General features: G+C 57.7%; 51 protein-coding genes and 1 riboswitch (1 of these 52 running past the window's edge). Of the genes, 25 read left to right on the top strand and 26 right to left on the bottom strand.

Annotated elements, in window-relative coordinates; all coding sequences use genetic code 11:
- Positions 1-144: 144 nt before the first annotated feature.
- Positions 145-3,201 carry an efflux RND transporter permease subunit gene (locus UN63_RS01210; RefSeq protein WP_104484968.1) on the top strand — a complete coding sequence of 1,019 codons (3,057 nt, stop codon included), beginning with the start codon at positions 145-147 and terminating at the stop codon, positions 3,199-3,201.
- Positions 3,202-3,439: 238 nt separating this feature from the next.
- On the opposite strand, the gene UN63_RS01215 is transcribed toward UN63_RS01210, so the two are convergent.
- Positions 3,440-4,480: a PLP-dependent cysteine synthase family protein gene (locus tag UN63_RS01215; protein WP_104484969.1), complete on the bottom strand. Its 1,041-nt coding sequence runs from the start codon at positions 4,478-4,480 to the stop codon at positions 3,440-3,442.
- 150 nt (positions 4,481-4,630) lie between these two features.
- On the opposite strand from UN63_RS01215, the gene UN63_RS01220 reads away from it, so the two are divergent.
- Entirely contained in the window at positions 4,631-5,086 is a 456-nt protein-coding gene (locus UN63_RS01220) for an Lrp/AsnC family transcriptional regulator (protein ID WP_104484970.1), read from the top strand.
- A gap of 16 nt (positions 5,087-5,102) precedes the next feature.
- On the opposite strand, the gene UN63_RS01225 is transcribed toward UN63_RS01220, so the two are convergent.
- Entirely contained in the window at positions 5,103-5,723 is a 621-nt protein-coding gene (locus UN63_RS01225) for a trimeric intracellular cation channel family protein (RefSeq protein WP_104484971.1), read from the bottom strand.
- A gap of 120 nt (positions 5,724-5,843) precedes the next feature.
- Positions 5,844-5,933: riboswitch (glycine riboswitch) on the bottom strand.
- Between the two features lie 64 nt (positions 5,934-5,997).
- Here UN63_RS01225 and UN63_RS01230 point away from each other — a divergent pair.
- Positions 5,998-6,375 carry a bile acid:sodium symporter gene (locus UN63_RS01230; RefSeq protein ID WP_373294583.1) on the top strand — a complete coding sequence of 126 codons (378 nt, stop codon included), beginning with the start codon at positions 5,998-6,000 and terminating at the stop codon, positions 6,373-6,375.
- Here UN63_RS01230 and UN63_RS01235 read toward each other — a convergent pair.
- Positions 6,340-7,317 carry a LysR substrate-binding domain-containing protein gene (locus tag UN63_RS01235; protein ID WP_181068136.1) on the bottom strand — a complete coding sequence of 326 codons (978 nt, stop codon included), beginning with the start codon at positions 7,315-7,317 and terminating at the stop codon, positions 6,340-6,342. The two genes, UN63_RS01230 and UN63_RS01235, sit on opposite strands and share 36 nt — an antisense overlap.
- A gap of 240 nt (positions 7,318-7,557) precedes the next feature.
- Here UN63_RS01235 and soxC point away from each other — a divergent pair, with 240 nt between their 5' ends.
- Complete coding sequence (soxC, locus tag UN63_RS01245) at positions 7,558-8,898, top strand: sulfite dehydrogenase (protein ID WP_104484974.1); 1,341 nt, start codon at positions 7,558-7,560, stop codon at positions 8,896-8,898.
- A 4-nt stretch (positions 8,899-8,902) separates the two neighbouring features.
- A complete protein-coding gene (locus UN63_RS01250; RefSeq protein WP_219821043.1) occupies positions 8,903-9,613 on the top strand; it encodes a c-type cytochrome in 711 nt (236 codons plus the stop codon).
- Between the two features lie 91 nt (positions 9,614-9,704).
- Here UN63_RS01250 and UN63_RS01255 read toward each other — a convergent pair whose 3' ends face one another.
- Positions 9,705-10,868 (bottom strand): Na/Pi symporter, encoded by a 1,164-nt coding sequence (locus UN63_RS01255; RefSeq protein ID WP_104484975.1) that lies wholly within the window; start codon positions 10,866-10,868, stop codon positions 9,705-9,707.
- A gap of 389 nt (positions 10,869-11,257) precedes the next feature.
- On the opposite strand from UN63_RS01255, the gene UN63_RS01260 reads away from it, so the two are divergent.
- From UN63_RS01260 to cobO, 3 genes are all read left to right on the top strand, one after another.
- Entirely contained in the window at positions 11,258-11,419 is a 162-nt protein-coding gene (locus UN63_RS01260; protein WP_104484976.1) for a DUF1328 domain-containing protein, read from the top strand.
- 151 nt (positions 11,420-11,570) lie between these two features.
- Positions 11,571-12,389, top strand: a complete 819-nt coding sequence (locus UN63_RS01265) for a CLCA_X family protein (protein ID WP_229793537.1) — start codon at positions 11,571-11,573, stop codon at positions 12,387-12,389.
- A 128-nt stretch (positions 12,390-12,517) separates the two neighbouring features.
- Positions 12,518-13,141: a cob(I)yrinic acid a,c-diamide adenosyltransferase gene (cobO, locus tag UN63_RS01270; protein WP_104484977.1), complete on the top strand. Its 624-nt coding sequence runs from the start codon at positions 12,518-12,520 to the stop codon at positions 13,139-13,141.
- Between the two features lie 184 nt (positions 13,142-13,325).
- On the opposite strand, the gene UN63_RS01275 is transcribed toward cobO, so the two are convergent.
- On the bottom strand, positions 13,326-13,718 hold the full coding sequence (locus tag UN63_RS01275; RefSeq protein ID WP_104484978.1) for a VOC family protein: 393 nt from the start codon (positions 13,716-13,718) through the stop codon (positions 13,326-13,328).
- Between the two features lie 283 nt (positions 13,719-14,001).
- Between UN63_RS01275 and UN63_RS17425 the strand changes: the two genes are divergently transcribed.
- The gene (locus UN63_RS17425) at positions 14,002-14,178 is read left to right on the top strand and encodes a hypothetical protein (protein WP_373294584.1); all 177 of its coding nucleotides are present in this window, start codon (positions 14,002-14,004) and stop codon (positions 14,176-14,178) included.
- 95 nt (positions 14,179-14,273) lie between these two features.
- Here the strand turns inward: UN63_RS17425 and UN63_RS01285 are convergent, their stop codons facing one another.
- The 6 genes from UN63_RS01285 to UN63_RS01310 form a co-directional block, all read right to left on the bottom strand.
- A complete protein-coding gene (locus UN63_RS01285; RefSeq protein ID WP_104484979.1) occupies positions 14,274-14,741 on the bottom strand; it encodes an HIT family protein in 468 nt (155 codons plus the stop codon).
- Positions 14,742-14,843: 102 nt separating this feature from the next.
- Positions 14,844-15,224, bottom strand: coding sequence for an ankyrin repeat domain-containing protein (locus UN63_RS01290; protein WP_181068137.1), 381 nt, complete (start codon positions 15,222-15,224; stop codon positions 14,844-14,846).
- 389 nt (positions 15,225-15,613) lie between these two features.
- Positions 15,614-16,297: a cold shock domain-containing protein gene (locus UN63_RS01295; protein ID WP_104484981.1), complete on the bottom strand. Its 684-nt coding sequence runs from the start codon at positions 16,295-16,297 to the stop codon at positions 15,614-15,616.
- Positions 16,298-16,438: 141 nt separating this feature from the next.
- Positions 16,439-16,675: a hypothetical protein gene (locus UN63_RS01300; RefSeq protein ID WP_104484982.1), complete on the bottom strand. Its 237-nt coding sequence runs from the start codon at positions 16,673-16,675 to the stop codon at positions 16,439-16,441.
- A 644-nt stretch (positions 16,676-17,319) separates the two neighbouring features.
- The gene (locus tag UN63_RS01305) at positions 17,320-17,754 is read right to left on the bottom strand and encodes an IS1096 element passenger TnpR family protein (protein ID WP_181068138.1); all 435 of its coding nucleotides are present in this window, start codon (positions 17,752-17,754) and stop codon (positions 17,320-17,322) included.
- A gap of 144 nt (positions 17,755-17,898) precedes the next feature.
- Positions 17,899-18,465: a hypothetical protein gene (locus UN63_RS01310; RefSeq protein ID WP_104484984.1), complete on the bottom strand. Its 567-nt coding sequence runs from the start codon at positions 18,463-18,465 to the stop codon at positions 17,899-17,901.
- Between the two features lie 256 nt (positions 18,466-18,721).
- Between UN63_RS01310 and UN63_RS01315 the strand changes: the two genes are divergently transcribed.
- Positions 18,722-20,104 carry an FAD-binding oxidoreductase gene (locus tag UN63_RS01315; protein ID WP_104484985.1) on the top strand — a complete coding sequence of 461 codons (1,383 nt, stop codon included), beginning with the start codon at positions 18,722-18,724 and terminating at the stop codon, positions 20,102-20,104.
- Positions 20,105-20,249: 145 nt separating this feature from the next.
- On the opposite strand, the gene UN63_RS01320 is transcribed toward UN63_RS01315, so the two are convergent.
- Positions 20,250-21,755 (bottom strand): Na+/H+ antiporter NhaC family protein, encoded by a 1,506-nt coding sequence (locus tag UN63_RS01320; protein ID WP_104484986.1) that lies wholly within the window; start codon positions 21,753-21,755, stop codon positions 20,250-20,252.
- A gap of 418 nt (positions 21,756-22,173) precedes the next feature.
- On the opposite strand from UN63_RS01320, the gene UN63_RS01325 reads away from it, so the two are divergent.
- Entirely contained in the window at positions 22,174-23,901 is a 1,728-nt protein-coding gene (locus UN63_RS01325) for a potassium/proton antiporter (RefSeq protein ID WP_104484987.1), read from the top strand.
- A gap of 169 nt (positions 23,902-24,070) precedes the next feature.
- Here UN63_RS01325 and UN63_RS01330 read toward each other — a convergent pair whose 3' ends face one another.
- From UN63_RS01330 to ppnP, 4 genes are all read right to left on the bottom strand, one after another.
- Positions 24,071-24,472 (bottom strand): rhodanese-like domain-containing protein, encoded by a 402-nt coding sequence (locus tag UN63_RS01330; protein ID WP_104484988.1) that lies wholly within the window; start codon positions 24,470-24,472, stop codon positions 24,071-24,073.
- Positions 24,473-24,606: 134 nt separating this feature from the next.
- Complete coding sequence (locus tag UN63_RS01335) at positions 24,607-25,056, bottom strand: YtoQ family protein (protein WP_104484989.1); 450 nt, start codon at positions 25,054-25,056, stop codon at positions 24,607-24,609.
- Positions 25,057-25,175: 119 nt separating this feature from the next.
- The gene (locus tag UN63_RS01340; protein ID WP_104484990.1) at positions 25,176-26,258 is read right to left on the bottom strand and encodes a PQQ-dependent sugar dehydrogenase; all 1,083 of its coding nucleotides are present in this window, start codon (positions 26,256-26,258) and stop codon (positions 25,176-25,178) included.
- A 91-nt stretch (positions 26,259-26,349) separates the two neighbouring features.
- Positions 26,350-26,664: a pyrimidine/purine nucleoside phosphorylase gene (gene ppnP / locus UN63_RS01345; RefSeq protein ID WP_104484991.1), complete on the bottom strand. Its 315-nt coding sequence runs from the start codon at positions 26,662-26,664 to the stop codon at positions 26,350-26,352.
- A 232-nt stretch (positions 26,665-26,896) separates the two neighbouring features.
- Between ppnP and ovoA the strand changes: the two genes are divergently transcribed.
- Complete coding sequence (gene ovoA / locus UN63_RS01350; protein ID WP_104484992.1) at positions 26,897-29,011, top strand: 5-histidylcysteine sulfoxide synthase; 2,115 nt, start codon at positions 26,897-26,899, stop codon at positions 29,009-29,011.
- A 570-nt stretch (positions 29,012-29,581) separates the two neighbouring features.
- Here the strand turns inward: ovoA and UN63_RS01360 are convergent.
- Positions 29,582-31,003 (bottom strand): uracil-xanthine permease family protein, encoded by a 1,422-nt coding sequence (locus UN63_RS01360; RefSeq protein WP_104484993.1) that lies wholly within the window; start codon positions 31,001-31,003, stop codon positions 29,582-29,584.
- Positions 31,004-31,359: 356 nt separating this feature from the next.
- Positions 31,360-32,172: a posphoenolpyruvate synthetase regulatory kinase/phosphorylase PpsR gene (gene ppsR / locus UN63_RS01365; RefSeq protein ID WP_104484994.1), complete on the bottom strand. Its 813-nt coding sequence runs from the start codon at positions 32,170-32,172 to the stop codon at positions 31,360-31,362.
- A gap of 186 nt (positions 32,173-32,358) precedes the next feature.
- On the opposite strand from ppsR, the gene ppsA reads away from it, so the two are divergent.
- The 4 genes from ppsA (at position 32,359) to queE (ending at position 36,700) form a co-directional block, all read left to right on the top strand.
- A complete protein-coding gene (gene ppsA, locus UN63_RS01370; RefSeq protein WP_104484995.1) occupies positions 32,359-34,737 on the top strand; it encodes a phosphoenolpyruvate synthase in 2,379 nt (792 codons plus the stop codon).
- A 195-nt stretch (positions 34,738-34,932) separates the two neighbouring features.
- Positions 34,933-35,640: a 7-cyano-7-deazaguanine synthase QueC gene (gene queC / locus UN63_RS01375; protein WP_104484996.1), complete on the top strand. Its 708-nt coding sequence runs from the start codon at positions 34,933-34,935 to the stop codon at positions 35,638-35,640.
- Positions 35,628-35,984 (top strand): 6-carboxytetrahydropterin synthase QueD, encoded by a 357-nt coding sequence (queD, locus tag UN63_RS01380; protein ID WP_104484997.1) that lies wholly within the window; start codon positions 35,628-35,630, stop codon positions 35,982-35,984. The genes queC and queD overlap by 13 nt, the downstream gene beginning before the upstream one ends.
- Complete coding sequence (gene queE / locus UN63_RS01385; RefSeq protein ID WP_104484998.1) at positions 35,981-36,700, top strand: 7-carboxy-7-deazaguanine synthase QueE; 720 nt, start codon at positions 35,981-35,983, stop codon at positions 36,698-36,700. Before queD ends, queE begins: the two co-directional genes overlap by 4 nt.
- A gap of 309 nt (positions 36,701-37,009) precedes the next feature.
- Here the strand turns inward: queE and UN63_RS01390 are convergent, their stop codons facing one another.
- Together UN63_RS01390 and moeA are read right to left on the bottom strand one after the other, a co-directional pair.
- Positions 37,010-37,771: a molybdopterin-synthase adenylyltransferase MoeB gene (locus UN63_RS01390; RefSeq protein WP_104484999.1), complete on the bottom strand. Its 762-nt coding sequence runs from the start codon at positions 37,769-37,771 to the stop codon at positions 37,010-37,012.
- On the bottom strand, positions 37,771-39,012 hold the full coding sequence (gene moeA, locus UN63_RS01395) for a molybdopterin molybdotransferase MoeA (RefSeq protein WP_181068139.1): 1,242 nt from the start codon (positions 39,010-39,012) through the stop codon (positions 37,771-37,773). Before moeA ends, UN63_RS01390 begins: the two co-directional genes overlap by 1 nt.
- Positions 39,013-39,182: 170 nt before the next feature.
- On the opposite strand from moeA, the gene folE reads away from it, so the two are divergent.
- Positions 39,183-39,839, top strand: coding sequence for a GTP cyclohydrolase I FolE (gene folE / locus UN63_RS01400; protein ID WP_104485000.1), 657 nt, complete (start codon positions 39,183-39,185; stop codon positions 39,837-39,839).
- Positions 39,840-40,007: 168 nt separating this feature from the next.
- On the opposite strand, the gene UN63_RS01405 is transcribed toward folE, so the two are convergent.
- Positions 40,008-40,898: a LysR family transcriptional regulator gene (locus tag UN63_RS01405; protein ID WP_104485001.1), complete on the bottom strand. Its 891-nt coding sequence runs from the start codon at positions 40,896-40,898 to the stop codon at positions 40,008-40,010.
- Positions 40,899-41,081: 183 nt separating this feature from the next.
- Here UN63_RS01405 and UN63_RS01410 point away from each other — a divergent pair, with 183 nt between their 5' ends.
- The 5 genes from UN63_RS01410 (at position 41,082) to speA (ending at position 46,018) form a co-directional block, all read left to right on the top strand.
- Positions 41,082-41,645, top strand: coding sequence for a YceI family protein (locus tag UN63_RS01410; RefSeq protein WP_104485002.1), 564 nt, complete (start codon positions 41,082-41,084; stop codon positions 41,643-41,645).
- 14 nt (positions 41,646-41,659) lie between these two features.
- On the top strand, positions 41,660-42,391 hold the full coding sequence (locus tag UN63_RS01415; protein WP_104485003.1) for a hypothetical protein: 732 nt from the start codon (positions 41,660-41,662) through the stop codon (positions 42,389-42,391).
- Between the two features lie 123 nt (positions 42,392-42,514).
- A complete protein-coding gene (locus UN63_RS01420) occupies positions 42,515-42,787 on the top strand; it encodes an Rdx family protein (protein WP_104485004.1) in 273 nt (90 codons plus the stop codon).
- 163 nt (positions 42,788-42,950) lie between these two features.
- On the top strand, positions 42,951-43,886 hold the full coding sequence (locus tag UN63_RS01425; RefSeq protein WP_104485005.1) for a patatin-like phospholipase family protein: 936 nt from the start codon (positions 42,951-42,953) through the stop codon (positions 43,884-43,886).
- A 227-nt stretch (positions 43,887-44,113) separates the two neighbouring features.
- On the top strand, positions 44,114-46,018 hold the full coding sequence (gene speA, locus UN63_RS01430; RefSeq protein ID WP_104485006.1) for a biosynthetic arginine decarboxylase: 1,905 nt from the start codon (positions 44,114-44,116) through the stop codon (positions 46,016-46,018).
- Positions 46,019-46,159: 141 nt separating this feature from the next.
- Here the strand turns inward: speA and UN63_RS01435 are convergent, their stop codons facing one another.
- Complete coding sequence (locus UN63_RS01435) at positions 46,160-46,624, bottom strand: Lrp/AsnC family transcriptional regulator (protein WP_219821044.1); 465 nt, start codon at positions 46,622-46,624, stop codon at positions 46,160-46,162.
- A 472-nt stretch (positions 46,625-47,096) separates the two neighbouring features.
- Here UN63_RS01435 and putA point away from each other — a divergent pair, with 472 nt between their 5' ends.
- A complete protein-coding gene (gene putA, locus UN63_RS01445) occupies positions 47,097-50,708 on the top strand; it encodes a bifunctional proline dehydrogenase/L-glutamate gamma-semialdehyde dehydrogenase PutA (RefSeq protein WP_104485009.1) in 3,612 nt (1,203 codons plus the stop codon).
- A gap of 130 nt (positions 50,709-50,838) precedes the next feature.
- On the opposite strand, the gene UN63_RS01450 is transcribed toward putA, so the two are convergent.
- Positions 50,839-51,903 (bottom strand): AI-2E family transporter, encoded by a 1,065-nt coding sequence (locus tag UN63_RS01450; RefSeq protein WP_104485010.1) that lies wholly within the window; start codon positions 51,901-51,903, stop codon positions 50,839-50,841.
- A 124-nt stretch (positions 51,904-52,027) separates the two neighbouring features.
- Positions 52,028-52,189 carry a DUF2496 domain-containing protein gene (locus UN63_RS01455; protein WP_104485011.1) on the bottom strand — a complete coding sequence of 54 codons (162 nt, stop codon included), beginning with the start codon at positions 52,187-52,189 and terminating at the stop codon, positions 52,028-52,030.
- A gap of 281 nt (positions 52,190-52,470) precedes the next feature.
- On the opposite strand from UN63_RS01455, the gene psrA reads away from it, so the two are divergent.
- Complete coding sequence (gene psrA / locus UN63_RS01460) at positions 52,471-53,112, top strand: TetR family transcriptional repressor PsrA (protein WP_229793478.1); 642 nt, start codon at positions 52,471-52,473, stop codon at positions 53,110-53,112.
- 31 nt (positions 53,113-53,143) lie between these two features.
- Positions 53,144-55,414 carry an acyl-CoA dehydrogenase gene (locus tag UN63_RS01465; protein ID WP_104485013.1) on the top strand — a complete coding sequence of 757 codons (2,271 nt, stop codon included), beginning with the start codon at positions 53,144-53,146 and terminating at the stop codon, positions 55,412-55,414.
- 77 nt (positions 55,415-55,491) lie between these two features.
- Here UN63_RS01465 and pyk read toward each other — a convergent pair whose 3' ends face one another.
- Together pyk and UN63_RS01475 are read right to left on the bottom strand one after the other, a co-directional pair.
- Positions 55,492-56,931: a pyruvate kinase gene (pyk, locus tag UN63_RS01470; RefSeq protein ID WP_104485014.1), complete on the bottom strand. Its 1,440-nt coding sequence runs from the start codon at positions 56,929-56,931 to the stop codon at positions 55,492-55,494.
- Positions 56,932-57,219: 288 nt separating this feature from the next.
- Positions 57,220-57,671 carry the 3' portion of a MurR/RpiR family transcriptional regulator gene (locus UN63_RS01475; protein WP_104485015.1) on the bottom strand. Its footprint extends 400 nt past the window's final position, so the window shows 452 of its 852 coding nt (coding positions 401-852); its start codon lies off the right edge, out of view — the gene reads right to left on this strand; the stop codon is at positions 57,220-57,222.

Here is a 57,671-nt window from a genome sequence, read left to right on the forward strand (position 1 = left end):
ACGGGTGCCGGTCACCCTGCTCAGCATCACTCCCGACGAGGCCTGGGTCAGTGGCCTGCCGCAGCCGGTGCGCATCATCACCCGGGGGGCGGGCTTTGTCACCGAGGGCAGCACCGTCAGGGTACGCGAAGTGGAGCCAGAGCCATGAGGGAGCTGATTGCAGCGGCGGTATATCGCAGCCGCGCCACCCTGATGGCCTTTCTGTTTCTGCTGATTGGCGGTGTGGGCGCCTATCTGGCCATTCCCAAGGAAGCCAACCCGGATGTGACCATCCCCATGATGTATGTGTCCATGAGGCTGGAAGGCATCAGCCCGGAAGATGCCGAGCGGCTGCTGGTACGGCCCATGGAGCAGGAGCTGCGCACCCTGGCGGGCGTAAAGAAAATGACCTCCAACGCCAGCGAGGGCTATGCGTCTGTGATGCTGGAGTTCGATGCCGGCTTCAATCCCAAACAGGCGCTGCAGGACGTGCGGGAAAAGGTCGACTCGGCGCGCAGCAAGTTGCCACAGGAAGCCGACGAGCCAATAGTGAACGAAATCAACGTGGCGCTGTTTCCGGTGCTGTCGGTGGCCCTGTCGGGCCCTCTGACGGAAGCCGAGCTGGTGATGACGGCCCGACGACTGAAAGATGAAATTGAAGGCATTCCCGAGGTGCTGGAGGTGGACATCGGTGGCGATCGGGAAGATTTGCTGGAAATTCTGGTCGACCCCCAGGTGCTGGATAGCTACGGCATCGACTATGCCCAGCTGTTCAACCTGGTGTCGCGCAACAACCGGCTGGTGGCCGCCGGCAGCCTGGATACCGGCGCCGGCCGGCTGGCGATAAAGGTGCCCGGGGTGATTGAGGATCTGGACGACGTGCTGGGCCTGCCCATCAAGGTAAGCGGCGATCAGGTGGTGACCTTCGGCGATGTGGCGACCCTGCGCCGTACCTTCAAGGATCCGGCCGGTTTTGCCCGCATCAACGGCGAGCCGGGGCTGGTGCTGGAGGTCAGCAAGCGGGCCGGCGCCAACATCATCAACACCATCGCCCGGGTCAAGACCCTGCTGGCAGAGGCTGGCCCGCTGTTGCCGCCGGGGGTGGAAATCAACTACATCATGGATCAGTCGGTCCAGATTGAGGACATGCTTTCCGATCTGCTCAACAACGTGCTCACCGCTGTGGTACTGGTCTTGATCCTGATCCTCGCCACCATGGGCGCACGTTCGGCCATCATGGTGGGGCTGACCATTCCCGGCGCCTTTCTCAGCGGTATTCTGATCATCTGGGCCATCGGCTTCACCATGAACATCATAGTGCTGTTCTCGTTGATCCTGGTGGCCGGCATGCTGGTGGACGGGGCCATAGTGGTGAGCGAGCTGGCCGACCGTCACCTGCACGAGGGGCAGACGCCCAGGCAGGCCTGGATCAACGCCGCCCATCGCATGAGCTGGCCGGTGATCGCCTCGACCGCCACTACCCTGGCGGTGTTTATGCCCTTGCTGTTCTGGCCTGGGGTGGTGGGGGAGTTCATGAAATACCTGCCCGCCACCGTCATCATCTGCTTGCTGGCCTCCCTGGCCATGGCGTTGATTTTCTTGCCCACCATGGGCGGCCTTAGCCGACACAGAACCGGCGCCCGGGTGCCGGTCACGGTGCCGGGGCTCAATCAATATCGGAGCCTGTTGGGCCGCTTGTTGAAGCGGCCCGGTCTGACCCTGATCGGCACCCTGGTGCTGATCGGGCTTATCTACGCCGGTTACGCCCGCTTTAACCACGGGGTGGAGTTTTTTCCGTCCATCGAACCGGACAGCGCCCAGCTGCAGGTGCGCGCCCGGGGCGATTTGTCGGTGCATGAGAAAGACGCCATATTGCGCGAGGTGGAAGGGCGCTTGCAGAGTCTGAGCGAAGTAAAAGCGCTGTATGCCCGCAGTTTTGCCAGAACCGACAACCAGATGGGCACCGATGTGATTGGGGTGCTGCAGTTTCAGTTTACCGACTGGCACCGGCGCCGGCCGGCCAGCGCCATCAAGGACACCATGCTGGCGCTGACCGAGGATATTCCCGGTGTGGTGCTGGAGTTCAGGCAGCAACAGATGGGGCCGGGCGGCGGCAAGCCGGTGGAGCTGCAAATCAATGGCAGCGACGAGCACAGCATGGCGACGGCCACCGATACCCTGCGTGCGGCCATGGAAGCGCTGGGTGGTTTTATCGATATCGAGGACGACCGCAGCCTGCCCGGCATAGAATGGCGGCTGACCGTGAACCGTGAAGCCGCCGCCCGGCTGGGAGCCGATGTACTGAGTGTGGGTAACGCGGTGCAGCTGGTGACCAATGGCCTGAAACTGGCGACGTACCGACCAGAGGACGCCAGTGACGAAGTGGACATTCGGGTGCGGCTACCGCAACACTGGCGTTCGCTCGATCAGCTGTCGCGACTGACCCTCAACACCCCGCGTGGCCAGGTGCCGTTGAGTCATTTCGTGACCCTGACCCCGGCGCCGAAAATCGGTACCCTGCACCGGGTCGACGGTCGGCGTACCATCACCATCAAGGCCGACATTGCCGAGGGCTTTCGGCTGGACGATCGGCTGAGCGCCCTGAGCGAGCGGGTCACCTCGCTGCCGCCCGGAGTGGGTCTGGTGGTGGCCGGCGAAGATGCGGATCAGCGCGAGGCGGGGCAGTTTCTGATCAACGCCTTCGGGGTGGCCATTTTTCTGATGACGTTGATCCTGGTGACCCAGTTCAACAGCCTGTATCAGACCGCGCTGGTACTGTCGGCCATCGTGTTTTCCACCGCCGGCGTGCTGATGGGCCTGTTGCTGAACGGCCAGTCGTTCGGCATCGTCATGGTGGGCATGGGTATCATCGCCCTGGCGGGCATAGTGGTGAACAACAACATAGTGCTGATCGACACCTTCAACCAGCTGCGCGCCGAGGGCATGAGCCCGACCGAGGCGGCGCTGGAAACCGGTTGCCTGCGTCTGCGGCCTGTGCTGCTGACCGCCATTACCACCGTACTGGGGCTGATGCCCATGGTGCTGGGGGTGAACGTGGATCTGCTGGCACCCAGCCTGGGCCTGGGTGCGCCTTCTACCCAGTGGTGGACTCAGTTGTCGAGCGCCATCGCCGGCGGCCTGGCCTTCGCTACTTTGCTGACGCTGCTGCTGACCCCCTGCATGCTGGTGCTGGGACCAGGGAAAACAAGCCGTAAGCCGTAAGCTGTCAGCTGTAAGGGTGTTGATGGTTGGTGCTGTGTTGTGCTTGTGGAAACCGAGTTGTTTTTTGAATAGATTCCGGGGCAAGCCCGGAATGACTCGGAGGGGAGTATAGCGCCGTGCCTACATCAGTCACTCTGGCGAAGGCCAGAGTCCATGACAGGCTGTACGGCCACCTGCAGAATGGACTCCTGCTTTTTTTCTTTTCTTACAGCTTAAAGCTTACGGCTTCCAGCTTTGTTTACCCGAACACCGCCAATTGCTCGCTGAAAGGCGTGAGATCGCCGATGTTCTTCGCTACCCACTCCGGGTTGTAGTAGGTATCCAGATAACGCTCGCCGCCGTCGCACATCAGGGTGACCAGGGAGCCGCGCTCGCCTTTTTCCTGCATGCGCTTGGCCAGCTGTAGCACACCCCACAGGTTGGTGCCGGTCGAGCCGCCGGCCTTGCGGCCCAGAATGTGCTCCAGCCAGTGAATGGTGGCGATGCTGGCGGCGTCCGGCACCTTGATCATCTCGTCGATCACCTCGGGCAGAAAAGACGCCTCTACCCGCGGGCGGCCTATGCCTTCGATACGGCCACCGGCCTGGCTCACCAGACTGGCGTCGCCGCTCTGGTAGCTGTCGTAGAACACCGAGTTTTCGGGGTCGACCACCACCAGCCGGGTATCCAGCCCCAGATAACGGGCATAACGGCCCAGGGTGGCGGAGGTGCCGCCGGTGCCGGCGCTCATCACGATGGCGCGGGGAACGGGGTGGGGCTCTTCGGCCAGCTGACGGAAGATACTCTCGGCGATGTTGTTGTTACCGCGCCAGTCGGTGGCCCGCTCGGCAAAGGTGAACTGATCCATGTAGTGACCGCCGCTTTCCCGCGCCAGTCGCTCCGCTTGTGAGTAGACCTCGGCGGCGTGATCCACGAAGTGGCAATGCCCACCCAGACGCACTACCTGCTCGACCTTCTTACAGGTGGTATGGCGTGGCATCACGGCGGTAAAGGGCAGCCCCAGCAGCTTGGCAAAATAGGCCTCGGACACGGCGGTGCTACCCGACGAGGCTTCTACCACATGGGTGCCTTCGTTGATCTTGCCGCTGCAGATGGCATGCAGAAACAGCGAGCGGGCCAGCCGGTGTTTGAGGCTGCCGGTGGGGTGGGTGCTTTCGTCCTTCAAATAGATGTCGATGCCCTGCAGGCCGGGAATATCGAGCCGGTACAGATGGGTATCCGAGGTGCGCAGCTGGTCGCTGGACAGGGTCTTGAGGGCGGTGCGGGTCCAGTTATTCATGGTCGGGGGTCCGGTGCTAGGGTAACAGGGAGAACCGAGTGGTTCTGTCATGCAAAAATTATATCCCTTACTTCAGGTAAAAGTTTTTCTATCTTTCCCATCTTGATGCTATTTTTTAGAAAATTTTTCTCTATTTAAGGGTGTTGAAGAGTGGATATTTTCGATCGGAAGATCCTGGCCCTGCTGCAGCAGGATGCCTCGCTGCCGTTGAAAGATCTGGCCGAGGCGGTGAATCTGTCTACCACCCCGTGCTGGAAGCGGGTGAAAAAGCTGGAAGAGGCCGGTTATATTCGTGGCCGGGTGGCACTGCTGGATGCAGACAGACTGGGACTGGGGCTGTCGGTGTTCGTGCAGCTCAAGACCCGGCACCACGACAGCGTTTGGCTGGCGCAGTTTGCCGAGACCGTTACCGCCTTCGATGAGGTGGTGGAATTCTATCGCATGTCCGGCGAGTGGGATTACATGCTGCGGGTGGTAGTGGCAGACATCACGGCCTTCGACCATTTCTACAAGAAGCTGATTACCAGCACCGAAGGCCTGTCCGACATCACCTCCAGCTTCGCCATGGAGCAGATCAAATACACCACGGCTTTGCCGCTGGGTTAAGAGCGGGCCACCCAGCCTAGCTCCGCCAGCGTTCCGGCGAGTAGGAGAATACCGGCAAGGACCAGTGCCAGCGAATGGCCGCCAGCCGAATGCTCAGTCCCACCGCGAACGAGGCCAGCATGTTGATGTTTTCATCGACCCCCAGATCGCACAGCAGCAGATACAGCAGGGCCACCAGCAGCGAAACGCTGGCATACAGTTCGTGGCGCAGTACTTGAGGGGTACGGTTGCACAGCACATCGCGCAGTATGCCGCCGAAAATGCCGGTGGTAATGCCGGACATGACTACTACCGGTAACGAATAACCGAGTCCGAGAGCGACGTTGCAACCGATGATGGTAAAGGCAATCAGGCCCATGGCGTCCAGCACCAGAAACAGCCGGTGCAGACGATGCATGACTCGGGCAACCAGCATGGTGGTCAGCCCTGCACCGATGGTGAGATAGATATAAGGCGGATGCTGGGTCCAGCTGATAGGAAAGTTGCCCAGCATGATGTCGCGCACCGTGCCGCCGCCGAGGGCGGTGAGAAAGGCGATCAGGCTCACGCCGAACAGGTCCATGTTACGGCGCCCGGCGGCCAGGGCCCCGGACATGGCTTCGGCGGTAATGGCAATCAGGTAGATATAGATAAGCATCAGGGGATCCTGCGTTATAACTGCCCCTCCCTCTGTCCGCTGTACCTGAGAGTTTGTGCGGAGATTGCCGCTTGCTCCTTCGGTGGGTTGCCGGTTGCAACCGCTCTCCAGTTGGCATGTAAATGGGTCGCAGTACCTGTGCCTGAGCGTTTATGGGAGTTTGCGCCTTCGGCGGAAGCATAAATGACTTCTCTCTCCTGCGAGCCGCGGATTATACCGAGAATACGACGGCTGTTAACCGAAATCTGACGGCGGGTTCAATTTTTATTGCGCCTTGCGTCAGCCCGGCATTCAGGGTGTTGAGTCGGGTCTGTCGCTATCGGGGCAGGGGAGACATGGCGAAGTTCAATACACCCCGGCCCTGTTAACACAGGTGTGCTTCCTGCTGCTGGCTGTGGTGCTGTTCCTTACCGCCTGGGCGGGTCGCCGTTTCGGCTTCAGCCGGGAAGACAGGATCACCATCGTCTTTGGTGGCTCCAAGAAGAGCATGGCCACCGGTGTGCCGATGGCGCAGGTACTGTTTTCCGGGCCACTGCTGGGCCCGGCCTTGCTGCCGCTGATGATCTTTCATCAGATCCAGTTAATGGTATGCGCGGTCATGGCGCAGCACTATGCCCTACAGGGAGAAGGAATCAGAGCCGGCGGCAGCTGAGAAATTTTCGGCTCCGGCGACGGCAGGATTGCTGCTTTGCCAGGCCATGTCTGCCTGCAGCCAGGTGATAAAGGATCTGATTTGTCTGTCCTGCTCCCGATCCCGACGGTATATAAAGCCCCAGTGCCCGATAGAGTCAACGCAATCTGCTACGGGACGGATCAAACGTCGTTCCGTCAGCTCCTTGTCGACGACAGGGTCATAGGTGAGGGTGATGCCTTCACCGTTCAGCGCCATCTCCAGCGCTACCGCAGTACTGTTGACTGTCAGTGGCTGTGGTATGTGTACATTCTTATAGCCCAGCGCGGAAAACCAGTCTTGCCACTGCCATTGCTCGGAGCTGATACGGATCAGAGGGTATTCCAGCAGTGCCAACGGGTCTGGCAGACGAACGGCACCATCGATAAGATCAGGATGGCACACGGGATAGAGATTGAATCGCGACAACGGCGTCCAGCTCAGATGTGTCGGTATGAAGTCCGGGCGCAGTAGCAGTCCCAGGTCGGCATTGCCTTCGTCAAGGCCGAACTCATGAATGGTGGAAAACAGTTGTACGTCTATGCCGGGATAGCGTTGTCTGAAATGAGGCAGGCGGGACGACAGCCAGCGCAGGGAAAGGGTCAGATAAGTATGTATACGCAAAGGTTGCTCGTGTCCTTCATTGCGGATTTGCTCGCAGCAATGAACCAGGTTGTCCAGGGCTTCCCGAACCACGGGGTACAGACGCCTGCCAAAGGTAGTCAGTTGTACCTGACGTCCTTCCCGTAGAAACAAGCGCTGTCCCAGCGAATTTTCAAGCATCAGGACCTGATTGCTGATCGCCTGGTGGCTGAGGTTCAGCTCGGTGGCGGCCTGGCGAAAGCTCAGCAGTCGTGCAGCCGCTTCAAAGCCCTGCAGGGTTTTCATGGGGGGCAATTTGTTTTTGTCCAGTCCCGTCATCATCATTGCTTGCTTTGGGATTCAGTCGTCAGAAAAGGCATCCATACTGACCAGATCAACCTTGACTGGCAAATTCTATTTGCCAGTCAACATAATTGATGAATTGTTGAACAGTCAATCTGCTGCCATGATAAAGACAACAGTCAGCCAAACCGTCGGCATCGACACTGTCCTTTTTCTGGACGGTTTGCGGCTGACCAAGATTCTTGCAGTTGTTCTGAAACAGGGATGGTTAAGTTCCATATGACTAAAAATATTGATAATTCATCACCTTTACCCGCGAATATCGAAGAGCAGTCCGGTCAGATACCCGAAAATGTTGCAAGACGTCGATTGCTGTCTGGCATTGTTGCCAGTGGTTCGGCACTGGTGATGTCCGGGCTGTTCAGGCAGGCAGAAGCGGCAGATCCTCTACCTATTCCAAAATGGACCAAGAGTCTGGGCGAACCGGTCGCGGCTCGTCCCTATGGACTGCCGTCTCCCTTCGAGAAAGCGGTGATTCGCCGCGAGAGCGCAGCGGAGTTTTCTCCCCCCGGTTATGTTCCCCCCCTGTCGACCAGCTCCTGGGCGCTGACCCCCTTGCAGGACCTGCATGGCAGCATTACCCCCAACGGCCTGTTTTTCGAGCGCCACCATGGCGGCCTGCCCACCATAGATCCGGCACAGCACCGGCTGGTCATTCACGGTCTGGTAAAGCGTGAAATTCTGTTTTCCATGGAGGATCTGATCCGTTTTCCCGCGGTCAGCAAGTTCCACTTTCTCGAATGCTCGGGCAACAGTGATACCAGTCTGGAAGGTAATCACGGTCAGACAGCCCAGGATGTTCACGGCCTGGTCAGTTGCGCTCAATGGACCGGTGTCATGCTGTCAACGCTGTTGAGAGAGGCCGGCATAGATACCGACAAGGCACGTTACATACTGGCGGAAGGGGCCGATGGCGCCGCCATGCTGCGTACCATCCCCATCAGTCGGGCGATGGACGATTGCATGATCGTTTATGCCCAGAACGGTGAACGTCTGCGACCCGAGCAGGGCTACCCCATTCGTCTGCTGGTGCCCGGTTGCGAGGGGAATATCAATGTCAAATGGCTGCGCCGGCTGGAAGTGTCTGATATACCAGCATTTTCACGCGAAGAAACGTCCAAGTATACCGATTTGACCGGGCCTGACGGTATTGCCCATAAATCCTCGTTGTTTATGGAGGCCAAGTCGCTGATCACCTTTCCCTCTGGCGGACATGAACTGCCGGAAGCCGGCCATTACGAGATCAGAGGCATAGCCTGGTCGGGAAGGGGCAAGATCAGCGGGGTTGATGTGTCAGTGGATGGAGGAAAAAACTGGCAGCCGGCCAATCTGGCCGAGCCTGTGCTTGCCAAGTGTCTGACCTCCTTTACCTTGCCATGGCGTTGGGACAAGTCGCCGGCCACGCTGATCAGCCGTGCCAGAGATGAAACCGGATATGTTCAGCCGTATCTCGAGCAGTTGTTCAAGACGCGAGGAAAGTTCTTTGTGTATCACAACAACGCAATGCAACCCTGGCGAATAGACAGCAACGGTAAAGTGACCAATGGCAACAAGGGCTAACTCGATGATTGATAAAACACATATGGTGAAAAAATTGACCGTTGTCGGTACTGTTGTTTTCTGTGGTATGGCGTTCGCTGTTCCGTCAGATGATGAAAGCTGCCAGGAGCGGGAATATTGTCTGGGTGAGGTCATAGACCATGATGTATATGCTGCCTGGGACATAGATATACTGCCCGATGGCAGAGGGTTGCCTGACGGCAAAGGCGATGTGCAGAGTGGCAAAGGTGTCTATGAGGCGAAATGTGCCAGCTGTCATGGTGAAGGTGGTTCGGGTGGCGTCAGATTCAACCCGGAGTTCGCCAGTTTTCCGGCGCTGGCCGTCACCGAAAATGCGACCCCGCTGACTTCCACTGACGGTTGGCCAACCAAAACCATTGGTACCTACTGGCCTTACGCGACAACGGTTTTCGACTATGTACGACGGGCCATGCCCTTTACTGCCCCTCAGTCGCTGACCGATGATGAAGTCTATTCCCTCACGGCCTACCTGCTGGCCAGAAATAACATAGTCCCTGAAGATTTTGTGGCGACCAGAGAGAGTGTACCGGCAGTCAAGATGCCTAACGTAAACGGCTTTGTATGCGATGCTCGTCCAGACTCGATCACCGAACGCTGCATGAGCAACTGTGCCGTACCGGGCGAAGAGGGCTTTGTCATCAAGGTACCCGACAATGTCAGTCCTGCACTGTCTGACTGCATGATATATGAGTAAGGCGGTAGTCTTACTCCCCGGATGAACTCATCTACAATCAGCCACGCCAGCCCCTTGCTGGCGCAGCACTAGGCCTGCCAGCAAGATACGCTCAGAGCCACTGGCTAATGCCGACCACCATCAGTGGCAGGGCAAAGAAGACACCACCGATATAGGCGGCCACATACGCCTTGTTGCGTTGTGCCAGAGTGGCCAGGGTCTCGGCCATGACCACCGGTATCTGACGCAGAAACGGCAACACGTAGATAACGGCAATGGCCAGCAGATTGAACAGCAGATGCACCAGGGCGATTTGCAGCGCCACAGTGGCCGCGGTGCCGCTGATGGCGGTGGCCGCCAGCAGAGCTGTGATGGTGGTGCCGATGTTGCTGCCCAGAATGAAGGGGTAGACCTGTTTCAGGCTGAACACGCCGGTGCCGGCCAGGGGCACAATCAGTGACGTGGTGGTGGAGGACGACTGCACCAGCACGGTGACCAGGGTGCCGGAGGCCATGCCCGAGGCGGGGCCGCGGCCCACGGCGGTATGCAGTATGTTCATGGCACGACCCACCATCAGGGTGCGCAGCACCTTGCCAATCTGGGTTACCACCATCAGGATAAGGCCAATGCCGACCAGGATCAGCGCCACACCGGACCAGATGCCCGGCAGCCAGGCCACGCTGGCCTTCAGTATGTCGGAGGCAGGAGAAAGCAGCACCTTCATGAAGTTCATGCCACTCATGCTGACGCTGGCGTCGCTGACCAGCAGGCCGGCAAGATATTCGGAAGCGGTGGCGAGCGGACGGAACAGCAGTTCCAGCGGCAGCAGTATGGCCACGGCCAGAATGTTGAAGCTGTCATGCACTGTGGCGGCGGAAAAGGCCCGCTTGAACTCCTCGCCATCGCGAATATGGCCAAGGCTGACCAGGGTACTGGTGAGCGAGGTGCCGATATTGGCGCCCATGATCATGGGAATGGCGATGCTAATCGGCATTCCCCCGGCGACCATGCCGACGATAATGGAAGTGACTGTGCTGGAGCTCTGAATGAGCGAGGTGGCCACCACCCCGACGATCAGCGCGATACCCGGGTTGGAAGCAAAGGCAAACAGCTCTTTGGCGTCGCTGCCGGCGGCGGCTTTGAAGCCGGAGCCGATGGCGCCCACGGCGGCCAGCAGCACATAAATCAGGAATGAAACCAGCAGCCAGGACAGCCAGTTGGACTGGACGTTACTCTCGCTTGCGGGCCTGGGAATGGCGGTGGACTCAAGGCTCATTAATATGTTTCCTCATTTCAACGTTGGCGCCACTATGCCGAGCCTTTATGACGGTTTTATTACAGGGTGACAGTTTTATGACAGACCTGCTTCAGGTGGGTCTGTTATCGGTGTTTTTAGGGATACATTTGAGTCACTATGTGCGGCCTGATGGCGTTTTCATCTTTCCTGATGAGGCTTTGATCAGGTAGCAGTGCCGCTGTCCGGACTTCTTGAAATACTGCGTAACAGGTCGATTTTTGTACCATAATCATGTTCGGTAACGACGAGTAGTGACTCCCGGGCGACCACCCGGGAGTGGTCACCAGAGCAGAGCAAGCGGCTGCCTGACGAGGGGACATAAGCCCTCGCAGGCAGCATCACTTTTCCACCTGGGTAAGGAGCTGCTTATGTTTCGTTGGGGCATTATCTTTCTGATTATCGCACTGATTGCCGGTGCCTTGGGATTTGGCGGCATGGCAGGCACGGCCGCCTGGGCAGCCAAACTGGTGTTTATAGTGGGGATTATCCTGTTCGTGATTAGCCTGGTCACCGGGCGAAAGGCACCGTGACCCTGCATTGAGCGGTTACTACCGCAATTACTACTGCAACAACAGCCGCGACCACAGCCACCACAGCACCACCGCTCGGCACAACCCGTGTCGAGCGGTTTTACCATACCGGCCCCTGGGTTAAGCTAGGGGCCGGTATGGTATCTGGCGAATGGTGACAATGGCGGAAGGAGCGGCAAAGGGAGCGAATAACGGCGAGTTTCGCTCCCGTTTTTATCGTAACGGGCCCGATCATGGCGCCGGTGAACACATCGATTTTGTGCACATCAGGCGTCGTTTCGACTTTTGCAGCATCGAAATAGGACGCTGGGTCACCCGACCGGAGCGGGAACGCGCCGCCGGCCTGTTTTTCGATGCTCTGTGCGATCTGATGCTGATTTTGCAGGGGCCCGAGCCATTGATCTCCCTGCGTGGCACCCTCTCGTTGCAATACGGCATCGGCGGCCGGCCCGGCGTGTCGGCTCATTACAATCCCGCCACCCGCTGTTTCTCGCTGGCCAAAAACGCCGGCCCCGGCAGCATTGCCCACGAATGGTTTCACGCCTTTGACCACTACATGGCCGACAAGGCGATAGCCGGCGCTGCCCGCGGCGCCTTTGCCTCCCGGGCCTGGCTGAATGATGCGGCTACCCTGAGTCACCCACTCAACGATCTGCTGTTCGACTGCTTCAACACCATCTTGCTGGACGACTCGGGCGAGCAGCCCAGCCCTTTGTTCAAGGCCTCGGCGGCTGCCGATCAGAGCCTGAACTGCTTTTATTACAGCCAGCCGGAAGAGCTTTGCGCCCGCGCCTTCGAGGCCTTTGTGCAGGACGCCGCCATCAAGAACGGTTTTCTGGTCAAGGGTACCAAAGCCACCAAAGAGGCCGAGTTGGGGCTTTATCCTCAGGGCGGGCAGCGCGCACGGATCAACGCCGCCTTTGGCCGTTACTTTCGCACCCTGGGCGCCGCCCTGCAGCGGTGCGGCTAGCCGCTTACATCTTTTGCCTGCTGTGATATGGTGCCGCACCAGACTTGTTAGCACCCGGTACATGGCAAGCATGGGCTGATAAACTCATCATCCCGTTTTTGGCAAGACTGCATGCAATAAGGAACCCCATGAGCGAAGCAAACGACAACAACCGTGATCAGGTAAAGGCCGAACGTCACCAGCAGCGGCAGCAAAAAGTGAAAGAGGCGGTCGACGCCAGAGTGGCTGCGGCCAGCTTTGAGCACGGCATACTGATGGTGATCACCGGCAACGGCAAGGGCAAAAGCACCGCAGGTTTCGGCACCGTCACCCGGGCCGTGGGCCACGGTAAAAGCGCGGCCGTGGTGCAGTTCATCAAGGGCGGCTGGGAGTGCGGCGAGCGCAACCTGCTGCAAAAAGTGGGTGTGCCCTTCGTGGTGATGAACACCGGCTTTACCTGGGAAACCCAGAACCGCGAGCTGGACATCGCCGCCTGCGAGCAGACCTGGCAGCCGGCGGAAAAAATGCTGGCCGACCCGAGCATCGATCTGGTGCTGCTGGACGAGATCACCTACATGGTGGCCTATCACTATCTGGACCTGGATCGGGTGCTGACCGCGCTGAAAAACCGGCCCAAACACCAGCATGTCATCATCACCGGCCGTGGTTGCCACAGATCCATCATCGAGCTGGCCGATACAGTGAGCGAAGTGCAGCCCATCAAGCACGCCTTCGATGCCGGCATTAAAGCGCAGCCGGGATTTGATTACTGATACACAGTCACCTCCCACGACACGCCATCAACTCATCCATGAGGGCTCGTGAAATGCCGTCTGACCGCCAGGGACGGCAGGAGCATTTTCCGGCCATGTCATTTCACGGTCGTGGGAGGCGATCTCTTCTGCCTCTTCTCAAGCACCGAGTTGTCTGCGGTGTCTGGTCTGTGTGGTCAAGCGGTTAGCCTTCTGCTGGCATAAAGTGCGTGGCACACAGTTTGTTGCCGGCGGGGTCACGCAGATAGGCCAGGTACATTTTGTTGCCACCGACCACGCGCACTCCGGGTGGATCCTCGCAGGGAATGCCACCGTTCTCAACTCCGACGGCATGCCAGGCATCTACCAGCTCCGGGCTGGTCACGCTCAGACCGATGGTCGAGCCATTACCATGGGTGGCCGACTCGCCATTGATCGGCAGTGTCAGGGCCAGCACGCCCTTGGAGCTCAGATACATGCAACGATTGCCGGTTTCAGCCACCACCCCGGGCTTGTAGCTCAGTACGGCCATGGTGGCATCGTAAAAACGTTTTGATTCCTCAATGTTGTTGGCACCCAGCATAATGTGACTGAACATGCTTTTTATCCTTTTGATTGAACGAATATGGCTTAATGAAGCAGCATTGTGCTAAATAAGCTTTTTCTTATCCAGATGGATGTCGACAAAACGCAAAGAAATTTTGTGTTTGCAAGTTAACCGGCACTCAGAGCATATGCTGGGGCCAGAAAACCGCGTTAAGCTGACTGAGAAGAAAGATCTCTTGGGGTGCTTGATGCAGATCAGGGCGAGAGGAGCCAGCAAGCGTATGCTGGCGGGGTTGATTCTATATTACCGCGCCGCTTTGCGGCAGGAGAGCGCCATGTCTCGCAAGCCCGACCGGCTCACCGCCATGCGGGAGCTCATTGTTCAGGCCAAGGAAACCTTTCTTCTTTACGAGTCCGACACCTTTGTGTGCGGCACCGGCAATAACTGCACAGGCTGCCCCAAAAAACTGATGGAGATGCTCGACACGGAGCTAAGCTATTGGGAATACTAGGTGAAGCGGGGCATTCCACCCCACTTCGACGAGATCCGCCGCTTTGGCAAGCTGTACAAAAGTGTAAAGCGCGGCCAGGTGCGGAATAAAATCCTTTAGCGTTGTTCCGCCACGCTGCGAATATGCGCCGCCAGGGTGGCCAGCTCGTCGTCATTGGCCCTGTGGCTGTCGTGGGACGACAAATAGCCCTCGTAGCGCTCGAAAAACTTCTCCCGCACCGACTCAATGGCCTGGAATGCCGAGTTGCTGCCGGTACCGTGCATGGGAAACAGCTTGCTGTGCAGGTGATCTACCCCGTAGCCCTCAAAGAACGTGCCGGTGCGGGCCACGTCGTCAAACGACCGGTCCAGTAACCGGGCCACGCGCTTGGTGGCGATAACCAGCTTGCTCAGCACTTCGTCGGGCGCCTCAAAGGCGTAACTGGGGTGGTGGGCCTTGGGGATCACCACGGTAAAGCCCCTGGTATTGGGGAAAATCGACAAAAACGCCAGGTGTTCATCGTCTTCCCATACTTTATGGCAGGGCGCCTGGCCCGCCACGATATCGCAGAAAATGCAGCTCATGAATATTCCCCTGGTTGATTTAAAGGTGTGTCTTGGCCACCGACCTTACCGTGATTCCTGCCAGAAGCATAATTGCCGCCTGGCGCTGCGGCGTCAGGTGGTTTACGAGGAAAGATCGCGAGCAAGATCTTCGAGCCCGCTGGCTCGGGCAAGATCCGCGACGGTTTTTTCATGAAAGCCGGGTGCACCACAACCCCGAAGGGAAAAATCGGCACCGGCAGAATGGAGAAAACGGACTATCTCTTCGTGCCCGTTTACGGCCGCGAGCATGGCAGCCGAGAGGCAGTATTTTGCGGTGATATCGAGGTTGGCGCCTGCACGAACGAGCACTGAGACTGCTTCTAGCGAGCCTGCAAGACAGGACAACATGAGGGCCGACTGTCCGTATCGATCGAGCCCGTTGACGTCTGCCCCGGCGGAAAGCTGGGCGGACAGTGACTCGGCATCGCCATCTCGGGCGGCTTGTTCCCAGCACGGTTTCACCTTGAAGACCTCCTTGTACTTTGTTGAAGTGGATATATTGACGGGTAAAGAACACGACCACTAAAATGCGGGAGCTGCATATTCCGAGTGTTTGCGTTTGTTCATAGACAGAACTTTAAGTGATAAGACCATGAAATAGATATAAAAAAGGCTTCAATAGTGATTTGGTGTCAGTCGCCAGACACAACATAAGATCCCAATGCAGCCGATAACGATTATCCATCTAAAACACCGACTGACGTAATTCTTTAATATAGCCACTCTGAACCAGCAGGCCAATCGCTGCCAATTTATGCAACGGATCCGGGGGGCAGCCCTTGACGTTAGTCACCAGCTTGGTAGCAGCATTCAGACTGGACTTTCCAGTATTGTCGATTTTAAATGACAGCTTATGTAAACCACTGGTACAAACCTATGCCACCCAGGATCGGCATAACGATTATGAGGGCCAATAAACCAAGGCAACCTCCACTCTGCTTTTGTATCGGTGCATACTTATGTGTTAGGGTATGTTTTTGTTTTTCATGATCATTCAACCACTTAACATGACAAGCATTACAGTAAATTTTAGTGAATCCACTATTCCAAGCTTGGATGGTTCTTGAGTCATGCTCGGCTATCACTCTACAACGTGAGCAATGGAACGATTTGTCTTTCGGTTTTTTCTGCCGATTTAAAACGAAAAACGCGATTAGTGCGGGAACGCCAAAAGGCCAGGAACTTTCTATTTCTTGTGAGTGATAAAACTCAAACCCTGTGGCAGCAAGAGAGACCATAATTACCAGAACTGAAATGTAGTCAACGAAATTTTTCTTTGGTGGAACAGTGCGAATGGAGCCTTTTTTGAATGTTGCTCTAGAGTCTATGGCTATACCTTCTAATACTACTTCCTTAGCCTTGAGTCTTTGCAGGGCATCTAATGTCGACTCGAAGGTCACACAGTCGCCAATTTGAGGCCGGCGAGCATTCGTTTTGACCGCAGATATGTGGAAGAAAAGCTTTTCAGATCCATCGTCTGGCTGAATGAACCCAAAGCCCTTATCATCTTTCCATTGGGAGACTTTTCCTTTCATAAATATACATCCAGTCCTTTATAGGGGCTAAGTGACTTAACGATGAAGTACGGGTAAGTATTTTTGGTGGTTTTTTAAGAGTTATTGAAAAATGGCGACAAGCCGTAATGTGCTCAGCGCTGTCCTTGGTTTAAGTTTACTTTACGATACGGCAAAAAACATTATACAAAAACCTGCCAGCTGAATTAAGAATGGTTTCTTCGCTACATCCCAATAAATAACAGTAAAAACAAGAATAACAGGGGCTATTAAAAAGCAAGCAACCCCCCAGGTGATGCTGACTTTGAATGACTCAATCAAAAAAAGTATTCCTCCAAAAATGAATACCAAAAAGCCGATTGTAAATATAGAAATGCCGATTGCGTTAATTGCATCCATCTTGTTAAAACCTCCTTTTTAAATATATTAAAATATAGGGCCTGCTTTACAGTTGATTGTTTGTTGTCCTCTTTATGATTGACGAAACATTAGGATCAAACCGTAAAATTGACACTGTTCATTTTCAGCCTGGCGAGCAAAACATGCATGCTTGAATTGTCCGCACATGAGTTGTGTTTTTTTTGAGCATGTGGTTACGGTGTGTGCCTGTATTGACCAATAAAGAGGCAGGCTACCGCCACTCTTGCAGGCGGGTGGGCCTCTGTGTGCGGCTGCGGTTGAGGCCAAACAGCCATTATTACGGCCGAACTCATACGAGGCTTTCGCATTATAGTTATGGTGGGTTGCAATTTGGAAGCGCAGCGGTAGGGTGGCATGATTTATCTGTGCGCTACATCCGGTTTTTTCTACAGGACATACAGATATTGACAGGAGGGCAAAGGGATCTGCTCCGCCGACCTTCCGTTTCAGGGATGAAATGGAGAGCGTACATGGAGGTATTTACAGCGTGTCGGCGGGGCGGGCCCTTTGTCCGACTGGCGCTGAGTCTGCATTCCCGCCATCGCCAGCAAGTTCGCGCCGAATAAATTGGCGCCTACAAGGGCAGTGTTTCTGCAGGGCTTAAAACTGTCAGAGCTTTCCTGCTACCACTCGTCTTCAGCCTCGGGATCGTAGCCCTTGTACTGCTCTGGCTTGCTGCCGGTTTCGGCGGCTACAAAGGGATACTGGCGGTCTGGCTGGGGCTCTCTCGGTTTCTTGCGTGATTTTGACACCTGAAAAATCCAATCGTCGCCAAAATCAAACCAGTAGAACAGCTTCTTGCCCTTGGGCAGGGGGAACAGCGACGCTATGTGGTCATCCAGCGAAAACTCTTCGCCGTCAAAATGGATGCGCTCCGAGCCGAATTCCTTGCGAGAGATAAAAAACGAATACATGTGGTCGTTGTCGAAAGCGACCGCCTGCTGAATGGCGTCATGCAGATCGTGCAGCGAGCTGCTTTCTTCTATTTCCAGTTCGCAGCCCCAGTCTGCTTCCGCATACATACCTGAAACGAGCTGAATGGATAAGGTGATGATCATGGGGGCCTCATGTTGGCTGATGTTTATCTGGTTCATTGCTATAGCAATACAACAAAATCACGCGTCTGAGTATATTCCATAATTTTCATTTGAAGCTATAACAGCCCCACACCATGGGTGGGGCCGGTGCTGTCTGGCGGTTGCCTAGGGCTGATAAGCCGGCATGGGCGCCATAATGTGCACATAGGGCGTATCTTTCCACATCACCCAAGGGCCACCATTGGTGTGATCGGTGGGAAGACCTTCGAGCATGGCGGCATCGGGCACCAGTATCATCAGGTGCGGCAGCGGCTCGCTAATCCACTCGTTGCTGTCGGTGGGCTCGGTGGCATAAGGATCGGTATTGCTCTCGGGAGAGCCACCCTGCAGCATATAACCGAAACCCATGCCCTTGTTGGTATGTGGCAGCTTGTTCATCCAGGCGTGCGCCCAATCCATCCAGACTGCGTCCAGACACATGGGATCCTTGCCGGAGGTGGCCGGCATATCCGGCAGACAGGTCCAGCCGTTGTTTCCCTCGCGTAGCTCTGCCATCTCATCATTCATGTCGGCCGGCCAGTCCAGTATGGTGGCGGTGGCACTGATGGAGGGCGGGGCCGCGCTCATGGCGCTGGCAATTTTTTCTTCCGGGGTGGCGGCAAAAGTCATGCTGCAGGTAGCACCGAGCACAAGGCCCAGCGCAATACGAGGAAGAGGAACCAGATTGTTCATGGTTTGCTCCTTACTGGGGTACTGCCTGCATTTATCGGGACGATGAATGCTCTTTATCCACAGTGTTTTAGGCATAGCAGGGCGGCCATACCTCGTCAACTTGCCGGTCGGCAACTCTGCCGGTGCTAGACTTTAATGGAGTCAAATACCATCGCGACGGCCGTTCTGCCGCCAGGTATCGGGTGAGCGGCCAGTCGCCGTTGGCCGGATTTTTTGTTCAGTCTGTAATTCAGGGACCCGTTCCGAGGACCCCATCATGACAAGCTTTTCCCAGAATACCATTAACGCCCTGAAAGAGGCGGTAACGGGTAGCGTGGTACTGCCCGAAGATGCCGGCTATAACGAGGTGCGCAAGATATGGAATGCCACCATAGACAGACACCCTGCGGTTATCGTGCAGTGTGCCGAGGCCGCAGATGTGCCCAGGGCACTGCATTTTGCCCGCCAGCAGGGGCTGGAAGTCTCCGTTCGTGGTGCCGGCCATAACATTGCCGGTAATGCGGTCTGCGAGGGCGGCATCATGATCGACCTGTCGAACATGACCAGGGTACTGGTGGATGCGGCCAAAAAGATAGCTTACGTAGAGCCGGGGGCCAGGCTGGGTGATGTTGACAAGGCTACCCAGCAGCATGGTCTGGCGACGCCACTGGGCATCAACTCCACCACAGGAACCGCCGGCCTGACCCTGGGCGGCGGTTTTGGCTGGCTGACCCGACAATACGGCATGACGGTGGATAATCTGCTTGCGGTGGATCTGGTCACCGCCGATGGTCGAGAGCTAAGGGCCAGTGAGCAGGAAAACGAAGATCTGTTTTGGGCCATCAGGGGAGCGGGGGGCAACTTCGGCATTGTGACCGGCTTCGAGTATCGGCTGCATCCGGTGGGGCCGGAGATTACCGCAGGCCTGATTGTCTTTCCCATCGCCCAAGCCAAGCGGGTGCTGCAGCAATATCGGGATTACATGGACACGGCCCCGGAAGCGCTCAACATCTGGGTGGTAATGCGAAAGGCGCCGCCGCTACCCTTTTTACCCGAGGAAGTGCACGGTAAGGAAGTGGCCGTACTTGCGGTGTTTTATGCCGGAGACCCCGCAGAAGCCGAGTGCCTGATAGCCCCGCTGCGTGATTTCGGTACCCCTTACGGCGAACATGTTGGCGTACAGCCCTATGTGGAATGGCAGCAGGCGTTTGACCCCCTGCTGACCCCGGGCGCGAGAAATTACTGGAAGTCCCATAACTTCACCGCGCTCAATGACGAAGCGCTGGATACCATGATTGACTTTACCCACAGTCTGCCCGGACCGCAGTGCGAAATTTTTATAGGTATGATTGGCGGTGCCGCCAATCGGGTCGCCGCCAACGCCATGGCCTACGGCCACAGGGATGCCCGCTTTGTGCTCAATGTGCATGCGCGCTGGGACGAAACAGTGCAGGATAAAACCTGCATTGCCTGGGCGCGGGAGTTTTTCAAGGCGTCCGCCCCTTATGCTTCTGCCGGTGTCTATATCAACTTCATGACCGAAGAAGAAGGCGACAGGGTAAAGGCGGCTTACGGCCTCAACTACGACCGGCTGGTACAGCTAAAGCGGCAATATGATCCCGACAATCTGTTTCACTTGAATCAGAACATAAGGCCTTGATGGTGAAGGGCGGTCGGGTGGAATAGGTGGTGGATCTCGGAAGGGAATCGGTGCCTGGCAATCCGATCTTATGAAGCAATTAATGAAGGCAGTTATAAAAGAAAGTTATGAAGAAAGGGGGCCGCATGTCGCGGCCCCCTTATCATTAGGCGGTCTGTACCTGCAGGCGACGGCTTTGCAGCCGGGACAGCAACACTACCAGCACCAGCTGGGTGGCGATGGCGGCCAGCAACACCAGCGGGCTTTCTACCCAGCCGGCCACCACAAAGCCGGCCAGTGCAATGCTGCCGTTCAGCAGGGCGTAGGGCAGCTGAGTACGGAAGTGCTCAAACTGATCGCAGCCCGAGCCGGTGGACGACAATATGGTGGTTTCCGAAATCGGCGAGCAGTGATCGCCAAACAAACCGCCCGAGAGCACGGCACCGATGCAGGCATACAGGGGCGCATCTATGGCCACGGCGGTGGGGATCACCAGCGGCATCATGATGGCGAAGGTACCCCAGGAAGAGCCGGTGGCGAAGGATATTACTGCCGACAGCAAGAAGGCCACCGCCGGTACCAGCCAGGCGGGGAAGCCGGCCTGGGCCCGCTCGGCGATGTAGGCGGCGGCGCCCAGATCCTTGCCCACGCTGCTCAGGGTCCAGGCCAGGATCAGCACTATGGCCACCTGCATCATGTTGCCCATGCCCTTGAGATACACGGCGATGCCGTCGGTCACCCGGCGCACGCCGTAGCTGGCCATCAGGATGATCAGGGTCATGGCCGCCATGAAGTAGGCGGTAGAGAGGGCCGCGCGGAATACCGAGCCCGATACCTTTTCAAACGGAAAGCCCAGGGGGCCCAGCATGGCGGCCAGTACGCCGGCCATCACCAGTAGTGGCGCCCACACGAAAGAGGCACGGGCGTTGTCGTGGCTGAACAGGCTCTGCTGCTCTTGCGGGCCGGTGGAAATTTCGCCCCGTTCGGCGGCGCGTTCGGCCTCGGCCATGGGGCCGAAGTCCAGCTTCTTGAAGGCAATCAGCGGCACTATGGCCACCGCCAGCACGGCGTAGAACTGAAACGGAATGGCCGAAATAAAGGCTTCCCAGTCGGTCAGCGGCAGTTCAAGGGCATTAAATTCCTTTTGCAGCAGGCCCATGATGTACACGCCCCAGCCGATAAAGGGCACCAGAATCGCCACCGGCGAGGCGGTGGAGTCGATGATGAAGGCCAGCTTCTGGCGCGACAGTTTGAGCTTATCGAACAGCGGCCGGAATACCGGACCGACGATCAGAGGCGTGCCCAGATCGGAAAAGAAGATGACGATGCCGCCCAACCAGGCTGCCACCTGCGCACGGCACTTGGTGCTGACCCAGTGGGTGACCTTGCGGGCAAAGGCCTGACCGCCGCCGGATTGTTCCATCAGCGCCACAAAGCCGCCGATAAACACCAGCAGCACCAGCACGCCGGCGTTATAGCTGTCGGTCAGCTGGCCCACCAGGTGGTCTTTGACCAGAATGCCGAAATTGTCGAGCGGATGGTGCCAGTCGTTAAGCATCACCACGCCGCTGGTTACACCGGCAAAGAGGCCAATCACCACGTTGCGGGTGCCAAGCGATAGCAGCAGGGTGATCGCTATGGGGATCAGCGAGCTGATATGGGTTTGTTCCATCAAGGTGTCCTTCCTGAACGGCATCTGCACCGGCGGGCGAGGGCCTGCGGGTGTCGATTGAGAAGTAAATGAAGCGCTGGACTTTAAAGAAGGCGGGCCGTGGCCGCAACAGGATAATGTGTTTTTAATAGTAAAATATGCACAACAGTCGATATTTTAATCTTTGAAAGGCCTGTTTAACCCCTTTTAATTAATCAAATGAGTCCTTTTTTGGAATTTTTATTCACTTTGAGATGTACGGGGGGAATGTTGTTTGGTGGGTGAGATTCAGTTAGGCGGCGCGCACATCATGAAAAATGGAGATTATGTATATTTTTTGCATATATATTTTTTAAAAACGGCTAAAAATTCAATATCAACGGATGCCCCCGGCTGTGATATAACAGTTACATCTAAAAACCCTGTCGGAACTCACTAATTGGACAATATAGAGCATCTTTTTCTGCTGACCGGGGTTTTGCTGTGTTTAAGCGTGCTGGCGACCCTGTTGTCAGCGCGTTCCGGCATTCCCATTCTGCTTATCTTTCTGCTGATCGGCATGCTTGCCGGTGAAAGCGGACCTGGCGGTATCGAGTTTGAAAGCTATTCGATGGCCTATGCCGTCGGCAACCTGGCATTGGCCATCATACTGCTGGACGGCGGCATGCGCACCCGCATGGAGACTTTTCGGGTAGGGCTGCGTCCGGCGCTCAGCCTCGCCACCCTGGGGGTGGTGATCACCAGCGGTATTACCGGGCTGCTGGCGGTGTATATTCTGGACTTGAGCTGGATGCACGGTCTGCTGCTGGGCTCCATTGTCGGCTCGACCGATGCGGCGGCGGTGTTTTCGCTGCTTAGCGGCAGGGGCATGCACCTTAACCAGCGGGTAGGGGCCTCGCTCGAAATCGAGTCGGGTACCAACGATCCCATGGCGATTTTTCTGACCCTGACTCTGATTGGCCTGATCACCGGCGAGATGAACGGCACCGGCGATACCCTGCTGTTTCTGTTGACCCAGTTCGGCATCGGGGCCATCGCCGGGGTGCTGGGGGGCCTGTTGCTGGTGCAGTTGATCAAACGCATCGGGCTGGCCTCGGGCCTGTATCCCATTCTGGTCACCGGCTTCGGGCTGGCGTTGTTTGCGCTTACGGCGCTGCTGGCGGGCAGTGGTTTTCTGGCTGTATATCTGGCGGGTCTGGTGGTGGGTAATGCCCGCCTGAGGCACATGGAGTCGATTTTGCCGGTGTTCGATGGTTTGGCCTGGCTCAGCCAGATCGGGCTGTTTTTGGTGCTGGGGCTGCTGATTTCGCCCGCCGACATGTGGGCGATGGCGCTGCCCGCCAGCCTGATAGCACTGGCGCTGATTTTTATTGCCCGGCCGATGGCGGTGCTGGTGTCACTGGTGCCTTTCTTCCGTTTCAATGTGCGCGAACTCGGCTTTATCTCCTGGGTGGGTCTGCGCGGCGCCGTGCCCATAGTGCTGGCGATTTTCCCCTTGATGGCGGGCATACCGGAAGGGGCCATGATCTTTAACGTGGCCTTTTTCGTGGTGCTGATTTCGCTGTTGGTGCAGGGCTCTACCTTGCCGCAGATGGCCCGTCTGCTGAAGGTGGAAGTACCGCCCGAGCCGGCGCCCCGGCGCCGCTCCATGCTGGGTATTTTTCAGGAAGACGACTTCGAGATGTTCCTCTATACGGTCAGCAGCGAGGCGATAGACGGCGTTGTGGTGCGTCAGCTCACCTTTCCGCCCCATTGTCGGGTGGCGGCGGTGTTTCGGGGTGACAACCTGCTGCCGGCATCGGGCAGCACCCGACTGGCGCTGGACGATGTGCTTTGTGTGATCGGTCGCAGCAATCACCTCAAGACCCTGAACAACATGTTTGGCGGTGATTTGGATGCGGCGCGTAGCAAGGCGCGGGCCTTCTTCGGTGACTTTATTCTGGATGCGGATGCGCGTATGGGCGACGTGGCGCTGATGTATGGCGTGGACGTGGACGAGAGCGAAGCCGATTTGAACCTGGGCGCTTTCATGCTGACCCACAGCAACGGCCACCCCGTGGTGGGGGATCACTTCGTGCGTTATGACATGGTGTGGACCGTGGCCGACGTAAATGGCGACCAGGTGCTCAAGGTGGGCTTGCGCGAACACGAAATCGACAAGGCCTGATCACCTTTTGAATCCGGACACCAGAGGCAATCTCTGTGGCCTCTTTTGGTACACCGCGCTGCCTGCAGACTACGTCCACAGGCGACGGCGGAGTGGGCCCTTTGTGCGGATTGAGATGACACTCAAACAGATCGACTGTTTACTGGAATAGTCATGACATGGGTAGGTGTCAGTGTAACGGCGGTGTTTCCGTATACGAGGTGTGTTCAAGCGAGAGGGGGGCGGTCTGGATTAGCTCCGGCAGCGAGTCTGCCTGTAGAGTGGCGAAACCTCTGGTCTTGAGCTCATCCAGCCCACCAGTATCGCTCACCTGCTGATAACCCAGTGTCTGCAGAGCTTCCCAGGCCTGTTGCGCCCGGTGATCATCCCTGTCATACAGCTTGAGTGGGGTGGTTTTATCCGGATAGCGGGCGGTCACGCCCTGGGCGATGCGGGTATGGGGAATATGAATGGCATCTGCCAGATGTTCCCGGGCGTACTCTTCGGGGCTGCTCACATCTATCCACACCGGTTCTGCTGCCATCAGCGGCATCGCCAGACTCAGCAACAGCGCGGTCATCCAGTTGTTCATGGGGGAAGTACCTCTGTTTCAATCACGGCAAGTGTAAAACAGAAGCGGCTGGAATATCCGGGCGGGAAGGGTCTGAGCCGACAGAACCCGGCACAGCAATAAAGAAATCCCCCGCCGGAGCGGGGGATTGAGCATCAGGACAGCAGGTAAGACAGAATTTCCACTACCTGTTCCGGATGGCGGCAGGTGGCCTTGGCGGCTTCGTCCACTTCCTTCAGGGCGTGGTCGTGCTCGGCATCATGCAGGGTGATGATGGGTTTGCCGGAGGCAACGGCAAAACCGGCGTCAAAGGCGGCATTCCACTGCTTGTATTTGGGTCCGAAGCGAACCACGACCACATCGGCCTGCTTGATGTGGGTAGAGGTGCGAATGCTGTTGATGCCGGAGGCCTTTCGGTCGCGCCAGAAGTTATCTTCTTCGCTGCCCAGAATGTTCACGCCCACCATGTCGCTGGCGTCGTGAACGGTCACCGCCGAGTTGAACTCTACTGCCAGGCCCTGGGCCTTGGCGCCTTCGATAATACGCTCACGCCAGTCGCTGTGGATTTCGCCGGACAGATACACATTCCAGATTTTCTGACTCATTATGTATTCCTTTTTGTTCACAAAGGTAATTGAAATAAAATACAGTTGTTAAAGGTTAACGCATTTTCACACTAAAATCAGCCCTGAGGTAGTGCCATCAGCGGAAGAAAACGCTTTAGCTAAAGCGGCGGCATCAGCTTGAGCAATTTGCCGTTGCTTTCATCGGTAAGCACATAGATGCCGCCATCGCGAGCCTGCACCAGGGTACGAATGCGGCTGCCCAGCTCGCTCAGCAGATGATGCTCCTGTGTTACCTGCTCGCCGTCCAGCGTGAGTCGCACCAGCTTGCGGCCTTTCAACGCACCGATAAAGAGCGAGTCTTGCCACTGGGGGAACTGGCTACCGGTATAGAACAGCATGCCGGAGGGAGCAATAGAGGGCACCCAGACCCAGAGTGGGTCTTCCATCTCCGAATGGTGAGATCCCTCACCGATGGCGCCGCCACTGTATTCCTGACCGAAGGTCACCACCGGCCAGCCGTAGTTGGCGCCGGCCTTGATAATGTTCACTTCATCACCACCGCGAGGGCCATGTTCCTGAGCCCAGAGCACGCCGCTACCAGGATGAATGGCGGCACCCTGTATGTTGCGATGACCATAACTCCAGATGGCGGGCAGGGCATAGGGCCGGTCGATGAAAGGGTTGTCTTTGGGCACCTGGCCGTCGTCATGCAACCGGATAATTTTGCCGAGATGATTGTCGAGCTGCTGGGCCATGTCTCGGGAGTGGTAACGTTCGCCGGTGGTAATGAACAGATAGCCCTGAGGGTCGAAGGCCAGGCGGGAGCCAAAATGGGCGCTGCCCGAGGTTTTGGGGTATTGCTCGAATATCACCTGCTGTTCAATCAACCGGTTGCCGGTCAGTCTGGCCCGGGCCACGGCGGTACCGGCGCCACCGGGGCCAGGTTGGCTGTAACTGAAATACAGCCAGAGGTTGTCGGCAAAGTCCGGGTGCAGTGCCAGATCAAGCAAACCGCCCTGGCCGCCGCTGGCAATCTCGGGCAGGCCGTCGATAAGGGTGCGGCTGCCATCGGCATTCAGACGCAGCAAGCGGCCCCGGCGCTCGCCGATCAATAGCTCGCCATTGGGCAGCTCAACCAGCCCCCAGGGGTGCTGCAGCCCGTCGGCCAGAGTCTCAATTCGATATTCGTCGGCGGTCAGCGGCGTGGCCAGCAAGCCCAGTAACAGCAATAACATGCGCATAAGGTTCTCCCCTGAATGACGGGGTAACTATAGCGGGGTTGGGGAGGGGGGAGACACCCTGCCCCGAAAGGCAGAGTGCTTGGCTCAAGTCTTACTCGAAGTAAGAGCAGCAGTAATCCACCAGGCTGTGGATTTTTAGCTTGAAGATGGCGTTGGCGGGAATTTCGAAAGACTCGCCGCCCTTGATGGTCTGCCAGCTGTCGCTGCCCGGCAGCTGCACTTCCAGCTCGCCGTCGATAATTTCCATCAGCTCGGCCGCCGCGGTGTCGAAGGTGTACTCGCCCGGCAGCATGATGCCGAGGGTCTTGCGACTGCCATCGGCGAATTTGACCACCCGGCTGGTGACCTTGCCGCCGTCGTAGACATTGGCTTTCTTGATGACGGTAACGTTGTCGAATTGAGTCATGATACTTCCTGTAATGATGAAAAAATCGGGGCCATGTTTATAGCACAAGGCCGGAGGCTTGAAACCGGTTTTTTGTTGGTGGTGGCGTTATCCCGTTTATGCTTAACAGAAAGAGATGATGACGTTAGCGGGTCTCATGCTCAGGGTGCAGGCTCTGCCTGTTGCAGGCATCAGGCTACTTGACCATTACAGACCAACAACAATAAAGCGGTTATCAATCAGGGAATATGCCATGGAAACTTTAGCAGAGGCGGTGACCCGAACCCCCTTGCTGACCGGCACCTCGGTCGAACAGAAGCGGGAAGAAATCCAGTGTTACTTTCATCAGACCTTTACCCTTTATGAGCGCCTGTTCGACTGCATCAACAGCGACGAGGCTTATTATTTTTTCCCGGAGCCGCTGCGTCATCCGTTGATCTTCTACTTCGGACACACCGCCGTGTTCTTCATCAACAAGCTGTTGCTGGGCAAATACCGGGACAGCCGGCTGGACGAGCGGCTGGAGTCGATGTTTGCCATCGGCGTGGACGAAATGTCCTGGGACGATTTGAACGAAGCCCATTACGACTGGCCCACTGTGGCCGAAACTCGCGCCTACCGCACCCGGGTGCGGGAGCTGGTCGACCGCCTGATCTCCGAGATGCCGCTGACCTTGCCCATCACCCAGGACTCACCGGCCTGGATAGTGCTGATGGGCATAGAGCACGAGCGCATTCACCTCGAGACCTCGTCGGTGATCATGCGCATGCTGCCGCTGCAATATCTGGATGCAAAGCCGCTGTGGGCGGACTGCAATGAGTCGGGCCCGGCGCCGGAAAACGCCTTGCTACCGGTAGAAGGTGACACCCTGACCCTCGGCAAGCCGGCGTCGGCGGCGACCTACGGCTGGGACAACGAATACGGCCATAAAACCGTGGCGGTACCGCCGTTCAAGGTGGCGAAATATCTGGTCTCCAACGGCGAATATCAGGCCTTTGTGGCGGCCGGTGGTTACCAACAGCCTCGATACTGGACCGAGGAGGGACAGCGCTGGCTGGACTACACCGGGGCCAGGATGCCGCGCTTCTGGCATGAGCGTAACGGCGAGTATGTTCAGCGCAACCTGTGGCAGGAAATGCCGCTGCCGCTGAACTGGCCGGTGGAAGTGAATTACCTGGAGGCCAAGGCGTTCTGCAACTGGAAGGCGGAGCAGAGCGACACTTATGTGCGCTTGCCGACCGAGGCGGAATGGACCTTGCTGCGCAACCGGCTGGATGTCGATCAGCCCGACTGGGAACAGGCACCCGGCAACATCAATCTGGAATACCATGCCTCGCCCTGCCCGGTGAACCGCTTCGAGCACCAGGGATTATTTGATGTGATGGGCAATGTCTGGCAGTGGACAGAAACCCCGATAGACGGCTTCCCCGGCTTCGAGGTGCACCCGCTCTATGACGATTTTTCTACCCCGACCTTCGACGGACGCCATAACCTGTTCAAGGGGGGCTCCTGGATCTCGACCGGCAACGAGGCTACCCGTTATTCCCGCTATGCGTTTCGCCGGCATTTCTTTCAGCATGCGGGCTTTCGATACATTGAATCCGATCACGCAGAGGTACCCGTGGAACCTGTAAATACCTATGAAACCGACGCTTTGGTGGTCCAGTATCTGGAGTTTCACTATGGCGACAGCTACTTCAATGTGCCCAACTATCCGGTGGCCTGCGTGCAGGCGCTGCTGGCGCAGACGCCGGGCCTGAGCCGGGGCAAGGCCCTGGATCTGGGTTGCTCGGTGGGGCGTGCCAGTTTCGAGCTGGCCCGTCACTTCGATCATGTCGATGGCATCGATTTTTCTGCCCGTTTCATTCAGCAGGGCTTTCAGCTCAAGGAAAGCGGCCAGACCCGCTTTGCCATTCCCACCGAAGGGGAGCTGGTGGAATTCAAGGAAACCAGCCTCGGTGAGCTGGGCTATGCCGGGCTGGCCGACAAGATTGATTTTGTGCAGGGCGATGCATGTAACCTCAAGCCCCGTTTTACCGGTTATGATCTGATCTTCTGCGGCAACCTCATCGACCGGCTCTACGATCCGGAGTTGTTCCTGAGCCAGGTACACGATCGGCTGAATACCGATGGCTACCTGGTGCTGACCTCACCCTACACCTGGCTGGAAGAATATACCCCCAAAGCCAAATGGCTGGGCGGCATCAAGATCAACGGCGAGAATTCCACCACCCTGGATGGCCTGAAAGCGACCCTGAGCGAGCGCTTCGATCTGGCGGGGCAGCAGGACATTCCCTTCGTGATCCGCGAAACCCGGCGCAAGTTTCAGCACACCCTGGCCGAGATGACGGTGTGGAAGCTGAAATAAGCCGGCTTCGAGCGGCTGTAATGAATGATCAGGCGCAGGGTAGAATTTATTCGGCCAAGGGGGATACGCAGACCTAGCGGTCCAGAACTCTATGGGACGGGCTGGCTTACGGTTTTTGTAGCCGCCGCTTCAGCTGGCGGATCAGACCACACAAGCCCTTCAGGCGATATGCAGTTCTTACAGACATGCGTTGCCTGCAGGCTTGCGCCGCCTAAAGCGGCGCCTAAAGCGGCGCCTAAAGCGGCGCCTAAAGCGGCGCCTAAAGCGGCGCCTAAAGCGGCGCCTAAAGCGGCGCCTAAAGCGGCGCCTAAAGCGGCGCCTAAAGCGGCGCCTAAAGCGGCGCCTAAAGCGGCGCCTAAAGCGGCGCCTAAAGCGGCGCCTAAAGCGGCGCCTAAAGCGGCGCCTAAAGCGGCGCCTAAAGCGGCGCCTAAAGCGGCGCCTAAAGCGGCGCCTAAAGCGGCGCCTACAATCTCGTCTCCGGAGTTCAGACAAAAAGCCGGTCATCAGACCGGCTTTTAACAGGAACATCAGCAGTTATGGGTATTCATCCTTGCCTTCAGGCTTACCCTTTCAGTTGCTGGCTTCCATCTTCATGTCTTTGTTCTGAAAGCTGGCATCACACTTTTCGCCACCATCACCACCGTTCATTTCCCGCTCGATCTGCTCGCGCTCGCGGGCTTCGTCTTTCAGCGACTTTTGCGGCAGAATCATGTTCAGTACAAAGGCGACGGTAGCAGCCACGATAACCGGCGAGCCAATCAGCATGCGGGCGGTGTCGGGTAGCTGGGCAATGGCTTCGGGTACGGTATTGATACCCATGGCCAGGGCCACAGCCAGCGCGGCGATGGTGATGTTGCGGGAAGACAGTTCGTCTTTTACCAGCAGCTGGATACCGGTCATGGTGATCATGCCAAACACTATGATGGTGGCACCACCCAGTACCGGGTAGGGGATGGTGGTCATGGCGGCACCGAACTTGGGCAGCAGACCGGCCAGAATCAGGAAGACGGCGGCAATACCCAGTACGTAGCGGCTAATCACCTTGGTCATGGCCACTATGCCCACGTTCTGGCTGAACGAGGCGGTAGGCAGACTACCGAAGCAAGAGCCAACCAGAGTGCACAGACCGTTACCCAGCAGGCCGCCGGACAACTCGCTGTCTTTCATTTCACGACCCATGCCGCCAATAGCGGTGGCCGACAGGTCACCGATGGTCTGTACCGAGTTGACGATACAAATCACCACCATGGAGATCACGGCGGAGGTATGGAACTCGATGCCCATCGCAAAGGGGGTGGGGATCATCACCCAGGGCGCGTCGGCCAGGCGGGTAAAGTCGACCATGCCGAAGAAGAACGACATGGTGTAACCCACCAGAATGCCGACAATAATGGCCGCCAGACGAAAATAACCCTTGGCAAATTGTGAACAGCACAGTACCACGGCCAGTGTGGTCAGACCCACCAGCCAGTTCTGACCGCTGCCAAAGCCTTCGGCGGCGGTGTTGCCGCTGCCGGCCATGTACTTGATGGCTATGTCATACAGAGACAAACCAATCACCAGCACCACGGTACCGGCCACCACGGGCGGGAACAGGTGGCGTATCTGCTTGATGAAGATACCGACGATGATCATGGCAATGCCGCCGGCGATCTGGGCACCCAGAATACCGGGAATACCGTAGACGCTGCCGATGGCAATCAGGCTGGGTACGTAGGCGAAACCCACACCGAAGATAGTTGGCATGCCGGCACCCAGGCGGCCGACGGGGTAGAGTTGCAGCAGGGTAGACACACCGGAGAAAAACAGCGCTATCTGCACCAGCAGCATGGTTTCCTGGGCGGTGGCACCGGCCACACCGGCCACGATAAGCGGCGGCGTCACGGCACCCATGATCATCGCCAGTATGTGCTGGAACGAAAGCGGCAAGGCCTTGCCGAAAGAGGGCTTGCCATAGTAATCGAATACTGACTTGCTTTGATTGTGTTTCATTGCAATAAGTCCTGAGTGTTTCTCAAGTAGGTTTTGGCTTCCTTACTCACACGTTTTTTTGTTTTTTGTGTGCGGAGCAGGTCGCATCACCGGTATCGACATTATGCCGCCGGTGGCCCTGTTGAAAACCGGACTGTGCACATGATTGTGTTTCGCCAACTAAAAAAGGCATCACCAGCAATCAGGGTACAACCGGATGTTCACGTTCATAACCGAGGTTATGTTCTACGCCGTGCTGAGTTAAACTCTAGGTGCAATGTATACATTTTTGTAAACATCAAATCAACATTTTGTTTGTTTTTGTGTGCAATGTCTGGGGTTGGATCTCAGTTTTATGATGTTTTTATTGTGTTCAATCAATAAATGCGCCGCCGGATCCCGGTGCGCTCGAGGATCTTGACCGAAATTTCCTCTACCGAGTGATAGGTGGTATCGATAAAGGGAATCGCCTCCATGCGGAACATACGCTCCACCTGGCTCAGCTCGTATCGGCACTGTTCGGCGGCGGAGTAGCGGCTGTCGGCCCGTCGGCGCTGGCGGATTTCCTGCAGCCGGTTGGCGTCGATGGTGAGCCCGAACAGCTTGTGACGGTTGGCCTTGAGCGCGGGGGGCAGGGCCAGCCGGCTCATGTCCTGATCGATAAAGGGGTAATTGGCGACCCGAATACCGAACTGCAGGGCCAGATACAGGCAGGTGGGGGTCTTGCCGCAGCGAGACACGCCGACGAGGATGATATCGGCCTCGTCATACTCTTTGGTGGTGACGCCGTCGTCGTTGTCGAGGGCGTAGTTTACCGCATCGATACGTGAATCGTAATGCTTCTTGTTGTCCATGCTGTGGGTGCGGTGAGCGCGGGGATCGGCCTTGACACCGAGTTGTTGCTCTATGGGTGCAACAAAGGTGTTCAGGAAGTCGTAACACATGGCATCGCTGCTGGTGATGATGTTGCGCAGGGTGGTATCGACGATGGTATGAAACACCAGAGGCAGTTTGCCGCTTTGATGAAAACTGTCGTTGATTTTGGCTTTTACCGCCCGGGCCTTGTCTTCATCCTCCAGAAAGGGGATGGTAAAATGCTCAAAAGGCAGGGGAAACTGGCTCAGCACCGCATGGCCAAACACTTCGGCTGTGATCGCCGTCCCATCAGAAACATAAAAAACCGTGTGCATGGGGCCTCCAGATCTCACTTTTAGGTATTGGCGCAGGTTAAACGTTTACCCGCTTTTCGGCGCCATTGTAGAATCATTCGGTGCCAAGGCCCACCCGCACCATAAAATAATCAGGGCCCTGCAAAAAGCACATGATGCAGAGCGAGATACGCAACCCCCAGAAACATCTTTGTTGGAGACGTAGCAGTGAAGGAATATGTGATTTGGTACGAAAAGCTCGGTATGCAGGACGTAGACCGGGTAGGCGGCAAAAATGCCTCTCTGGGCGAGATGATCAGCCAGTTGGCCGGCGCCGGAGTCTCGGTGCCCGGCGGTTTCGCAACCACCGCCTACGCCTTTAACGAGTTTCTGGAGCAGAGTGGACTTAACGCAAAAATTCATGACTTGCTGGATACCCTGGATGTGGACAACATCAAGGCCCTGGGTGATGCCGGTCGTGACATTCGCCAGTGGGTGATTGATACGCCTTTCCAGCCCGAACTGGAAAGCGCCATTGCCGGCGCCTATGCCGAGCTGACCGGCCAGGCCGGCGATCAGGCCTCCTTTGCGGTGCGCTCTTCCGCCACCGCCGAAGACATGCCCGATGCCTCTTTTGCCGGCCAGCAGGAAACCTTCCTCAACGTGCGTGGCCTGGACTCGGTCATGGTGGCGATCAAGCACGTGTTTGCCTCCTTGTTTAACGACAGAGCCATTTCTTACCGGGTACACCAGGGCTACGACCATCGAGGTGTGGCGCTGTCTGCCGGCATTCAGCGCATGGTGCGTTCCGACATCGCCGCCTCCGGCGTCATGTTTACCCTGGACACCGAGTCCGGCTTCGATCAGGTGGTATTCATTACCTCTTCCACTGGTCTGGGCGAAATGGTGGTACAGGGAGCGGTCAACCCGGATGAATTCTATGTGCACAAACCAACCCTAAAGGCCGGCCGCCCGGCGGTGGTGCGCAAGACCCTGGGTTCCAAACTGCAGAAGATGATCTACGCCGAAGGCCTGGAGCTCGGCAAGCAGGTGGACATCAAGGAAACCACCAGAGAAGAGCGGCGCAGCTTCTCGCTGACCAACGACGAAGTGATGGAGCTGGCCAAGCAGGCGGTGATCATCGAAAAACACTACGGCCGCCCGATGGACATCGAGTGGGCCAAGGACGGCATCGACGGCCAGCTGTATATAGTACAGGCTCGCCCCGAAACCGTGCGCAGCCGTCAGGACACCAACGTGCTGGAGCGTTTTGCGCTGGCCGAGCAAGGTGAAGTGATCGTCGAAGGGCGTGCCATTGGTCACAAGATTGGTGCCGGCCCCGCCAAGGTCATTGCTTCTCTCGATCAGATGGATGATATCAAGCCTGGCGACGTGCTGGTCACCGACATGACCGACCCGGACTGGGAACCGATCATGAAACGGGCCGCCGCCATCGTCACCAATCGTGGTGGTCGTACCTGCCATGCGGCCATCATTGCCCGTGAGCTGGGTATTCCTGCCGTGGTCGGTTGTGGTGACGCCACAAAGCGCATCAAGGATGGTCAGGAAGTGACCGTATCCTGCGCTGAGGGCGATACCGGCTTTATCTATCAGGGTCAGCTCGAGTTCAACATCAATACCTCCGAAGTCGGCTCCATGCCGGTCTCGCCGGTCAAGGTGATGATGAACGTGGGTAACCCGGATCGGGCCTTCGATTTCGCCCAGCTGCCCAACGCCGGCGTGGGTCTGGCACGGCTGGAATTCATCATCAACCGCATGATTGGCGTGCATCCCAAGGCGCTGCTGAATTACGACACCCAGAGCCCCGAGCTCAAGCTGAAGATCGACGAGATCATCGCCGGCTACGAGAGCCCGCGCGAATTCTTCGTGGCCAAGCTGGCCGAAGGGATCTCTACCCTGGCCTGTGCCTTCTGGCCGGAGCGGGTGATCGTGCGGATGTCCGACTTCAAGTCGAACGAATACGCCAACCTGCTGGGCGGTGACGCCTATGAGCCGGACGAAGAAAACCCCATGCTGGGTTTCCGTGGCGCCTCCCGCTATATCTCCGAAGACTTCCGTGACTGTTTCGCCATGGAGTGCGAGGCGATGAAGCGGGTGCGCAACGACATGGGCCTGACCAACGTCGAGGTCATGATCCCCTTCGTGCGGACCCTGACCGAAGCTGCTTCCGTGATCGACATTCTGGCGGAAAACGGCCTCAAACGTGGCGAAGCCGGGCTCAAGGTCATCATGATGTGCGAACTGCCCTCCAACGCCCTGTTGGCGGACAAGTTCCTGGCCTACTTCGACGGTTTCTCCATCGGCTCCAACGACATGACCCAGCTCACCCTGGGACTGGATCGGGACTCGGGTCTGGTGGCCGGCTCCTTCGACGAGCGCGACGAGGCGGTCAAGGCGCTGCTGTCCATGGCCATTCAGGCCGCACGCAAGGCCGGCAAGTACGTGGGCATCTGCGGGCAGGGTCCGTCGGATCACGCCGACTTCGCCGCCTGGCTGGTGGATCAGGGCATCGACTCGGTCTCCCTCAACCCGGACACAGTGATCGACACCTGGCTATACCTGGCCGAGCACTCGGTGAGCAAGTAAGCTTATTCGGTAAAATGTTAAAGGGCGCTTCGGCGCCCTTTTTTATGACAGGGAATAGGGATTAGGGACTTGGGATTAGGTAGTTTGTGTATCATGTCCCCATTCCCCCAGACTTGCGCTCACCGCCCACGGCGTTAAAATGCACCCCGCTTTTACTCCCGGTCGCAGCCTACCCGGACAAAACAAGGACACAATATGAAAGCATTACTGATCTGCTCCGGCGGATTCGATTCCGTGACCCTGGCCTATCGGCTGGCGGCGGAGCAATCCCTCGGTGCCTTGCTGACCTTCGATTACGGTCAGCGCCACAAGAAAGAAATCGATGCCGCCCGCCTTTGCGCCGAGCGGCTCGGTATACCTCATCTGGTGATGGACATCGGCCACATCGGCCGTCAGCTATCCGGCTCGGCGCTGACCGACGACATAGATGTGCCCCACGGCCACTACAGCGAAGAAAACATGAAGCTGACGGTGGTACCCAACCGTAACGCCATCATGCTCACCATCGCCTTCGGCGTGGCCGCCGCCCGCGACCTCGATACAGTCGCGTTGGCGGTACACGGCGGCGACCACTTCATCTATCCCGACTGTCGCCCCGACTTTATCCGCCTGTTTGGCGAGATGCAGGCCCGGGCGCTGGACGGCGTGGCCGAGGTAGCCCTGTACGCCCCCTATGTTGATGCCGACAAGACCGAGATTGCCCGGGATGCGGCGCGCTTTGCCGTGCCGGTGGCCGAGACCTGGTCCTGCTACGAAGGCGGTGAACTTCACTGCGGCCGCTGCGGCACCTGCGTGGAGCGTATTGAAGCCATGACCCTGGCGGGCGTGGTGGATCCGACGTCTTATCGGGATGAACAATACTGGCGGGAAGCGGTGGCGAGGGTGAATAAATGTACACCATAAAGAAAGAGTTTCATTTTTCCGCCTCCCACCAGTTGCTCCAGATGCCGGACTGGCACCCCTGTGCCCGGCTGCATGGCCACAACTATGTAGTGGTGATCGAACTGCAAAGCGAGACCCTGGATCAGTACGGCTTCGTGCGGGATTATCTGGAGCTGAAGGCGTTCAAGGACTACATCGACGAGCAGCTGGATCACCGTCATCTCAACGAGGTGTTGGGTGACGCGTGCACCACCGCCGAACGGTTGGCTCGCCACCTGTTCGACTGGGCCTGCGCCCGTTGGCCCGAGGTGAGCGCCGTATCGGTCTCGGAAACCCCCAAGACCTGGGCGGAGTACCGGCCATGAGCATCGCCATCAGCGAAATCTTCGGCCCCACCATACAGGGCGAAGGGGCCCTTATAGGCGTGCCGACCCTGTTTGTGCGCACCGGTGGCTGTGATTTTCGTTGCAGCTGGTGCGACACCCTCTATGCGGTAGAGCCTCGCTTCAAGGCCGACTGGACACCCATGAGTGCCGAAGCAGTCATGACCGAGGTGAATGGCCTGAGTGGTGGCCATCCTCTGCTGGTGACGCTGTCCGGTGGCAATCCGGCGCTGCAGCCGCTGACCGAACTGCTCGAGCTGGGCCATGCCCAAGGCTACACCTTCGCCATGGAAACCCAGGGCAGCAAGGTGCAGGACTGGTTTGCGATGCTCGATCATCTGACGCTCAGCCCCAAGCCGCCGTCTTCCGGTATGGCCTTCAACCGCAGCCGGTTCGAGGCCAGCCTGGCCGCAGCCGGTGATCAGACTCAAGTCAGCCTCAAACTGGTGATCGCCGACGAGGCCGATTACCAGTGGGCGAGGGACGTGGCAGCTGGCTACCCGCAACTGCCGCTGACCCTGCAGCCCTGCAACCCGTCTCCGGCCACGCCCGAGCAGCCGGATCTGGAAACCGACACCGAGTCGCTCAACTCCCGCTTGCGCTGGCTGGTGGACAAGGTCACCGCCGACCGCTGGTTCAATGCCCGGGTACTGCCCCAGCTGCACGTCCTGATCTGGAATAACGAACGCGGGGTGTAGCGCCACCGGCATCAGCGGACAAAGGGTCAGCTCAGCCGACTCGCCGTAAATACATCCTTGTAGGCTCAGCCGCGCCATCCGTGGCGCGGATGGTCGGCTGAGCAGATCCCTTTGTCCTCCAACAAGCACCTGAGTCGCCTGTTGGCGGTGTCTGAAGGCAACTCGGGTGGCAAGAGGAGGTAACAGGGAGCGCCTCCCGCGACCGTGACATGCCAGGGATGGCATGTCCGAGCTTACATGGATGTACTTGTAGCGTGTCGAGGGAGGTGACCCTGTTACCTCTGGAACTACGACTCTACAGCACACCGCCTATGGTGACGAATTCCCCCCACATATTGGGCAGTCGGGTGTCTTGGGCAGGGTCAGCTCCCGGGTGCCGAGGTTGAGGCCGTCGACCAGCAGCAGTTTGCCTTTGGGCGAGCGGCCCATGTTGGCCAGCAGCTTGATGGCCTCCAGCGCCTGCAAGGAGCCCATCACGCCCACCATGGGCGCCAAGACGCCGGCTTCCACACAACTCAGGGTGCCGGTGCCCATCAGCCGGCTCAAACAGCCGTAACAGGGTTCGTCGTCGCCATAGGTAAAGATGCTGAGCTGGCCTTCCATGCGGATCACCGCCGCCGACACCAGGGGGACTTTGGCGGCGAAACACAGACGATTAACCCGCTGGCGGGTCTCCAGATTATCGGTGCCGTCGAGTACCAGCTGGTGTTGGGGGATCAGTTGGCTGAGCAGGGCCTCGTCGGCGTCACAGGCGTGGGTAACCACCTTTATATAGGGATTGGCGGCGTGCAGGCTGTCGGCGGCGGAGTCCACCTTGAGTCGACCGATATCGCTGTCTTGATGCAGCACCTGACGCTGCAGGTTGGACAGCTCCACCCGGTCGTGATCCACCAGGGTGATCCGGCCCACCCCGGCTACCGCCAGATACTGGGCGGCGGCGCAGCCCAGGCCTCCGGCGCCGATGATCAGCACGGCGGCATTTTTCAGGGCTTCCTGCCCCTCGATATCGAACTGGCGCAGCACTATCTGGCGGTTGTAGCGCAGCCATTCTTCATCACTGAGCTGCAGCATTACCAGTACAGTCCGTCGATCAGCTCCAGGGTGACCATTTCTCCTTCGGCCACGTTGCCTCTGTCCTGCTCCAGGTGCAGCAGGCAATTGGCCTCGGCCATGGCGCTGAAGACCGCCGAGCTTTGTGCGCCGGCGGCTACGACGCCCAGGTTGCCGTCGGGCTGGGTGCTGACGATGCCACGCTGAAAGTCCATGCGGCCGGGGCTTTTTTTGAACGGCATCAGCGTCTTCGCCTGCAGGGTGGGGGTTGGTGCCAGGGTTTCACCGGCCAGTTTGGCCAGAGCCGGGCGAACCATCAGATGAAAGGTGACGGCGGCCGACACCGGGTTGCCGGGCAGGCCGAAGAAGGGGCAGTCGTTGATGTGACCGAAGGCGAAGGGTTTGCCGGGTTTGACCGCCAGCTTCCAGAAGCCGATGCGGCCAACGTCTTCCAGCACCTGCTTGGTGTAATCCGCATCACCCACAGAAACGCCACCGGAGGTGATCAGGGCGTCGGCCTCATTAGCGGCCTTGAGAAAGGCCTGACGGATAAGCGCAGGATCGTCATCGATAATGCCATAATCGATGACCCTGATGCCGAGTCGTTCGAGCATGGCGCCGATGCCGATGCGGTTGGAGTCATAAATATCGCCGGGGGCGAGCAGTTCGCCCGGGCTTTTCAGCTCGTCACCGGTAGAGAGCAGCGCGACCGTCAGTGGGCGACGAACATACAGCTGCTCCAGCCCCAGCGACGACAGCACCGACAGCACTCGGGCGTTGATGCGGGTGCCGGCGGCAAAGACCCGCTCGCCCTGGGCCAGATCCTCGGCAGGCAGGCGCACATGCTGGCCCTCGGTCACCGGGCCCCGGGGATAGATGACGTTGTGTTCGGACCGGCAGTTTTCCTGCATCACTACTGTGTCGGCACCGATGGGCAGGGCGGCGCCGGTCATGATGCGTACGCATTCGCCGGGGCCGACCCGACCGTTGAACGGATGGCCAGCCAGGCTGGTGCCGATCAGGGTGAGGGCCGCATCGTCCGTTACATCGGCGGCACGCAGGGCGTAGCCGTCCATCGCCGAGTTGGCGAAGGAGGGCACGTCGATGGGAGAGTGAATATCGTCGGCCAGAATCCGGTTCAGCGAATGTTCCAGAGAGATGATGTCGCTGTCTGTTATTGCCTCAAGACGAGAGAGCATGTCGTGTTTGGCGTCGAGGTAAGGACGCAGCCCGGGTTGGCTGTCGCAATCATGAGTGGCCATGTTCGGTTACCTGTTATGGGGACGGTTGAGTTTATTATTCCAGTTTAAATTTTTTTTGTCATCTTTCTCTGAAGGTTAGGAGATGAATCCATCATTCACACCGGACCCTAAATGCACTACCATCCATGCAGTTTGTTTTACCGCTTTTTATTTATTCAACGGAGCCTGTCATGACCGCTTTGAGCGATGCCGCTATTCGAGTTCGTTCTGCCCTTGAGGCGAAAGGGCTGGAAACCCCGATGAAGGGTAATACTCTGACCCTGGATGAAAAACAGTCCCGTATTACCGGGTTGATGACCGAGATGATGGACGTGCTGGGTCTGGATCTTGAAGATGACAGCCTGGCCGAAACCCCGAAGCGCATCGCCAAGATGTATGTACGAGAAATTTTCTCCGGACTGGATTACAGCTACTTCCCCAAAATCACCTTGATTGAGAACAAGATGAAGGTGGATGAAATGGTGCAGGTGCGGGACATCACCCTGACCAGTACCTGCGAGCACCACTTCGTGACCATCGACGGCACGGCCACCGTGGCCTATATTCCGCGCAGCAAGGTGATTGGTCTGTCGAAGATCAACCGCATCGTGCAGTTTTTTGCCCGTCGGCCTCAGGTGCAGGAACGACTGACCCAGCAGGTGCTGGTGGCACTGCAGGAGCTGCTGGAGTCGGATGACGTGGCGGTCAGCATTACCGCAACCCACTACTGTGTGAAGGCCCGGGGCGTGATGGATGCCACCAGCAGTACCACCACCACCTCCCTCGGCGGTATTTTCAAGAGCCGGCCCGAAACCCGTCAGGAGTTTCTCGGCGGCGTGGTTCGTTAAATATCGGTCCGGATAAGTAGATCACAGGCCAGATACCGAACGCAGACACGCCGTAAACCCATCCATGGGGGCTCTACTGCGCCTTCCCTGGCGCAGAAGGTCTGCTTAACGGTATCTTGCCTCTGCTCCTCAGGATGATGAGCAATGAGAACAGACATCCACCCCGCCTCAATGGTCGGGTGAATGTTTAAAGCAGTCTTCCATGTATTCCACGAAGCACTTGACCCGGCTGGGCAGAAAATGCCGATGCGGGTACAACAGATTCAGGCTGACCGTCGGCAGTTCGAAGTCTTCCAGAAGCGGTAGCAGCTCCCCCTTTTCCAGATAATCCTCCACGATAAAGCGGGGCTGCATGATGATGCCCATGCCCTGACTGGCAGCCAGCGCCAGTGCCCGACCGGTATTGGCGCGCATGGCGCCTTTGGGCCGAACCTGATAGTGATGCCCCTTCTGCTGATAGCTCCATTGCGGCTCGCTCAGGGTATAGAGCAGGCAGTTATGATCCGGGAGCTGCGAGGGATGGGTCGGGGTGCCATGTCGGGCCAGGTAATCGGGGGCGGCACAGGTGATCAGCGACATCTGCGCCAGTGGCCGGGCAATCAGCGACGAGTCGGGCAGGGCGCCGATGCGCAGCGCCAGATCGAAGTTTTCCTCCACCAGCGCCACCAGACGGTCGCTGTACTCCAGATTGAGCTGTATGTCCGGATAACTGCGGTGAAATTCCGCCAGCAGCGGCGCCACCTTGAGGGTGCCGAAGTCCATGGGCACAGAGATGCGAATAGGGCCGCTGGGCCGGCGACTGTGATCCGAGATCATGGCGTCGGCCTGCTCCAGCTCGGCCAGAATGGCATGGCAGCGTACATAATAGAGCTGTCCGGCTTCGGTCACGCTGACCCGTCGGGTGGTACGCATCAGCAGGCGGGCGTTAAGATGCTGTTCCAGCAGGCCCACCTGCTTCGACACCATGGCGACCGACAACTCCAGCTGTTGCGCGGTTTTGGTAAAGCTCTGCAGCTCCACTACCTTGCAGAAGGTTCGAATGGCGGATAATTGATCCACGGCATATTCTCCTCTGTGATGTTTGTTGTCTTGAGTGGGACGAAGCGTCGCCATTATTAACTAAAAGTTGATAATGTTTTAGTTAAGTTATAATTGTTCTCGTTTGCAAGGCATCCTACTATCTAGTCCAGATTAATCATGTGGCGCTATCTGCGCCTGATTTCGGCAGTAACGGAGATTCCTATGAATACGAAAAAAATAGCCCTGCTTGTTTCTTCTCTGGCACTGGCCGGCCCGGTTGTGGCCGCCGATTACAAGGTGGATCCGGCCCATACCACCGCCGTTTTTGAAGTGAGCCACATGGGTTTCAGCACCTTGATGGGTCGCTTTAACGAGCTTGAGGGCAGCTACCAGTTCGACGCGGACAATCCTGCTGCCGCCAAGGCCAGCTTTACCATAGAGGCCGATAGCGTCGATACCAACCACAAGGAACGGGATAAGCACCTTCGCAGCCCCGATTTTTTCGACGTACGCCAGTATCCGACCCTGAATTTTGCCAGCACCGGTTATGAAGGTGATAAAGAGGGCGGCAAGCTGAGTGGCGACCTGACCGTGCATGGCGTGAGCCAGCCGGTGACCTTCGACGTCAGCTTTATCGGTGAAGGCGAAGATCCCTGGGGTGGCTATCGTAACGGTTTTAATGCCGAGACGACCATCAAGCGCAGTGACTTCGGCATGAGTTACGGCCTGCCCGGCGTGGGTGACGACATTCAGATCAAGCTGTTTGTCGAAGGCATTCGTCAGTAAATTCGGGGGTTGATATGGGCGTGGATCTGCTGATGCAGACGCTGCTGCCTGCCATGTTTGCGGGCGCCATCGGCTGGTGGCGCCCGCCTGCATTCTGGTGGCTGGCAGGGTTGGCGGTGTGGGTGACTATCGGTTGGGCATCCGGCTGGTATCTGTTACCGACCAAGGGTACCCAGTGGTTGCCGTTTGCCCTCTGGGCGGTGGCGCTGTCCGAGTTGTTACCGGGCCTGTGGCGTCGGGTGTTGTCGCCGCTGCTGACAAGCGGGGTATTTCTGCTGGCCCTGTGGCCCTTGCTGGGCCGTTATCCCGAGGCGTTGCTGGGTCTGGTGGTATTCTGGCTGTGGCAGGGTTGGCGTGAATGGCGCGGCGATACCGGCCGTGTCGGGCTGGGCTTTACCGCCGGAGGTGGTGCCTTCGCCATTACCGTGGCCATCGGCGGCAGCCTGCTGCTGGCCCAGCTCTCCGGATCCCTGGCGGTGCTGGCCGGCCTGCTGTGGTTGAGTGGCCTTACGCGCAAGGTGTCCGACCGCTACCTTACCGGCGCCTATGTGTTGCTGCTGACCCTGTGCTGGCAGTATATTCCCATGGACTGGTGGCTGGTGGCCCTGGCCCTGGTGCCACCACTGGTGGAGCAGGGGCTGCGCCATAAGGGAGTCTGGTGGTCGGCTCTGGCGGCGGTGGTCTCGGCGGTGCTGGTGGGGGCGCTCGGCCTCTGGCTGGTGTGGCCTCAGGACTCGTTATACTGATACTCATGTTATAAAAAGGGGTCGGCGTCGATACATAGACGCCGACCCCTTTTTCGTTCTGATACTTTTTTTGTTTCGAGATTTTTTATTCCGAGACTTTTTGTTCTGATACAAGGAAACACCATGAAACCGAGAGTGGAAATTCGCTACTGTTCCCTGTGCCGCTGGCTGTTGCGTTCGGCCTGGCTGGCGCAGGAAATATTGTCGACCTTCAATGACGAGGTGGGCGAGGTGGCTCTGATCCCGGGCGAAAAAGGCCAGTTTCAGATCATCGTCGACGGCACCCTTATCTGGTGTCGGGTAGCCGACGAGGGTTTTCCCGAGGCCAAGGAAATCAAGCAGCGGCTGCGGGATCATATCGCACCGGACAAAGACCTGGGGCACAGCGACCGTTAACGCCATGGTTCGCCGGGCGCGCCGTGGATTAGCTATGATTTGAGTATCGGGTCGGGTTCGGGACACCCGCCTGCAACCTGAATAATAATACCAAATGAGTCCCAATTCCGTCTCGATGACGGTGCTCTGGTACCATTTATACGGTTTGATGAAGGGAATCACCATGACCAACCATGTTCCGATCAGTCTTGGCCATATCGCCCCCCTGTATGCCAATGTCGAGGGCCTGAACGGCAAACTGGCTCTGGTGTGTGAAGGGGGCGGCCAGCGGGGAATTTTTACCGCCGGAGTGCTGGATGTATTTATGGAGGCCCGCTTCGACCCCTTCGATATCCTGATCGGTACTTCGGCCGGGGCCCAGAATTTGTCCGCCTTTGTGTGCGATGCCCGGGGCTATGCCTGCAAGATTATCGGCGAATACACCACCCGTACCGAATTTTTTCGTCCGCTGCACTTTGCCCGTGGTGGCGATCTGGTGGATCTGGACTGGTTCTTCGAGGTATTGACCCGGGGGCTACCGCTGGATATCGACACCGGTCGCAAACGACTGAACGGGCGCGAGCTGCTGTTTTGCAGCACCCGTACCGGGGATTACCAACCCCATTATTTTCACCCGGCCGAGAGCGACTGGATGCTGGGGTTGAAGGCGTCCAGCGCCATTCCGCTGTTTTATCGGGCCGGGGTGGAGTGGCAGGGAGAGCGCTATGTGGACGGCAGCGTCGCCGATGCCATTCCAGTGCGTGAGGCGTATCGCCGGGGGGCTCGCACCATAGTGGTGATCCGTACCGTGCCCCAGCACAGCCGCTTCAGTCCGCACTGGGCGCGCAAGCTGGAAGGCTGGATAGGCCGTGAGCGGATGGGCGATTTGATGCAGATAGTGGAGGCCCACGAACGCTGCTTTAACGACTTCCACGACTTCATGCGCTCGCCGCCGGAGGATACGCGGGTGATCGAGATTTTTCCGCACCAGTCGCTGCACAGCCGGGTGCTGGGCTCGAGCCGGACACAGCTGGATCAGGACTATGAACTGGGGCGGCGCAGCGGTTTGTATTTTCTGCAGACGCTGGGGCCGGCGCTGGAGGTACTGGCTGCGCAATAAAGTGGCCGCAAGCGCTCTCATGTACTGGTCAGCGCCCGACTCTGTGTGTAGACTCGGCTCCCGTTTTTCAAGACAAGCCATACCGATGGTCATTAATATTAATGTCACGGAGATACTTGCTGAAGCGCCGAACGCTCTATACCCTCCGAGCGTCACAAAATTATCGTACCGGGCCTTATACAGGTCCGGATCTTCTATGACCCTTACACTCAAAGGGGACAAAGAATATGGCTGAATGGTCCGCAAACGACGCGCTCAAAGTGTACAACCTGCCTTACTGGGGCGCGGGTTTCTTTCATCTGGATGATCAGGGACGGGTGGTGGTTACCCCCGATAAAACCCGACCCGAGGCCAAAGTAGTGGTGTCCGAGGTGGTCGAGCAGCTCAAGGCCGAAGGCTACGCCGCGCCGGTGCTGCTGCGTTTTCCCGATATTATCAAAAGCCGTATCGACGCCCTGTTCAATGCCTTTAGTGGCGCCATCGAAGATTATGGTTACGAAGGCGATTACCTGACCGTTTACCCGATCAAGGTCAACCAGCAGCGCGGTGTGCTGGACGCGGTCACCAAGGCCTACAAAGACAAGCCTCGTCTGGGCTTGGAAGCCGGCTCCAAGCCGGAGCTGCTGGCGGTACTGGCTCACAGCCACGAAACCGAGTCGGTGATCGTCTGTAACGGTTACAAAGACAAGGAATATATTCGTCTGGCGCTGCTGGGCACCAAGATGGGCCATCAGGTCTATATCGTCATCGAAAAGCTGTCCGAGCTGACCATGGTGATGGACGAGGCCAAACGCCTCAATGTAGCCCCCCGTCTCGGTGTGCGTGCACGACTGGCCTCGCAGGGCGCCGGCAAATGGCAGTCCAGCGGTGGCGAAAAGTCCAAATTTGGTCTGAGTGCGGCCCATGTGCTGAGCTTGGTCAAGCAGTTGCGCGATGCGGACTGCCTGGACTGGCTGCAGCTGCTGCACTTTCATCTGGGTTCCCAGATTGCCAACATTCGCGATATCCAGAAAGGCGTGCGTGAATGCGGCCGTTTCTATGGCGAGCTGCGTCGTATGGGCGTGCCGGTCGACATCGTCGATGTGGGCGGTGGTCTGGGCGTGGATTACGAAGGGACCCGTTCACAGAGCTATTGCTCGGCCAACTATAACCTGCGCGAATACGCAAACAATGTGGTCTGGGGTATTGGTGATGTGTGTCGCGAGTTCGACCTGCCTTATCCGCTGATCATCAGTGAATCCGGCCGGGCCATCACGGCGCACCATGCCATGCTGGTCGCCGATGTGATCAGCACCGAATCGGCAAAACCCCAGGCGGCGAAAGCGCCGGCAGACGATGCCGCCTTCCTGCTGCAGAACATCTGGGAAACCTGGGAAGACCTGTGCCAGGAAGATCCGCCACTGCTCGAAATCTACCACGATACCGTGGCCGAGCTGGCCGATGTGCACCAGCAGTACAACATGGGTCTGATGACGCTGGAAGACAGAGCCTGGGCCGAGGAAATGCACCTCAACATCTGTCTGGGTATCAAGTCACGGCTGGATACGGTAAACCGGGCGCACAGACCCATTATCGACGAGCTGAACGAGAAACTGGCGGACAAGTGCTTCGTCAACTTCTCCCTGTTCCAGTCGCTGCCCGATGCCTGGGGTATCGATCAAATCTTCCCGGTATTACCGTTGGATGGTCTGGACCGGGCGCCGACCCGTCGCGCGGTGATCCTGGACATTACCTGTGACTCGGACGGTGCCATCGATCAGTATGTCGACGGCCAGGGTGTGGAAACCACACTGCCGATGCCGGAGTTTGTTCCCGGTCAGCCCCAGTATCTGGGCTTTTTCCTGGTGGGCGCCTATCAGGAAATTCTGGGCGACATGCACAATCTGTTCGGCGATACCCACAGCGCGGAAGTGTCTGTGGACGAGCAGGGCAAGGTGGTTATCAATAACGTGAAAGCCGGCAGCACAGTGGCCGACATGCTGCGTTATGTGGACATAGATCCGACGGTGATCAACGCCCGTTACGAAGTGCTGGTGAATCAGCCGGATCTGGACGAAGCCACCCGTACCATGATGCTGAAAGAGTTGTCAGCCGGTCTGGAAGGTTATACCTATCTGGAAGAAGAGCTTTAAGCAAAGCCGTAAAACGTAAGCGGTAAATGACAAGCGGGAAGTCGAGATCGACTTCCCGCTTTTTATTGTTCGCCTGACAGAAAACCAATACGGGCCTGGAGGCCGTATTTTTATGCCTGGGTGTCCGGTGAGCGGCCGTGCCTACAAGCCGATATCCTTCACACTTTCCATGACCACGAAAGTACTGGTTTGCACCACGTGCGGCAGGGTGGAGAGTTTTTCTCCCAGCACCATACGGTAAGCGACCATGTCGTTGGTGCGTACCTTCAGCAGGTAGTCGTAACCACCGGCGATCATGTGACACTGTTCGACCTCTCCGATCTTGCGGACGGCCTTGTTAAAGGCGGTAAGGGCCTTGCTGCTGGTATCGTTGAGGGTGACCTGTACAAAGGCGATGTGATTCAGGCCCAGCTTGCCATGGTCGACCAGCGCCGTATAACCGGTGATATACCCCTGTTCTTCGAGTCGACGCATCCTCAGTTGACAGGGGGTCTTCGACAGGCCGACGCGTGAGGCCAGTTCGGTAAGTGTCATCCGGGCATCTTCCTGGAGTTCCTTAATGATCTGCAGATCTGCTCTATCCAAATTCGCCATTGTTACCGCCATTATTTAGTCTTTATTTCTATTATTTTGTTTAAATACACCCAAATAGTCCACATTTGTTTCTTTATTGGTGAAATAGACTATTGGCTTTTCAGTGCGGTGGTAGTGTGTTTCCAACGCTGGCACCAGACCCTGGCTGAAGTACAGAAGACGAAAGTCACCGATTGTGCGCTTTTCTCCGTCAGCCCTGAGTGTGCTGCTCGAACTGGCATAGCGGAGCCTCATTTCCCCCCGGTTCCTGACCCCGACGACGAATGGCCGTGACGGGGTCATTTTTTTTGTGCGGCAGACCTGACCCTGAAGAGCTAGCGTGGTCTATTTTCCTGTTATTTATATTTTTGTGGTGAAAAACGAGAAATTAACATCAAAAAATAGTCACAAGGTAATGCCAACTGGTTTCATATAGGAAATGTGACTCTCTGTTTGTGGGTAGAATGGCGACAACAAGACTGCATATACCAAGGGAGTAGGTCGGATGAAAGAACAAGCACAATCGATGGCGTCCAGCCGGGAACAGATGCGTAGCAACTATCTGGCAGATGAGGCCACCGTCGTCAAGGCCCTGGCAGCCAATGCGCAGGTATCCCCCAGTGAGCGTTCCAGCATATCCGCACGGGCGATCGAGCTGGTAAAAGATGTGCGTGCCAACTCCACGCCAACCATCATGGAAAAGTTTCTGGCGCAGTACGGCCTGACCACCAAAGAGGGTGTGGCCCTGATGTGTATGGCCGAAGCCCTGCTGCGGGTGCCGGACAAGAGCACCATCGACGAGCTTATCGAAGACAAGATTTCATCCGGCAACTGGGCCGAACACCGTGGCCGTTCCGGCTCCTCGCTGATCAACAGCTCCACCTGGGCACTGCTGGTGACCGGCAAGCTGCTCTCACCGGTCGACCGGAAAGGGTTGGCGAGCACACTGCGTGGCATGGTCAAGCGTCTCGGCGAGCCCGTGGTGCGCACGGCCGTTGCTCAGGCCATGAAGGAGATGGGACGCCAGTTCGTTCTGGGTCGCAACATCGAAGAAGCACTCAAGCGCGCGAAAAGCTATGAGTCGCGGGGCTATACCTACTCCTACGACATGCTGGGAGAGGCTGCCCGTACCGACGGGGATGCGCTGCGCTATCACCGCGCCTATTCCGATGCCATCAAATCCCTGGCTCCGCACTGTGTACACCAGGAAATTCGCAAGAACCCGGGTATTTCGGTCAAGTTGTCGGCGCTGCACGCTCGCTACGAATTCGGCCAGCAAGAGCGGGTCATGAACGAGTTGGTGCCCCGCGCTCTGGAACTGGCCAGACAGGCCAAGGCTGCCAACATGGGCTTCAATATCGATGCGGAAGAAGCCGATCGCCTGGATCTGTCTCTGGACGTGATCGAGGCGGTGCTGTCCGATCCCTCGCTGGCGGGCTGGGACGGCTTTGGTGTCGTGGTTCAGGCATTCGGCAAGCGGGCTGCTCATGTGCTTGACTGGCTGTATGCACTGTCCGAGAAGCTGGATCGACGCATCATGGTACGCTTGGTAAAAGGTGCCTACTGGGATGCGGAGATCAAACGTGCCCAGGTGATGGGACTGAAGGATTTTCCGGTCTTCACCCGCAAGGTCAACAGCGATCTGTCTTACATTTCCTGCGCCAGAAAACTGCTGGCCATGACCGATCGCATCTATCCCCAGTTCGCGACCCACAATGCCCATTCGGTATCGGCCATTCTGGAACTGGCTCAGGGTCGGGACTGCTTCGAATTTCAGCGTCTGCATGGCATGGGCGAATCGCTGCATGATGCCGTTCTCACCAAGCAGGGAACGCGCTGCCGTATCTACGCGCCCGTGGGTGCCCACCAGGATCTGTTGGCCTATCTGGTACGACGCCTGCTCGAGAACGGTGCCAACAGCTCCTTCGTCAACCAGATTGTCGATACCCGCATCCAGCCCGAAGATATCGCCCGCGACCCCTTCGATACCGTTGCTACAATGGGAGATGCGGTGTCGAGCAAAATCATTGCCCGCCCGGCCGATCTGTATGGTGCCGAGCGCCTCAATGCCAAGGGCTGGGATATTACCGACCCGGTAGAAGTGGCCGAGATCGAAGAAGGGCGTGGTCGCTTCAAGAGCCATCAGTGGACCGGCGGCCCCGTGCTGGCCTGCGAGGTGCAGGGCGGCGAGGTGCAGGAAGTGCGCAACCCGGCCAAGCCGTCTGATCTGGTGGGTCATGTTACCCAGGCCTCGAAGGAAGATATCGAAGGCGCCATCCGCGAAGCACAAACGGGCTTCCAGGTCTGGTCCGCCTTGTCGGTGGAGGATCGGGCCAGCCGCATTCGCCGTGTGGCCGATCTGTTTGAAGAGCATGTCCACGAGCTGTTCGCCCTGGCGACCCGAGAAGCGGGCAAGAGCCTGCTCGATGGTGTGGCCGAAATTCGCGAAGCCGTCGACTTTGCCCGTTACTACCCGAACGAAGCGGTGCGCAATCAGGAGTTTGGTGCCGGGCGTGGTGTTATTGCCTGTATTTCGCCCTGGAACTTCCCGCTGGCAATCTTTGCCGGTCAGGTACTGGCGGGGCTGGCGGCAGGCAATGCCGTTATCGCCAAGCCGGCCGGCCAGACCGCACTGCTCGCCACCCGGGCGGTCGAGCTGATGCATGAAGCCGGGATCCCCAAGGGAGCTATTCAGCTGCTGCCCGGCAGCGGCAGCACCGTCGGTGCGGCGCTGACCTCGGATCCCCGTATCGCTGGCGTCTGCTTTACCGGCTCCACCGCCACGGCCCAGCACATCAACAAGGTGATGGCCGAGTCAATGGCGCCGGATGCCCCTCTGGTGGCCGAAACCGGCGGCCTGAACGCCATGATAGTGGACTCCACCGCACTGCCGGAGCAGGTGATACGCGATGTACTGGCTTCCTCTTTCCAGAGTGCCGGTCAGCGTTGCTCCGCCCTGCGTATGCTCTATGTGCAGAAGGATATCGCCGATCACCTGCTGGAGATGCTGTTCGGCGCCATGGACGAGTTGAGCGTGGGTGATCCCTGGTTGCTGTCTACCGATGTGGGCCCGGTGATCGACGACAATGCCAAGCAGGGTATCGAAGCGCATTGCAAAAAATTCGCTGCCATGGGACGGGTGCTCAAGCAGTTGCCTGTACCTGCCGAGGGGCGCTTTGTGGCACCGACGGTGATCAGGCTGGAAGGCATTCATGAGCTGGAAGAGGAAATCTTCGGGCCTGTACTGCACGTGGCTACCTTCGAGGCGAACGAAATCGAGCAGGTTGTCGACCAGATCAACGCCCAGGGCTTTGGCCTGACCTTCGGCCTGCATACCCGGGTCGACAAGCGGGTTGAGCGCATCGTTAACCGGGTCAAGGTGGGCAATATCTACGTCAACCGCAACCAGATTGGTGCCATCGTCGGCTCTCAGCCCTTTGGTGGCGAGGGACTGTCGGGCACGGGTCCGAAAGCGGGTGGCCCCCAGTATGTGCGCCGCTTCATGAAGACCGACGCGGTAGCGACGGTGGGCGCCGCCGGGGCAGAAACGGTCACCGCAGATCAGCTGCAGCGTGCGATCACTCAGCTGGACGTGAAGACCTGGTCCGTTGCCCGAGATCGTGCGGCGCGGCTGCAGCCCGTCTTTGGTTCCGTACCCGCGGCACTCGATGCCGCACCGGAAGAGATGCCGGGACCGACCGGGGAGCTGAACCGGCTGTCCTGCCGTCCTCGTGGTGTCGTGCTGTGTCTGGGGCCGGATCTGGCCTCGGCAATGAAGCAGGCCGGCATTGCCCTGTCGCAGGGTAATGGCGTGGTCGTGGTGGCGCCGGGAGCACAAGCGGCACTGGACGGCGCGACAGGTATTCCCGTGCTGGGGCTGGATGGTTTGTTGCAGCCTGTCGCCCTGGAAACCGTTGGCGGGTTTGAGGCGCTGGTCAGCGCGGCCACCGAGCCGATGCTGCGGAAATACCGTGTTGCCCTGGCGCAACGTGATGGTGCCTTGTTGCCGCTGTTGACCGGGCAGGATGCGCCCGAGCGCTTCGTGATCGAGCGCCATCTCTGTGTCGATACCACGGCGGCCGGCGGCAACGCCAGCCTGATTGCGGCATCCGAGTAAGCGTTATCGCGTATCTCGCGACAGCTCCCCGGACTGCTATTTCGGGGTTGATATGACAAGCAAACAGATCGTTTAAAGGGGTTGGTATTACCACCCACAGCAAACCAATACGGGCCTAGCGCCCGTATTTTTATGCCTGAGTGTCAGGGGTCAGGCTGTGCAACCACTCCCGCCAGATGGCCACCAGCAGCGCCATCAGTACCGGGCCGACAAAGAGGCCGACAATGCCCATGGTGGTGACTCCGCCGATCAGACCGAAAAAAGTCGGTAGAAACGGCAGCTTGATGGGGCCACCCACCAGACGGGGACGTATGGTCTTGTCCACGATAAACAGTTCAATCGCTCCCCACAGGAATAGGCCGACCGCCGCCACCATGTTGCCGGAACCCGCCAGATAGAGCGACACCAGGGTAAAGGAGAGCGGGGCGCCGCCGGGCACCAGAGCCATGAAGCCGGTCAGCATGCCCAGCGCCACCGGCGAGGGGACGCCGGCCACGGCATAGGCGATGCCCAGTACCACGCCTTCGCCGAGGGCGATCAGCCCCATGCCGGTGACGGTGGAGCTGACGGTGGCCGGTACCATGCGCGAAAAGCGGGCCCAGTGCTCGGCCAGCACCGACTCGCCCACCCTATCGAGCTGGCGGGCCAGTACCTGACCGTCTTTATAGATGAAGAACAGGGTGATCAGCATGAAGATCAAGATCAGAAACAGATGAAAGGCCCGGCTGCCGAGCGTCAGTATCCAGCGATAGATGCTGCCGAGTTGTTCGCCGCTGAGCAGACGCACCAGCTCGCTGAGTGCCTGGGGCTCGGCCACATACTGATCCCAGTAGGGCGTCAGCCAGTTACCCAGTGCGGGTAACGCCTTTATCCATTCCGGCATGGCCGCGCCCTGCCGGTTGACATCGATAAGCAGCTCGACCCAGCCCTTGATTTCTCCGAAGGCGTAGGCAAAGGCAAAAGACAGCGGCACCACCAGGACTAACATGACCAGCAGCACGGCGAGGCTGGCGGCAATCATATCCTTGCCCCCGCACAGGCGCAGCAGCCGGTGATAGAGCGGCCAGCTGGCAAAGCCGATGATCAGGGCGCCCAGTACCGGCACCAGAAAGTCATTAAAAAAGTAAACGGCTACCACCAGCAGAAAGATCAGCAGCCAGCGGGAAATCGGATTATCGGGCAGGGTCTTGAACATGTTGAACTCGAGAGGTATCACTGCGCAGAGCATATCCTCAGGCGTGCCGATGCGCCAGCATCATCGGGAAGGGACGCCAAGGCGCCGGTGTGTATTGTCAGTAGACAGAGCCTGAGCTATCGGCTTATTCACCCGGCTGGTCGGACTGTGCCAGTTTGCGTTCACAGTCTGTTCTGACGATGGCCAGCGCTGCCAGGGCAACGGCCGGATCCACGCCATTGAGCTCCAGTATTTCAATCAAATCGACAGCCAGTTGTACTTCTGTCGGGGCATTGGCCAGGGTCATCATGTTGCTCCGTTTTCATGTTTGGTTGCCGGACGCCTATTGTACGCAAAAGCGGATTTACCAAGTCAAGAATGTCTGGAATAGCGGGCAAAAAAATGCCCAGCAAGGCTGGGCGAAGACTTAGTGCTTAATTGCAGTGGCATTACATTGGAGCGGAGAAGTGTCTGAAGGTTCCCGATAAATGAGCCAAAAAGGGAAAAACTTATCACGGCGGTTTAGCTTGACAGTCACCGGTCATGAAACGTAAATTTCAAACAGTTGTTTTATTTTTGAGGTGGGCTGTGAGCAAAGGTGTAGGAAAAAAAGATACCAAGCAGAAGATACTCAATGCCGCCGAGGTGTTGTTTGCCGAGCAGGGGTTCAACGATACCTCGCTGCGGCTGATCACCAGCGCGGCCGACGTAAATCTGGCTTCGGTCAATTATCACTTCGGCTCCAAGAAAGACTTGATAAAGGCGGTGATGGATCGCTATCTGGCTATTTTCATGCCCAGAGCCGATGCGGCGCTGCGACAGCTGCTGAGTGAGCCCGCCATTAATCTGCATCAGGTATTCGATTGTTTTGTGGCGCCACTGATGGAGCTGACGGTTATCAAGCGTCGGGGGCCCGAAATCTTTTTGCAGCTACTGGGCCGGGGCTATATCGATAATCAGGGCTTTTTGCGCTGGTTTATCGTCAATCATTATGGCGAGGTGCTGGAACACTTTACCCAGGCCATTCACAAGGCGGCGCCGGAATTATCATCTGCCGATGTGTTCTGGCGATTGCACTTCACCCTGGGTACCGTGGTGTTCACCATGGCGTCCAGTGAAGCATTGCGCGACATTGCCAAAGCCGATTTCGATGAAGACATCGATGTGGAAGGGCTGGTGCGTAAGGTGATCCCTTATCTGGCCAGTGGCGTGGGCGCCAAACCCTGTTGAGTGACCATATCGGTTAATGAGGAGAGGGAACATGAGTTTACGCAAGAAGTGGATCAGTGGGCCGGCCTTTGCCACCTTCAAGAAGATACTGCCGCCGTTGTCGGAGACCGAACGCGAAGCGATGGAGGCGGGCTCGGTCTGGTGGGACGGTGAGCTGTTCGGTGGCAAGCCCGACTGGTCGAAGCTGATGGCTTATGGCCCCTCGACTCTGACCGATGAAGAACAGCATTTTCTCGATAATCAGGTGGAAACCCTGCTGACCATGCTGGATGACCATCAGATAGTCAACGACGAGCGGGAGCTGCCCGAGCCGGTGTGGGACTACATCAAGCAGGAAGGCTTCTTCTCGCTGATCATTCCCAAATCCTACGGCGGCCGGGACTTTTCCGCCTACGCCAACTCCACCATAGTGGCACGCATCGCCTCGCGTAGCGTCAGCGCCGCCGTTACCGTCATGGTGCCCAACTCGCTGGGCCCCGGCGAGTTGCTGATGCATTACGGCACCGATGAGCAGAAGGACCACTGGCTGCCGGGTCTGGCCAAGGGAAAAGAGGTGCCTTGCTTCGCCCTTACGGGGCCGGAGGCGGGCTCCGATGCGGGTGCCATTCCCGACAGTGGTGTGGTGTGTGAGGGGGAATACCAGGGCGAGCAGGTGCTGGGCATTCGCCTGAACTGGGACAAACGCTATATCACCCTGGCGCCGCGCGCCACCGTACTGGGGCTGGCATTCAAGCTGTTCGATCCCGGCGGCCTGCTGGGAGACGACAAGGCGCCGGGCATCACCTGCGCGCTTATCCCGACCAGCCATCCCGGTGTAGAGCTGGGCGACCGGCACTTCCCCATGGGGCTGGCCTTCCTGAACGGTACGACCCGCGGCAAGGACGTGTTCATTCCCCTCGACTGGGTTATCGGCGGATCCGAGTATGCGGGCCGGGGCTGGCGCATGCTGGTGGAATGCCTGTCGGCCGGGCGGGGAATTTCCCTGCCGGCGCTGGGTACCGCCAGCGGCCATCTGTCGGTGCGCACCACCAGTGCCTATGCCTATGTGCGCAAGCAGTTCGGTTTGTCCATCGGCAAGTTTGAAGGGGTGCAGGAAGCGCTGGCTCGCATCGGCGGCCTGACCTATCAGCTGGAAGCCACCCGTCGGCTGACCACCCGGGCGCTGGATCTGAATGAGAGTCCGGCCATCGTTACCGCCATCTCCAAATATCATATGACCGAAATGGCCAGAAAGGTGCTGGATGACGCCATGGACGTGCACGCGGGCAAGGCCATTCAGATGGGGCCCAAGAACTACCTGGCCCACAACTATATGGGCATACCGGTAGCGATCACGGTAGAGGGGGCCAATATTCTGACCCGCAACCTGATGATCTTCGGCCAGGGCGCCACCCGTTGCCATCCCTATGTGCTGGCCGAGCTGGAGGCGGCGGCCAACCCGGACGAACAGGCGGGGCTGGAGGCGTTTGACAGGCTGCTGTTCAAGCACATCGGCTTTGCCACCGGCAATGTGTTCGGCGCGCTCTGGCAGGGGCTGACCGGCGCTCGCTTCAATGGCGCCCCTGTGTCCGGTGAAACGGCTCGCTACTACCGGCAGCTGGCGCGGATGAGCAAGGCGCTGGCGCTCTGTGCGGATATGTCGATGCTGATCCTGGGCGGCGACCTTAAACGCAAGGAGATGATTTCGGCGCGGCTGGGCGATGTGCTGAGTCATCTCTATCTGGGCAGTGCCACCCTCAAGTATTTTGAAGACAACGGGCGACCCGCCGATGAACTGCCGTTCGTGCATTATGCGCTGAGTCGAAACCTCTACCTGATTGGCGAGGCGCTGGACGGTTTCTTCCAGAACTTCCCCAACCGGCCGGCGGCAGTCACCCTTAGGGCGCTGATCTTCCCGCTGGGTAACCACTATAAAAAGCCGCTGGACAAGCATGCTCAGGCCATTGCCAAGGTACTGATGATCCCGGGGGGGGTGCGCGATCGGTTAACGGCGCTTTGTTATGTACCTGCCGAAGGCAAACCGGGGCTGGGCGAGGTGGAAGCCGCTTTTCTGGCTATGGTCTCGGTGCAGGGAGTCGAGAAAAAACTGTATCGGGCACAAAAAGCCGGCACCCTGCCGCGCAAGCTGGCCTTTGACGAGCTATTGGCTCAGGGCCGGGCACAAGGCATTATCGACGATACCGAGGTGCAGAAGCTGAAACACGCCGATGAACTGCGTCGCAACGCCATTGCGGTAGACAGCTTCAAGCCCGGCGAGCTGAGCCGGGAGGCGGGCAGCCGCAAAAAATCCGAGGTCGCCTGAGGTCTGGTGACCTGATGCAAGGCCAAAAAAAAGCCGCCCCGAAAAGGGCGGCTTTTTTCATCAATAAACCGGAAGGCTTATTCGACGATCAGGATCTTGCAGGTGTTGGTGCTGCCGACCACTTCCATGGTATCGCCATGAGTGAGCAGTACCAGATCACCGCTGTTCACGTAACCGGCTTTTTTCAGGGTAGCCAGCGCTTCACGGCTGATTTCGGTGCTACTCAGGTTGGTGTCGTGCTTGAAGTAAACCGGCGTTACACCGCGGTACATATTGCTCCAGGCCAGAGTTTTTTCTTCACCCGACAGGGAGAAGATCGGCAGACCGGAGCTAACGCGAGACAGCAGCAGTGGCGTGGTGCCGGAGTGAGTCAGTGCCACTATGGCTTTTACGCCCTGCAGGTGGTTGGCCGCATACATGGTGGACATGGCGACGGTTTCTTCTACCGAGGTGAAGGTAAAGTTCATGCGGTGGTTGGACACGTTGACGCTGGGATGCTTTTCGGCGCCCAGACAGACTTCGGCCATGGCTTTCACGGTTTCAACCGGGAAGTCGCCGGCGGCGGTTTCGGCTGACAGCATAACTGCATCGGTGCCATCCAGCACGGCGTTGGCCACGTCCATGACTTCGGCACGGGTCGGCAGCGGTGCGGTGATCATCGACTCCATCATCTGGGTGGCGGTAATGACCACTCGATTCAGGCGACGAGAGGTACGGATCAGTTTCTTCTGTACGCCCACCAGCTCGGAGTCACCAATTTCAACCCCCAGGTCGCCCCGGGCAACCATGACCACGTCGGAGGCCAGAATCACGTCTTCCATGGCGGCATCGGTGGCAACGGCTTCGGCACGTTCAACCTTGGCAACCATCTTGGCATTACTGCCGGCGGCACGGGCGAGGTCACGGGCGATGCGCATGTCTTCACCGGTACGGGGGAAAGACACGGCCAGATAGTCGACGCCGATTTTGGCGGCGGTGATGATGTCTTCTTTATCTTTTTCGGTCAGGGCCGGAGCGGAAAGGCCGCCACCTTTCTTGTTGATGCCCTTGTTGTTGGACAGCGGGCCGGCCACGGTCACTTCGGTCAGTACCTTGTTGCCGTCTACGCCTTCAACCCGCAGCTGCACCCGACCATCGTCGAGAAGCAGAATGTCGCCGGTTTTCACGTCTCTCGGCAAGTCTTTATAGTCGATACCAACCTGCTGCTGATCGCCGGCACCCTTGGGCAAGTCGGCGTCGAGCAGGAACTTGTCGCCGATATTGAGGTGAATCTTGCCGTCTTTAAAGGTAGAAACGCGGATCTTGGGACCCTGCAGGTCGCCCAGAATGGCCACATGCTTGCCCAGTCTTTTGGCAATTTCACGTACCTGGTTGGCACGCTGCAAGTGATCTTCGGCGGTACCGTGGGAAAAGTTCATACGCACCACGTTGGCGCCGGCCTTGATGATTTCTTCGAGGTTATTGTCGCGATCGGTAGCCGGACCCAGGGTAGTAACTATCTTGGTACGTCTTAACATAAGAGACTCCAATTGAGAGGTAGATCACATAAAAAGGGGAATGTTGCGCGGTGTTTAAAACCTGGCAGGCCGCAAGCAATATAAGAATAATGGATGTCTACAGACGAGAGGGTGATAGCCGGAGAAAACGTCGTGATGACAGACTCTCGATTGGTGTTGAATGGCTTGCTCACGGTCTGATGCTGCATCCTTGGTTTATGAAATTGTTATCGATAATAACTGAAGAAAATGAAAAAGTGTAGACGGCGTCACAAAAATGGCCGGTATTTTGCGGCTATTTGATCAAAATCAAAGATGAGGGTTATCGAAGCGTGAATTTTTTATCCCTTCTTTAACTTTTCTCAGATTCTCTCGGAATTTGCTGCCACGACGCAAAATAAAGCCGGTGGCCAGTACATCAATAAGCACCATTTGAGCCAAACGTGAGGCCATCGGCAGATAAATGTCGGTGTCTTCCGGCACTTCCATCGTCAATACCATGGTGCATTCTCGTGCCAGGGGGGAGTCTTTGGCGGTGAGACCGATGACGATGGCGTCATTCTGACGGGCCAGCTGGGCTATTTCGACTAGTGCCTTGGTGCGACCGGTATGGGAAATTAACACCACCACGTCGCCTTCCGAATTGTTGATACAGCTCATGCGCATCATCACCACATCATCGAAACACAGCACCGGTACATTGAAGCGGAAAAACTTGTTCATGGCATCGTGGGCCACGGCCGATGAGGCGCCGAGTCCGA

The organism is Oceanisphaera arctica (assembly GCF_002936955.1).
Classification (GTDB): Bacteria; Pseudomonadota; Gammaproteobacteria; order Enterobacterales; family Aeromonadaceae; genus Oceanimonas; species Oceanimonas arctica.

What these genes read in the sequence shown, in the direction of transcription:
- UN63_RS01210 (WP_104484968.1), top strand. Translation starts at nt 145, where the DNA reads ATGAGGGAGCTGATTGCAGCGGCGGTATATCGCAGCCGCGCCACCCTG.
- UN63_RS01215 (WP_104484969.1), bottom strand. Translation starts at nt 4,480, where the DNA reads ATGAATAACTGGACCCGCACCGCCCTCAAGACCCTGTCCAGCGACCAG.
- UN63_RS01225 (WP_104484971.1), bottom strand. Translation starts at nt 5,723, where the DNA reads ATGCTTATCTATATCTACCTGATTGCCATTACCGCCGAAGCCATGTCC.
- UN63_RS01235 (WP_181068136.1), bottom strand. Translation starts at nt 7,317, where the DNA reads ATGATGACGGGACTGGACAAAAACAAATTGCCCCCCATGAAAACCCTG.
- soxC (WP_104484974.1), top strand. Translation starts at nt 7,558, where the DNA reads ATGACTAAAAATATTGATAATTCATCACCTTTACCCGCGAATATCGAA.
- UN63_RS01250 (WP_219821043.1), top strand. Translation starts at nt 8,903, where the DNA reads ATGATTGATAAAACACATATGGTGAAAAAATTGACCGTTGTCGGTACT.
- UN63_RS01255 (WP_104484975.1), bottom strand. Translation starts at nt 10,868, where the DNA reads ATGAGCCTTGAGTCCACCGCCATTCCCAGGCCCGCAAGCGAGAGTAAC.
- UN63_RS01260 (WP_104484976.1), top strand. Translation starts at nt 11,258, where the DNA reads ATGTTTCGTTGGGGCATTATCTTTCTGATTATCGCACTGATTGCCGGT.
- UN63_RS01265 (WP_229793537.1), top strand. Translation starts at nt 11,571, where the DNA reads ATGGTGACAATGGCGGAAGGAGCGGCAAAGGGAGCGAATAACGGCGAG.
- cobO (WP_104484977.1), top strand. Translation starts at nt 12,518, where the DNA reads ATGAGCGAAGCAAACGACAACAACCGTGATCAGGTAAAGGCCGAACGT.
- UN63_RS01275 (WP_104484978.1), bottom strand. Translation starts at nt 13,718, where the DNA reads ATGTTCAGTCACATTATGCTGGGTGCCAACAACATTGAGGAATCAAAA.
- UN63_RS17425 (WP_373294584.1), top strand. Translation starts at nt 14,002, where the DNA reads ATGTCTCGCAAGCCCGACCGGCTCACCGCCATGCGGGAGCTCATTGTT.
- UN63_RS01285 (WP_104484979.1), bottom strand. Translation starts at nt 14,741, where the DNA reads ATGAGCTGCATTTTCTGCGATATCGTGGCGGGCCAGGCGCCCTGCCAT.
- UN63_RS01295 (WP_104484981.1), bottom strand. Translation starts at nt 16,297, where the DNA reads ATGAAAGGAAAAGTCTCCCAATGGAAAGATGATAAGGGCTTTGGGTTC.
- UN63_RS01300 (WP_104484982.1), bottom strand. Translation starts at nt 16,675, where the DNA reads ATGGATGCAATTAACGCAATCGGCATTTCTATATTTACAATCGGCTTT.
- UN63_RS01305 (WP_181068138.1), bottom strand. Translation starts at nt 17,754, where the DNA reads ATGATCATCACCTTATCCATTCAGCTCGTTTCAGGTATGTATGCGGAA.
- UN63_RS01310 (WP_104484984.1), bottom strand. Translation starts at nt 18,465, where the DNA reads ATGAACAATCTGGTTCCTCTTCCTCGTATTGCGCTGGGCCTTGTGCTC.
- UN63_RS01315 (WP_104484985.1), top strand. Translation starts at nt 18,722, where the DNA reads ATGACAAGCTTTTCCCAGAATACCATTAACGCCCTGAAAGAGGCGGTA.
- UN63_RS01320 (WP_104484986.1), bottom strand. Translation starts at nt 21,755, where the DNA reads ATGGAACAAACCCATATCAGCTCGCTGATCCCCATAGCGATCACCCTG.
- UN63_RS01330 (WP_104484988.1), bottom strand. Translation starts at nt 24,472, where the DNA reads ATGAACAACTGGATGACCGCGCTGTTGCTGAGTCTGGCGATGCCGCTG.
- UN63_RS01335 (WP_104484989.1), bottom strand. Translation starts at nt 25,056, where the DNA reads ATGAGTCAGAAAATCTGGAATGTGTATCTGTCCGGCGAAATCCACAGC.
- UN63_RS01340 (WP_104484990.1), bottom strand. Translation starts at nt 26,258, where the DNA reads ATGCGCATGTTATTGCTGTTACTGGGCTTGCTGGCCACGCCGCTGACC.
- ppnP (WP_104484991.1), bottom strand. Translation starts at nt 26,664, where the DNA reads ATGACTCAATTCGACAACGTTACCGTCATCAAGAAAGCCAATGTCTAC.
- ovoA (WP_104484992.1), top strand. Translation starts at nt 26,897, where the DNA reads ATGGAAACTTTAGCAGAGGCGGTGACCCGAACCCCCTTGCTGACCGGC.
- UN63_RS01360 (WP_104484993.1), bottom strand. Translation starts at nt 31,003, where the DNA reads ATGAAACACAATCAAAGCAAGTCAGTATTCGATTACTATGGCAAGCCC.
- ppsR (WP_104484994.1), bottom strand. Translation starts at nt 32,172, where the DNA reads ATGCACACGGTTTTTTATGTTTCTGATGGGACGGCGATCACAGCCGAA.
- queC (WP_104484996.1), top strand. Translation starts at nt 34,933, where the DNA reads ATGAAAGCATTACTGATCTGCTCCGGCGGATTCGATTCCGTGACCCTG.
- queD (WP_104484997.1), top strand. Translation starts at nt 35,628, where the DNA reads ATGTACACCATAAAGAAAGAGTTTCATTTTTCCGCCTCCCACCAGTTG.
- queE (WP_104484998.1), top strand. Translation starts at nt 35,981, where the DNA reads ATGAGCATCGCCATCAGCGAAATCTTCGGCCCCACCATACAGGGCGAA.
- UN63_RS01390 (WP_104484999.1), bottom strand. Translation starts at nt 37,771, where the DNA reads ATGCTGCAGCTCAGTGATGAAGAATGGCTGCGCTACAACCGCCAGATA.
- moeA (WP_181068139.1), bottom strand. Translation starts at nt 39,012, where the DNA reads ATGGCCACTCATGATTGCGACAGCCAACCCGGGCTGCGTCCTTACCTC.
- folE (WP_104485000.1), top strand. Translation starts at nt 39,183, where the DNA reads ATGACCGCTTTGAGCGATGCCGCTATTCGAGTTCGTTCTGCCCTTGAG.
- UN63_RS01410 (WP_104485002.1), top strand. Translation starts at nt 41,082, where the DNA reads ATGAATACGAAAAAAATAGCCCTGCTTGTTTCTTCTCTGGCACTGGCC.
- UN63_RS01415 (WP_104485003.1), top strand. Translation starts at nt 41,660, where the DNA reads ATGGGCGTGGATCTGCTGATGCAGACGCTGCTGCCTGCCATGTTTGCG.
- UN63_RS01420 (WP_104485004.1), top strand. Translation starts at nt 42,515, where the DNA reads ATGAAACCGAGAGTGGAAATTCGCTACTGTTCCCTGTGCCGCTGGCTG.
- UN63_RS01425 (WP_104485005.1), top strand. Translation starts at nt 42,951, where the DNA reads ATGACCAACCATGTTCCGATCAGTCTTGGCCATATCGCCCCCCTGTAT.
- speA (WP_104485006.1), top strand. Translation starts at nt 44,114, where the DNA reads ATGGCTGAATGGTCCGCAAACGACGCGCTCAAAGTGTACAACCTGCCT.
- UN63_RS01435 (WP_219821044.1), bottom strand. Translation starts at nt 46,624, where the DNA reads ATGGCGGTAACAATGGCGAATTTGGATAGAGCAGATCTGCAGATCATT.
- putA (WP_104485009.1), top strand. Translation starts at nt 47,097, where the DNA reads ATGAAAGAACAAGCACAATCGATGGCGTCCAGCCGGGAACAGATGCGT.
- UN63_RS01450 (WP_104485010.1), bottom strand. Translation starts at nt 51,903, where the DNA reads ATGTTCAAGACCCTGCCCGATAATCCGATTTCCCGCTGGCTGCTGATC.
- UN63_RS01455 (WP_104485011.1), bottom strand. Translation starts at nt 52,189, where the DNA reads ATGACCCTGGCCAATGCCCCGACAGAAGTACAACTGGCTGTCGATTTG.
- UN63_RS01465 (WP_104485013.1), top strand. Translation starts at nt 53,144, where the DNA reads ATGAGTTTACGCAAGAAGTGGATCAGTGGGCCGGCCTTTGCCACCTTC.
- pyk (WP_104485014.1), bottom strand. Translation starts at nt 56,931, where the DNA reads ATGTTAAGACGTACCAAGATAGTTACTACCCTGGGTCCGGCTACCGAT.